General features: G+C 71.4%; 53 protein-coding genes (2 of these 53 cut by a window edge). 40 read left to right on the forward strand and 13 right to left on the reverse strand.

Going from position 1 to position 57,011, the window contains the following annotated elements:
• Positions 1-955: the 5' portion of an FAD-dependent oxidoreductase gene (locus ACWEF2_RS19870; protein WP_453817145.1), read on the reverse strand. The gene continues 344 nt to the left of window position 1, outside the view; the window shows 955 of its 1,299 coding nt (coding positions 1-955); the start codon lies at positions 953-955; its stop codon lies beyond the left edge, outside the window.
• Positions 956-1,274: 319 nt separating this feature from the next.
• On the opposite strand from ACWEF2_RS19870, the gene ACWEF2_RS19875 reads away from it, so the two are divergent.
• Together ACWEF2_RS19875 and ACWEF2_RS19880 are read left to right on the forward strand one after the other, a co-directional pair.
• Positions 1,275-1,907, forward strand: coding sequence for a hypothetical protein (locus tag ACWEF2_RS19875; RefSeq protein ID WP_453817146.1), 633 nt, complete (start codon positions 1,275-1,277; stop codon positions 1,905-1,907).
• Positions 1,908-2,028: 121 nt separating this feature from the next.
• Positions 2,029-3,771 carry a proline--tRNA ligase gene (locus tag ACWEF2_RS19880; RefSeq protein WP_453817148.1) on the forward strand — a complete coding sequence of 581 codons (1,743 nt, stop codon included), beginning with the start codon at positions 2,029-2,031 and terminating at the stop codon, positions 3,769-3,771.
• A gap of 45 nt (positions 3,772-3,816) precedes the next feature.
• Here the strand turns inward: ACWEF2_RS19880 and ACWEF2_RS19885 are convergent, their stop codons facing one another.
• Positions 3,817-4,362: a ferritin-like domain-containing protein gene (locus ACWEF2_RS19885; protein WP_453817150.1), complete on the reverse strand. Its 546-nt coding sequence runs from the start codon at positions 4,360-4,362 to the stop codon at positions 3,817-3,819.
• Positions 4,359-4,853, reverse strand: coding sequence for a hypothetical protein (locus ACWEF2_RS19890; protein WP_453817152.1), 495 nt, complete (start codon positions 4,851-4,853; stop codon positions 4,359-4,361). Before ACWEF2_RS19890 ends, ACWEF2_RS19885 begins: the two co-directional genes overlap by 4 nt.
• Positions 4,854-5,044: 191 nt before the next feature.
• Between ACWEF2_RS19890 and rimP the strand changes: the two genes are divergently transcribed.
• From rimP to ACWEF2_RS19935, 9 genes are all read left to right on the forward strand, one after another.
• Positions 5,045-5,545 carry a ribosome maturation factor RimP gene (gene rimP, locus ACWEF2_RS19895; protein ID WP_453817154.1) on the forward strand — a complete coding sequence of 167 codons (501 nt, stop codon included), beginning with the start codon at positions 5,045-5,047 and terminating at the stop codon, positions 5,543-5,545.
• A 24-nt stretch (positions 5,546-5,569) separates the two neighbouring features.
• Complete coding sequence (gene nusA / locus ACWEF2_RS19900; RefSeq protein ID WP_355597621.1) at positions 5,570-6,565, forward strand: transcription termination factor NusA; 996 nt, start codon at positions 5,570-5,572, stop codon at positions 6,563-6,565.
• The gene (locus ACWEF2_RS19905; RefSeq protein ID WP_453817156.1) at positions 6,549-6,851 is read left to right on the forward strand and encodes a YlxR family protein; all 303 of its coding nucleotides are present in this window, start codon (positions 6,549-6,551) and stop codon (positions 6,849-6,851) included. The genes nusA and ACWEF2_RS19905 overlap by 17 nt, the downstream gene beginning before the upstream one ends.
• Before the next feature lie 142 nt (positions 6,852-6,993).
• Positions 6,994-10,158 (forward strand): translation initiation factor IF-2, encoded by a 3,165-nt coding sequence (gene infB, locus ACWEF2_RS19910; protein ID WP_453817158.1) that lies wholly within the window; start codon positions 6,994-6,996, stop codon positions 10,156-10,158.
• 126 nt (positions 10,159-10,284) lie between these two features.
• Positions 10,285-10,584, forward strand: coding sequence for a DUF503 domain-containing protein (locus ACWEF2_RS19915; protein ID WP_453817160.1), 300 nt, complete (start codon positions 10,285-10,287; stop codon positions 10,582-10,584).
• Positions 10,585-10,654: 70 nt separating this feature from the next.
• Positions 10,655-11,149, forward strand: a complete 495-nt coding sequence (gene rbfA / locus ACWEF2_RS19920) for a 30S ribosome-binding factor RbfA (RefSeq protein ID WP_453817162.1) — start codon at positions 10,655-10,657, stop codon at positions 11,147-11,149.
• On the forward strand, positions 11,146-12,144 hold the full coding sequence (locus ACWEF2_RS19925; RefSeq protein ID WP_453817164.1) for a DHH family phosphoesterase: 999 nt from the start codon (positions 11,146-11,148) through the stop codon (positions 12,142-12,144). The genes rbfA and ACWEF2_RS19925 overlap by 4 nt, the downstream gene beginning before the upstream one ends.
• A 63-nt stretch (positions 12,145-12,207) precedes the next feature.
• Positions 12,208-13,107, forward strand: coding sequence for a tRNA pseudouridine(55) synthase TruB (gene truB, locus ACWEF2_RS19930; protein WP_453817166.1), 900 nt, complete (start codon positions 12,208-12,210; stop codon positions 13,105-13,107).
• Between the two features lie 74 nt (positions 13,108-13,181).
• On the forward strand, positions 13,182-14,618 hold the full coding sequence (locus ACWEF2_RS19935; protein ID WP_453817168.1) for a leucyl aminopeptidase: 1,437 nt from the start codon (positions 13,182-13,184) through the stop codon (positions 14,616-14,618).
• 12 nt (positions 14,619-14,630) lie between these two features.
• Here the strand turns inward: ACWEF2_RS19935 and ACWEF2_RS19940 are convergent, their stop codons facing one another.
• The gene (locus ACWEF2_RS19940) at positions 14,631-15,449 is read right to left on the reverse strand and encodes a FadR/GntR family transcriptional regulator (RefSeq protein ID WP_453817170.1); all 819 of its coding nucleotides are present in this window, start codon (positions 15,447-15,449) and stop codon (positions 14,631-14,633) included.
• A 124-nt stretch (positions 15,450-15,573) separates the two neighbouring features.
• On the opposite strand from ACWEF2_RS19940, the gene ACWEF2_RS19945 reads away from it, so the two are divergent.
• The 14 genes from ACWEF2_RS19945 (at position 15,574) to ACWEF2_RS20010 (ending at position 31,539) form a co-directional block, all read left to right on the forward strand.
• A complete protein-coding gene (locus tag ACWEF2_RS19945) occupies positions 15,574-16,476 on the forward strand; it encodes a proline iminopeptidase-family hydrolase (RefSeq protein WP_453817172.1) in 903 nt (300 codons plus the stop codon).
• A gap of 7 nt (positions 16,477-16,483) precedes the next feature.
• Positions 16,484-18,172 (forward strand): ABC transporter substrate-binding protein, encoded by a 1,689-nt coding sequence (locus ACWEF2_RS19950; RefSeq protein ID WP_453817174.1) that lies wholly within the window; start codon positions 16,484-16,486, stop codon positions 18,170-18,172.
• Positions 18,173-19,213 (forward strand): ABC transporter permease, encoded by a 1,041-nt coding sequence (locus ACWEF2_RS19955; RefSeq protein ID WP_453817176.1) that lies wholly within the window; start codon positions 18,173-18,175, stop codon positions 19,211-19,213. It begins immediately after the preceding gene.
• Complete coding sequence (locus ACWEF2_RS19960; RefSeq protein ID WP_453817178.1) at positions 19,213-20,181, forward strand: ABC transporter permease; 969 nt, start codon at positions 19,213-19,215, stop codon at positions 20,179-20,181. Before ACWEF2_RS19955 ends, ACWEF2_RS19960 begins: the two co-directional genes overlap by 1 nt.
• The gene (locus ACWEF2_RS19965) at positions 20,174-21,268 is read left to right on the forward strand and encodes an ABC transporter ATP-binding protein (RefSeq protein WP_453817180.1); all 1,095 of its coding nucleotides are present in this window, start codon (positions 20,174-20,176) and stop codon (positions 21,266-21,268) included. The genes ACWEF2_RS19960 and ACWEF2_RS19965 overlap by 8 nt, the downstream gene beginning before the upstream one ends.
• Positions 21,269-21,275: 7 nt before the next feature.
• A complete protein-coding gene (locus tag ACWEF2_RS19970; RefSeq protein WP_453817182.1) occupies positions 21,276-22,337 on the forward strand; it encodes an ABC transporter ATP-binding protein in 1,062 nt (353 codons plus the stop codon).
• Positions 22,338-22,369: 32 nt separating this feature from the next.
• Entirely contained in the window at positions 22,370-23,323 is a 954-nt protein-coding gene (locus ACWEF2_RS19975; RefSeq protein WP_453817184.1) for a bifunctional riboflavin kinase/FAD synthetase, read from the forward strand.
• Positions 23,324-23,550: 227 nt separating this feature from the next.
• Complete coding sequence (rpsO, locus tag ACWEF2_RS19980) at positions 23,551-23,820, forward strand: 30S ribosomal protein S15 (protein ID WP_089207893.1); 270 nt, start codon at positions 23,551-23,553, stop codon at positions 23,818-23,820.
• A 320-nt stretch (positions 23,821-24,140) separates the two neighbouring features.
• Positions 24,141-26,462 carry a polyribonucleotide nucleotidyltransferase gene (locus ACWEF2_RS19985; RefSeq protein ID WP_453817187.1) on the forward strand — a complete coding sequence of 774 codons (2,322 nt, stop codon included), beginning with the start codon at positions 24,141-24,143 and terminating at the stop codon, positions 26,460-26,462.
• Positions 26,462-27,772 carry a M16 family metallopeptidase gene (locus ACWEF2_RS19990; protein WP_453817189.1) on the forward strand — a complete coding sequence of 437 codons (1,311 nt, stop codon included), beginning with the start codon at positions 26,462-26,464 and terminating at the stop codon, positions 27,770-27,772. Before ACWEF2_RS19985 ends, ACWEF2_RS19990 begins: the two co-directional genes overlap by 1 nt.
• 175 nt (positions 27,773-27,947) lie before the next feature.
• Positions 27,948-28,685 carry a 4-hydroxy-tetrahydrodipicolinate reductase gene (gene dapB / locus ACWEF2_RS19995; protein ID WP_453817190.1) on the forward strand — a complete coding sequence of 246 codons (738 nt, stop codon included), beginning with the start codon at positions 27,948-27,950 and terminating at the stop codon, positions 28,683-28,685.
• A gap of 185 nt (positions 28,686-28,870) precedes the next feature.
• Positions 28,871-29,380: a GNAT family N-acetyltransferase gene (locus ACWEF2_RS20000; RefSeq protein WP_453817191.1), complete on the forward strand. Its 510-nt coding sequence runs from the start codon at positions 28,871-28,873 to the stop codon at positions 29,378-29,380.
• 774 nt (positions 29,381-30,154) lie between these two features.
• A complete protein-coding gene (locus tag ACWEF2_RS20005; protein WP_453817193.1) occupies positions 30,155-30,784 on the forward strand; it encodes a carbonic anhydrase in 630 nt (209 codons plus the stop codon).
• Positions 30,785-31,212: 428 nt separating this feature from the next.
• A complete protein-coding gene (locus tag ACWEF2_RS20010) occupies positions 31,213-31,539 on the forward strand; it encodes a hypothetical protein (protein ID WP_453817195.1) in 327 nt (108 codons plus the stop codon).
• Between the two features lie 369 nt (positions 31,540-31,908).
• Here the strand turns inward: ACWEF2_RS20010 and ACWEF2_RS20015 are convergent, their stop codons facing one another.
• From ACWEF2_RS20015 to ACWEF2_RS20025, 3 genes are all read right to left on the reverse strand, one after another.
• Positions 31,909-32,787, reverse strand: coding sequence for a 1,4-dihydroxy-2-naphthoate polyprenyltransferase (locus tag ACWEF2_RS20015; RefSeq protein WP_453817197.1), 879 nt, complete (start codon positions 32,785-32,787; stop codon positions 31,909-31,911).
• Positions 32,788-32,812: 25 nt separating this feature from the next.
• Positions 32,813-33,424, reverse strand: a complete 612-nt coding sequence (locus ACWEF2_RS20020) for an N-acetyltransferase family protein (RefSeq protein WP_453817199.1) — start codon at positions 33,422-33,424, stop codon at positions 32,813-32,815.
• A gap of 132 nt (positions 33,425-33,556) precedes the next feature.
• The gene (locus tag ACWEF2_RS20025; protein WP_453817201.1) at positions 33,557-34,159 is read right to left on the reverse strand and encodes a CGNR zinc finger domain-containing protein; all 603 of its coding nucleotides are present in this window, start codon (positions 34,157-34,159) and stop codon (positions 33,557-33,559) included.
• Between the two features lie 442 nt (positions 34,160-34,601).
• Here ACWEF2_RS20025 and ACWEF2_RS20030 point away from each other — a divergent pair, with 442 nt between their 5' ends.
• Both ACWEF2_RS20030 and ACWEF2_RS20035 read left to right on the forward strand, forming a co-directional pair.
• Positions 34,602-35,078 (forward strand): peroxiredoxin, encoded by a 477-nt coding sequence (locus tag ACWEF2_RS20030; protein ID WP_453817203.1) that lies wholly within the window; start codon positions 34,602-34,604, stop codon positions 35,076-35,078.
• A gap of 133 nt (positions 35,079-35,211) precedes the next feature.
• A complete protein-coding gene (locus ACWEF2_RS20035) occupies positions 35,212-35,514 on the forward strand; it encodes a putative quinol monooxygenase (protein WP_453817205.1) in 303 nt (100 codons plus the stop codon).
• Positions 35,515-35,558: 44 nt separating this feature from the next.
• On the opposite strand, the gene ACWEF2_RS20040 is transcribed toward ACWEF2_RS20035, so the two are convergent.
• Complete coding sequence (locus ACWEF2_RS20040) at positions 35,559-36,290, reverse strand: GntR family transcriptional regulator (RefSeq protein WP_453817207.1); 732 nt, start codon at positions 36,288-36,290, stop codon at positions 35,559-35,561.
• Between the two features lie 511 nt (positions 36,291-36,801).
• Here ACWEF2_RS20040 and dapA point away from each other — a divergent pair.
• Both dapA and ACWEF2_RS20050 read left to right on the forward strand, forming a co-directional pair.
• Positions 36,802-37,728, forward strand: a complete 927-nt coding sequence (gene dapA / locus ACWEF2_RS20045) for a 4-hydroxy-tetrahydrodipicolinate synthase (RefSeq protein ID WP_453817209.1) — start codon at positions 36,802-36,804, stop codon at positions 37,726-37,728.
• A 155-nt stretch (positions 37,729-37,883) separates the two neighbouring features.
• Positions 37,884-39,569 (forward strand): ribonuclease J, encoded by a 1,686-nt coding sequence (locus tag ACWEF2_RS20050; protein WP_453817211.1) that lies wholly within the window; start codon positions 37,884-37,886, stop codon positions 39,567-39,569.
• 97 nt (positions 39,570-39,666) lie between these two features.
• On the opposite strand, the gene ACWEF2_RS20055 is transcribed toward ACWEF2_RS20050, so the two are convergent.
• The 5 genes from ACWEF2_RS20055 to ACWEF2_RS20075 form a co-directional block, all read right to left on the reverse strand.
• Positions 39,667-39,933 carry a helix-turn-helix domain-containing protein gene (locus ACWEF2_RS20055; protein ID WP_453817213.1) on the reverse strand — a complete coding sequence of 89 codons (267 nt, stop codon included), beginning with the start codon at positions 39,931-39,933 and terminating at the stop codon, positions 39,667-39,669.
• 144 nt (positions 39,934-40,077) lie between these two features.
• A complete protein-coding gene (locus ACWEF2_RS20060) occupies positions 40,078-40,725 on the reverse strand; it encodes a response regulator transcription factor (RefSeq protein WP_453817216.1) in 648 nt (215 codons plus the stop codon).
• Positions 40,692-42,161: a sensor histidine kinase gene (locus ACWEF2_RS20065; protein WP_453817218.1), complete on the reverse strand. Its 1,470-nt coding sequence runs from the start codon at positions 42,159-42,161 to the stop codon at positions 40,692-40,694. The genes ACWEF2_RS20060 and ACWEF2_RS20065 overlap by 34 nt, the downstream gene beginning before the upstream one ends.
• 187 nt (positions 42,162-42,348) lie before the next feature.
• Positions 42,349-42,996 (reverse strand): response regulator transcription factor, encoded by a 648-nt coding sequence (locus ACWEF2_RS20070; RefSeq protein ID WP_453817220.1) that lies wholly within the window; start codon positions 42,994-42,996, stop codon positions 42,349-42,351.
• A 7-nt stretch (positions 42,997-43,003) separates the two neighbouring features.
• Positions 43,004-44,047, reverse strand: a complete 1,044-nt coding sequence (locus tag ACWEF2_RS20075; RefSeq protein ID WP_453817222.1) for an inositol monophosphatase family protein — start codon at positions 44,045-44,047, stop codon at positions 43,004-43,006.
• A gap of 126 nt (positions 44,048-44,173) precedes the next feature.
• Here ACWEF2_RS20075 and ACWEF2_RS20080 point away from each other — a divergent pair, with 126 nt between their 5' ends.
• From ACWEF2_RS20080 to ACWEF2_RS20130, 11 genes are all read left to right on the forward strand, one after another.
• A complete protein-coding gene (locus ACWEF2_RS20080) occupies positions 44,174-45,505 on the forward strand; it encodes an aspartate aminotransferase family protein (protein ID WP_453817224.1) in 1,332 nt (443 codons plus the stop codon).
• The gene (locus tag ACWEF2_RS20085) at positions 45,502-46,497 is read left to right on the forward strand and encodes a Gfo/Idh/MocA family protein (protein ID WP_453817226.1); all 996 of its coding nucleotides are present in this window, start codon (positions 45,502-45,504) and stop codon (positions 46,495-46,497) included. Before ACWEF2_RS20080 ends, ACWEF2_RS20085 begins: the two co-directional genes overlap by 4 nt.
• 3 nt (positions 46,498-46,500) lie before the next feature.
• Positions 46,501-47,529: a polysaccharide deacetylase family protein gene (locus tag ACWEF2_RS20090; protein WP_453817228.1), complete on the forward strand. Its 1,029-nt coding sequence runs from the start codon at positions 46,501-46,503 to the stop codon at positions 47,527-47,529.
• A 12-nt stretch (positions 47,530-47,541) separates the two neighbouring features.
• A complete protein-coding gene (locus tag ACWEF2_RS20095; protein ID WP_453817230.1) occupies positions 47,542-48,708 on the forward strand; it encodes a hypothetical protein in 1,167 nt (388 codons plus the stop codon).
• Entirely contained in the window at positions 48,701-49,384 is a 684-nt protein-coding gene (locus tag ACWEF2_RS20100; RefSeq protein ID WP_453817232.1) for a hypothetical protein, read from the forward strand. The genes ACWEF2_RS20095 and ACWEF2_RS20100 overlap by 8 nt, the downstream gene beginning before the upstream one ends.
• An 86-nt stretch (positions 49,385-49,470) precedes the next feature.
• Entirely contained in the window at positions 49,471-51,210 is a 1,740-nt protein-coding gene (locus ACWEF2_RS20105) for a fatty acyl-AMP ligase (protein ID WP_453817234.1), read from the forward strand.
• A gap of 1 nt (position 51,211) precedes the next feature.
• A complete protein-coding gene (locus ACWEF2_RS20110; protein WP_453817236.1) occupies positions 51,212-52,852 on the forward strand; it encodes an acyl-CoA dehydrogenase family protein in 1,641 nt (546 codons plus the stop codon).
• Positions 52,849-54,510: an acyl-CoA dehydrogenase gene (locus tag ACWEF2_RS20115; protein ID WP_453817238.1), complete on the forward strand. Its 1,662-nt coding sequence runs from the start codon at positions 52,849-52,851 to the stop codon at positions 54,508-54,510. Before ACWEF2_RS20110 ends, ACWEF2_RS20115 begins: the two co-directional genes overlap by 4 nt.
• Before the next feature lie 19 nt (positions 54,511-54,529).
• Positions 54,530-54,778, forward strand: coding sequence for an acyl carrier protein (locus tag ACWEF2_RS20120; protein WP_453817240.1), 249 nt, complete (start codon positions 54,530-54,532; stop codon positions 54,776-54,778).
• A complete protein-coding gene (locus tag ACWEF2_RS20125) occupies positions 54,775-55,707 on the forward strand; it encodes a 3-oxoacyl-[acyl-carrier-protein] synthase III C-terminal domain-containing protein (protein WP_453817242.1) in 933 nt (310 codons plus the stop codon). The genes ACWEF2_RS20120 and ACWEF2_RS20125 overlap by 4 nt, the downstream gene beginning before the upstream one ends.
• 11 nt (positions 55,708-55,718) lie before the next feature.
• Positions 55,719-57,011, forward strand: partial view of a preATP grasp domain-containing protein gene (locus tag ACWEF2_RS20130; protein WP_453817244.1) — the 5' portion only. Its footprint extends 81 nt past the window's final position; 1,293 of the gene's 1,374 nt are visible here — the first part of the coding sequence; it begins with the start codon at positions 55,719-55,721; the stop codon falls past the right edge of the window.

A 57,011-nucleotide genomic window follows, 5' to 3' on the forward strand; every position in this document is an offset into this window, starting at 1 on the left:
GGACGCCCGGCAGCGGCACGCTCCGGTAGCCGACCGAGCGCAGCACCATGCCGACCGGGAGCGTCTCGAACTCGCCGGTGCCCACGACCCGGCCCCCGGCCAGACGGGTCCGTTCGAGCCTGAGCGCCTCCACCCGGTCCTCGCCGAGGATCTCCACCGGCCGCATCCAGAACCGCACGTCCAGCCGCCGGGGGCGGCCCACCGGCCTGCGGGCGGCCCAGCTCTGCAGGACCTCGACGTTCCCCCGGATCTGCCGTGACGCCTCCGTGAGGTCGGCGGCCGACTCCTCGGGTCGCACGCACACGTCCGCGTTGGCCAGCCCGCCCAGCTCCCGCAGCTCCTTCAGGGTGAACTTGGCGTGCTCGGGACCCCTGCGGCCGATCATGTGGATGGCCTTCACCTGACTGCCGGCCAGCCGGGTCAGCACCTCCTCGGGCACGTCCGTGGCGCGCAGTTCCTCGGCGGTCTTGGCGAGGACGCGCACCACGTCCACCGCCACGTTCCCCACGCCGATCACCGCCACCTCCGGGCTGTCGAGGACGAAGCGGTCGGCGGGCACGTCGGGGTGGCCGCAGTACCAGTTCACGAAGTCGGTGGCCGCCACGCTCCCCGGCAGGTCCTCGCCGGGGATGCCCATCCGCCGGTCCACCATCGCGCCGGTGCAGTAGACGACGGCGTCGTAGCAGCCGAGGAGGTCCGCCACCCCGACGTGCCCGCCGAGCTCGACGCCGCCCAGGAAGCGGACGCCCGGCAGCTCAAGGACCCGGCGCAGGTAGTCCGCGATCGACTTGATCGAGGTGTGGTCGGGGGCCACGCCGTAGCGCACGAGGCCGTAGGGCGTGGGCAGCCGCTCCAGCACGTCGACCTCGACGGCGCCGGGGGCCTGCTTCATCAGCGCCTCGGCCGTGTAGATACCGGCGGGTCCCGAACCGACAATCGCGACTTTCAGTGACACTTCGCCTCCCAGTCGCAGACTGTCCTGAACATGATTCTGTATCACCGGGGATGCGTCCTGCCAGGATGGCGCGGCGAACGGGGCCGAACGTAACCGAGATGACTCACACTCCGGCCTTCTCTCCGGACTCTCCGGACCTCGCGCGCGGGCGGGCCGCGGGGAGGGGGCGCCGGTGCGCGGGCGATGAAGCCAAGCGATCGCTTGTTGGGTCAATTTTGTCATGTTTTGTGGGTTATTGCAGGTCAGATATGCTTCTCGTGGCCACAAGCCCGCACGGTTCACGGCCACAAGCCGGCACGATCGGGGGATCATCGGTTTGGTGGAACACCACTACGCGCTCGACTACGCCGAGGGGGATCGGCACAATCGGGCGATCATGCTGCACATGGTGCTCTCGCTCGTCGTGGGCATGGTGCTCGGCGCCGTCGGCGCGCTGCTCGCCCACGGGCCCGGCCTGGTCTACTCGATCTACGAGCCCTACGCCTATGTCCTGCTCGTGGTCGTGGTGGGACGCACCGCCTCCGGCCTCGGCTGGGCGGTGCTGGCGAGCGCCCTGGCGACCCTCGGGCCGTTTGTCTCGCTGCTGGTCGCCTCCCTGTTCGGGCCGGACGCCGGCTTCTTCAGCCTCGGCACCAACGGCCCCATAATGAACCTCGCGCTTCTCACGCTCACCTCCCTCGGAGTTCTCGCCTACTTCACCGGCCGCGACGACATGTGGGCCGACGTCGCGGCCGGCACGCTGGCCGGGACCGTCGCGATCGACGGCCTCGACAAGACCGCGCCCGGCGGCCTGGAGTACGTCTCGGGGTTCTGGCCGTGGAACACCATGGTCGTGGGCGCCCTCGCGCTGGGGCTGCTGCTCGTGCTGCGCGGGCGGGGCGGACTGGCCCGCTCCGCGTTCGTCGCGCTGATCGTCGCCTGCACCGTGTTCGTGTTCGCGGCGGGCCTCTGACCGCCGCCCGGATCCACGCCCGTGCCCGGCGCGGCCCCCCGCCCTGCCCCCGACGGCAGTCAACCCGGTTGCGCGAGTCGATAGCCTGTAGGTTGTCGATCCCTGCTAGCTAGGAGTAGCCGTGCTGCTGCGCATGTCGTCGTTGTTTCTTCGAACGCTGAGGGACGACCCGGCAGACGCGGAAGTCCCGAGCCACAAGCTGCTCGTCCGCGCCGGTTATGTCCGTCGTGTCGCACCCGGCGTCTACTCCTGGCTGCCGCTCGGCAAGATGGTTCTGGAGAACGTCGCGCGCGTCGTGCGTGAGGAGATGAACCGCATGGGCGGCCAGGAGGTGCTCTTCCCCGCCCTGCTGCCCCGCGAGTACTACGAGGCCACCGGCCGCTGGACGGAGTACGGCGACACGCTCTTCCGTCTCAAGGACCGCAAGGGCGCCGACTATCTGCTCGGTCCCACCCACGAGGAGATGTTCACCGACATGGTCAAGGGGGAGTACTCCTCCTACAAGGACTACCCGGTGACCCTCTACCAGATCCAGACGAAGTACCGCGACGAGGCCCGCCCCCGCGCCGGCATCCTGCGCGGCCGTGAGTTCGTCATGAAGGACTCCTACTCCTTCGACCTGGACGACGACGGTCTCAAGCGCTCCTACGAGCGGCACCGCGAGACCTACATCAGGATCTTCGACCGCCTCGGCATCGCCTACAAGATCTGTTTCGCCACGTCGGGCGCGATGGGCGGCTCGGCCTCCGAGGAGTTCCTCGCCCCGGCCGCCACCGGCGAGGACACCTTCGTGGCCTGCCACCGCTGCGGCTACGCGGCCAACGCCGAGGCCGTCACCACCCCGGCGCCCGCCGCGGTCACCGGGGAGCGGCCCGCCCTGCGAGTGCTCGACACCCCCGGCACCGCGACGATCGAGTCGCTGGTCGGCCACGTCAACGAGCACCACGGCCTGGGCGTCACCGCGGCCGATACGCTCAAGAACATCGTGGTCAAGGTCGTCACCCCCGGTGCCGCCAAGACCGAGACGCTGGTCGTCGGCGTGCCCGGCGACCGCGAGGTGGACTTCAAGCGGCTGGAGGCTGCCCTGGCCCCCGGCGAGCCCGTCATCTTCGAGGCCGAGGACTTCGCCAGGCATCCCGGTCTGGTCCGCGGCTACATCGGCCCGCAGGTGCTCAAGGACCTTGGCATCCGCTACCTCGTCGACCCCCGCGTGGTCGACGGCACCGCCTGGGTGACCGGCGCCAACGAGCCCGGCAGGCACGCCGTGGGCGTGGTCGTCGGCCGCGACTTCGTCGCCGACGGCACGATCGAGGCCGCCGAGGTCCGGGCCGGTGACGCCTGCCCGGTCTGCGGCTCGGGCCTGTCCATCGACCGGGGCATCGAGATCGGCCACATCTTCCAGCTCGGCCGCAAGTACGCCGACGCCGCGAAGCTCGACGCCCTCGGCCCCGAGGGCAAGCCGATCCGCGTCACCATGGGCTCCTACGGCGTCGGCGTCTCCCGGGCGGTGGCCGTGCTCGCCGAGCAGAGGCACGACGAGCTGGGCCTGGTCTGGCCCCGCGAGGTCGCCCCCGCGGACGTCCACATCGTGGGCACCGGCAAGGACGACCAGATCGGGGTCGCCGTCCGGATCGCCGAGGACCTCCAGGCCCGCGGCCTGCGCGTGCTGGTGGACGACCGCGCCGGGGTCTCCCCCGGCGTGAAGTTCAAGGACGCCGAGCTGCTCGGCATGCCGACGATCCTGATCATCGGCCGGGGTCTCGCCCAGGGGGTCGCCGAACTGCGCGACCGCGTCACCGGGGTCAAGGAGGAGATCCCCGTCGCCGAGGCCGCCGACCGGGTCCTGGCGGCCTGCCGAGGCTGACCCGCCCGGCCCCCCGATCCGCCCCGCCCGCCGGCGGGGCTCCGGTCACGACCCCGGGGGCGGGGAGGGGGCCGTGGGCGTCGCGGGGGTGGGGGCCGAGGGCATGCCGGGGAAGGGCTCGATCTCCGGGCGCAGGCCGTACGAGCGGGTGACGCACTCCTGCATGGCCAGCGCGGCCATCCGCCGGACGGCCGCGTCCGACGAGGCGGCCAGCTCAAGGTAGGCGGCCGTCACCCCTCGCTCGACCAGCACGGCCAGCTCCACGGCCTCGTCGGGGGTGGACGGGATGACCGGGAGACCGTAGGTCGGGCTCGGCTCGGCGGGGGTGCCGCCGCGCGCGGTGATGAGCGTGCGGAGCTGGTCCCGGCGGGCCCGGTGGGCGTTGAAGGCGGCCGTCGCGGTGACGCGGAGGCCGCCCGTGGTCCTGGCGCCGATGACCCCGTAGGCGTAGACGGCCGCGTGCTCGGCGGCCAGGGCCGTACCGAGACCCTGATCGGTCGTCGGCGCACCGGGCCCCCGGGCGGCCGTCCGGGCCGGGCCGAGACCGAGGGCGCTCGCCTGCGGGGCGCCGGGCCTCTGGGCGGCCGTCACAGCGGCCTCGACAGGGCGAGGGCGTGCGCGGCCTCGCAGGCGCCGATGGAGGCGATCAGCTGGGCCAGCGAGGGGGAGACCCCGTCGAGCTGTCGCGCACGCAGTGCGGCCGCCCTGCGTTCCAGCTCGCGCAGGGTCCGCAGCGACACCTTCCGGCCCGGGTCCTGGGCGTCCGGCGCCGGGGACGGCGACGACTGTGACGGCGAGGACCGTTCGGCCGGTGCGGCGTCGGGGGGCAGCCGGCGGCGGAGCTCGGCGAGATGGGCCTCGTGCCGTTCCCTGAAGGGCGCCAGCTTGACGGAGGCCGCCGAGGAGTAGAGCGCGACGGTCCGCTCCTTGGCCGCGATCAACTGCTTGATCAGCACCGTCTCCGGGTCGGGGGGCTCGGCCGCGAGACGCTCCGGCCTCCTGGTGGCGCACGCGGTCACGGTCACGGCGGCCACCCCGAGAGCGCCGCCCCGCAGCAGGGCACGCCGGGAGACGGAACGCACGGACGACCTCCGGTTATGGGTGGAGCTGTTGACGCATCTAGCATCGTACGGGCTTGGAATGGCGATCACCTCGCTTCTCGGGCGGCACCGCCGTGCCGAGTGGCGCTCTTTCCACGTCCCGGTGTGGATAGGCTGGTGAACCGCAAGGGCGAGGTCCGCCCGGCATGAGATCGTGACAATGGGAGGTCGGCATGGGCAGCGCCACATCCCGCGACCGCCTGATGAAGCTTCTGGAACCTGTTGTGGGGGCCGAAGGGCTCGACTTGGAGGACGTCACGGTCACACCGGCGGGCAAGCGGCGGTTGCTGCGTGTCGTCGTCGACCGTGACGGCGGGGTGAGCCTGGACGACGTGGCCGAGGTCAGTCTCGCGGTCTCCGCCGCGCTGGACGCCGGTGACACGATGGGGGCCACCCCGTACGTGCTGGAGGTCTCCTCTCCGGGGGTCGACCGCCCGCTCACCGAGCCGCGTCACTGGCGCCGGGCGGTCCGGAGGCTGGTCAAGGCCGACCTACGGGACGGCACCTCCGTGGAGGGCCGGATCGTCGCCGCGGATGAGGGCGGCGTGGAGCTGGACATCGCCGGCGCGCCGCGCCGCATCGAGTATCAAGACCTGGCCCGAGGCCGGGTGCAGGTGGAATTCCGCCGGTTGGACGACGCCGAAGACGACGGCGAAGACGGCGACGAAGGCTAAGGGGGGAGCTTCGTGGACATCGACATGAGCGTCCTGCGCAGCCTGGAGCGGGAGAAGGACATCTCCTTCGACCTGGTCGTCAAGGCGATCGAGGACGCGCTGCTGATCGCTTACTTCCGGAGCGAGGGGGCGGCGGCCAAGGCGCGCGCCGAACTCGACCGGCAATCCGGGCATGTGACGATCTTTGCTGCCGAGCTCGACGACGAGAGCGGGGAGGTGCTCAGGGAGTTCGACGACACCCCGGGCAACTTCAGCCGCATCGCGGCGACCACCGCCAAGCAGGTCATCCTGCAGCAGCTCAGGGACGCCGAGGACGAGATCAACTTTGGTGAGTTCGCCAGTCGTGAGGGCGAGCTCGTGGCCGGGGTCATCCAGCAGGGCAAGGACCCCCGGGTCGTCCTGGTGGACCTCGGCAAGATCGAGGCGGTCCTGCCGCACAACGAGCAGGTGCCCGGCGAGGAGTACATCCACGGCGAGCGCATCCGCTGCTACGTGGTCCAGGTCAAGAAGGGCCACAAGGGGCCGTCGGTGACGCTGTCGCGGACCCACCCCGGCCTGGTGAAGAAGCTCTTCGCCCTGGAGGTGCCGGAGATCGCCGACGGTACGGTCGAGATCGCCGCCATCGCCCGGGAGGCCGGGCACCGGACCAAGATCGCGGTGCGTTCGCGGCGGCAGGGAGTGAACGCCAAGGGCGCCTGTATCGGCCCGATGGGTTCGCGGGTGCGGAACGTCATGGCCGAGCTGCACGGCGAGAAGATCGACATCATCGACTGGTCGGAGGACCCGGCGGAGTTCGTGGGGAATGCCCTCTCGCCCGCCCGTGTTTCCCATGTCGAGGTGATCGACGCCGACGGCCGCGCGGCCCGTGTGACCGTGCCCGACTACCAGCTTTCGCTGGCGATCGGTAAGGAAGGGCAGAACGCCCGGCTGGCGAATCGCCTTACCGGCTGGCGTATCGACATCCGTCCCGATACACCGGCGGGGGATGCGGCCGGTTCCGCGGATGCGTCCACAAGGTAAGCTGGAATACGGTGGCCAGGCCGCCCCACTGAGAACATGTGTGGGCTGCCGGGTTCGCACGGTTTCCTCCGAGCTGCTCCGCCTGGTTCAGGTCGAGGGCGTTATAGTCCCCGACCTGCGACGACGGCTCCAGGGACGTGGTGCTTCACTGCATCCCTCCCTGAGCTGTCTCGAACTCGCAGAGCGTCGTCGAGCGTTTCCGCGTGCGTTTCGCGTCGCGGTTCCGCTTGATCTGTCGCGAGTGCGAGCACACCTGGAAGAGCTTCATGTCGAAAGGATCGGGTGAAATGGTTACCGACTGTCATGTAGGACGCCGAGTTGATGGGCTGGTCAGATAGCTATGAGCGCCTGATGAGCATGCGGCGATGAGTACGTCTACGTAACGACGGTCCGGCGGCACAGCCTCCCGGGCCGAGTAAGGGAGTGCAGTGGCGAAGGTCCGGGTATACGAGCTCGCCAAGGAGTTCGGTGTGGAGAGCAAGGTCGTTATGGCCAAGCTCCAGGAGATGGGCGAGTTCGTGCGTTCGGCGTCCTCGACTATCGAAGCACCGGTAGTCCGCAGGCTCACGGAAGCTCTGGGCGGCCCCTCCAGGGGCTCGTCCGACAGGGGCGGCAACAGGACGCCCAAGCCGCCGCAGGCGGCCCCCCGGCCGGCCGGTGGCCAGGCCGGAAACGGTGCCCCCGCGGCACCGGCATCGGTTCCCAAGCCGGGACCGGCCCCCAGGCCGGGGCCCAGGCCCGGTCCGGCGGCGCGTCCCGCGGCCCCCGCGCCGCAGGTCCCGCCGGCGGTTCCCCAACCCCAGCAGGCGCAGCCTCAGCAGCAGGCACAGCCCCCGCAGGCGCAGCAGCAGCCCTCACCGGTCCAGCCGCCGCGTTTCGAGGCTCCGCGTCCCGCGGCGTCCGGCCCCAAGCCGGGCCCGCGACCGGCCCCGCGTCCGGGACCGGCGTCCCGTCCCGAGGCCGCGCGTCCGGAGGGCCGTCCCTCGGGTGGCGGTTCCGGCGGCGGAGCCCCCACGGGCGGTTCCCGCCCCGGTGCGGGCGCGTCCGGCGCCGGGCCCAAGCCCGGTCCGCGTCCCGGTCCCCGGGGCCCGCGTCCCGGCAACAACCCGTTCTCGTCGAACGCCAGCGGCATGGGCCAGGCCCGTCCGCCGCGTCCCGGCGGTCGTGACGGGGCCCCCGGTGACCGGGGTCCGCGTCCCGGTGGTCCCCGTGAGGACCGCGGTCCCCGCGAGCAGGGGCAGCGCGACGGTGCCGGTCCCCGGCCGCCCGCGGCCCGTTCGGGTCCGCCCGGATCCGCGGGCCCGCGTCCGGGCCCCGGTGCGGGTGGTCCGCGTCCGGGCGGTGGCGCCGGTGCGGGTGGTCCGCGTCCCGGCGGTCCCCGTCCCAGCCCGATGATGATGCCCCAGGGCCGGCCCGCCGGTCCCGGTGGCGGCGGTGGCGCGGGTCGTCCCGGCGGCGGTGGCGGCGCGGGCCGTCCCGGCGGCGGTGGCGGTGCGGGCCGTCCCGGTGGCGGCGGTGGCCGTCCCGGTGGTGGCGGCGGTTTCGCCGGTCGTCCCGGTGGCGGTGGCGGCGCGGGCCGTCCGGGCACCGGAACCGGTGGCCCCGGTGGTGGCGGTGGCGGTTTCGCCGGCCGTCCCGGCGGCGGTGGCCGTGGCCGCGGTGGCGGTACGGCCGGCGCCTTCGGCCGTCCGGGCGGACGCCCGACACGTGGCCGCAAGTCCAAGCGTCAGCGGCGTCAAGAGTTCGACAACATGCAGGCCCCGGCGATCGGTGGCGTGCAGGCTCCCCGCGGCGGCGGTCAGACGATCCGCCTGTCGCGCGGCGCCTCGCTGGCGGACTTCGCCGACAAGATCGGCGCGAACCCGGCGTCCCTGGTGCAGATCATGCTGCACCTCGGCGAGATGGTGACCGCCACGCAGTCGGTCAACGAGGAGACGCTGCAGCTGCTCGCCGCCGAGCTGGACTACAACCTGCTTGTGGTCAGCCCGGAGGAGGAGGACCGCGAGCTTCTTGAGTCCTTCGACATCGAGTTCGGTGAGGACGAGGGCGACGAGGGTGACCTGGTCGCGCGTCCGCCGGTGGTGACCGTCATGGGTCACGTCGACCACGGTAAGACCAAGCTGCTCGACGCCATCCGGCACACCAACGAGGTGGCCCGCGAGGCCGGTGGCATCACCCAGCACATCGGTGCCTACCAGATCTCCACCGTGCACGAGGGTGAGGACCGGAGAATCACCTTCATCGACACCCCGGGTCACGAGGCGTTCACCGCCATGCGTGCCCGTGGTGCCAAGGTCACCGACATCGCCGTCCTGGTGGTCGCGGCCGACGACGGTGTGAAGCCGCAGACCATCGAGGCGCTCAACCACGCCCAGGCGGCCGACGTGCCGATCGTGGTCGCGGTCAACAAGGTCGACAAGGAGGGCGCCGACCCGGGCAAGGTCCGTGCCCAGCTCACCGAGTACGGCCTGGTCGCCGAGGAGTACGGCGGCACCACGATGTTCGTCGACATCTCCGCCAAGAACGGGATCGGCATCGAGAACCTGCTTGAGGCCATCCTGCTCACCGCGGACGCCGAGCTCGACCTGCGGGCCAACGCCACGATGGACGCCCAGGGCGTCGCCATCGAGGCGCACCTCGACAAGGGCCGGGGTCCGGTCGCGACCGTGCTGGTCCAGCGCGGCACGCTCCGGGTCGGCGACTCGATCGTCTGCGGCGAGGCGTTCGGCCGCGTCCGGGCGATGCTGGACGACACCAGCAAGTCGATCGACGAGGCCGACCCGTCCCGTCCGGTGCAGGTGCTCGGTCTGACCGCGGTTCCGGGGGCCGGTGACAACTTCATCGTCGTCACCGACGACCGGATGGCGCGCCAGATCGCCCAGCAGCGCGCGGCGCGCAAGCGCATCGCGGACATGGCCAGGTCCGGCCGTCGCCGCACCCTCGAAGAGCTCTTCAGCGAGATGGAGAAGGGCCAGGTCGACGAGCTCAAGCTCATCATCAAGGGTGACGTCTCCGGTTCGGTCGAGGCCCTTGAGGACGCGCTGCTCAAGATCGACGTTGGCGAGGAGGTGCGCCTGCGGGTGCTCCACCGCGCCGTCGGTGCGATCACCGAGTACGACGTCAACCTGGCTGTCGCGGACGACAACGCCGTCATCATCGGCTTCAACGTGCGCCCCGAGGTCCGGGCGCGCGACCTGGCCGAGCGCGAGGGCGTCGACATCCGCTACTACTCGGTCATCTACCAGGCGATCGAGGAGATCGAGGCGGCCCTCAAGGGCATGCTCAAGCCGGAGTTCGAAGAGGTCCAGATGGGCACCGCCGAAGTCCGCGAGGTCTTCAAGGTGCCGAAGATCGGCAACATCGCCGGTGCGCTGGTCCGCTCGGGCACGATCGTCCGAAACAGCAAGGCGCGGATCATCCGTGGCGGGGTCGTCATCTCCGACAACCTCACCGTGTCGTCGCTCCGCCGCTTCAAGGAGGACGCCACCGAGGTCCGTGAGGGCTACGAGTGCGGTATCGGTGTCGGCTACAGCGACATCAAGATCGACGACGTCATCGAGACGTTCGAGATGCGGGAGAAGCCGCGCGCCTGATGCTCCGGTCCGGCCGGGGATCGCCTGCCGGTCGTCGGTCCCGCCCACCTCGTGGGCGGGGCCCTCGGCCGGCGGGCGGCCCCCGCGCCGCCGGCGCACGGCGACGTCCGTGGCGAATGACTCAACATGTATGTAGGTGCTCTGACACTGGACATCCTGCTCGGCGACGTTCGCTCGCTGAAGCAGAAACGCTCTGTGGTGCGTCCCCTCATCGCCGAGGTGCAACGACGGTTTCCGGGTGTGGCCGTCGCCGAGACCGGCCATCTGGATCTGCATCGCCGTACCGAGATCGGGATCGCCGTCGTCTCCGCCTCAGCCGCGAACTGCGGCGCGGTGCTGGACGACTGCGAGCGTCTGATCGCCTTCCACCCGGAGATCGAGCTGCTGTCCGCCAGGCACCGGCTCCACAACGAGGACGAGGACTAGCTACAGTACGACCGGCCGCGAAACAACCCTGCTCGCGTCCGGTCGTTACTGTGAGAAGGGGGGAGCGAATATGGACGCCGCACGCGCACGTAAGATCGCCGACCGGATCCGCCAGATCGTGGCGGAGATGCTGGAGCGGCGGATCAAGGACCCGAGGCTGGGCTTCGTGACGGTGACCGACACACGGATCACCAACGACCTCAGCGACGCCACGGTGTTCTACACCGTGTTCGGCTCGGAGGCCGAGCGGGCCGACTCCGCCGCGGCGCTGGAGAGCGCCAAGGGGCTCATCCGCTCGGAGGTGGGCCGTCAGACGGGTCTGCGCCACACGCCGACGCTGACGTTCACCCACGACCCGCTCCCTGACACCGCCCGCCATCTGGACGGCCTGCTCGCCGAGGCCAAGGCGAGGGACGCCGAGATCGCCAGGCGGGCCGAGAACGCCAAGCACGCCGGCGACGCGGACCCCTACCGCAAGCCGGACGAGGGCGGGGCCGAGGACGGCGACGATGAGCTGCCGGAGCCGTCGGAGTCGTCGGAGCGGGCGGGACACCCCGCGAAGTGACGTCCGACCTGCGTGACGGCGGTCCGGTACCCGGCGGTGACTGGGACCGGGCCGTCGGGCTGGTCTCGTCCGCCGGGGAGATCGCGCTGGCCTGTCACATCTCGCCGGACGCGGACGCGCTCGGCTCGATGCTGGCCGTCGGAATGGCGTTGCGCGCGGCGGGCAGGCGGGTCACGGCCTCCTTCGGGGAGCGGCGGTTCCGGGTGCCCAGGCTGCTGCGGTTCCTGCCGGGGCAGGATCTGCTGGCCGAGCCGGGCGACTACCCGCCGACGCCCGAGTTGATGATCACTTTCGATGTTCCCCTCACCGACCGGCTCGGCACGCTGGCCGCCAACGCGGGCAAGGCGCGCGAGCTGATCGTGCTGGACCACCACGCGTCCAACACCGGGTTCGGCACGCTCAACCTGGTCGACCCGGGGGCCGCGGCCACCGCAGTCCTGGCCGAGGAGCTGATCCGGCGGCTCGGCCTGCCGATCGACAGGGATGTGGCGACCTGCCTGTACGCCGGGCTGGTCACCGACACCGGTTCGTTCCGGCACTCCTCGACCACCCCGCAGGCGCACCTGATGGCCGCCCGCATGCTGGCCACTGGGCTCAACCCCGAACAGATCGCCCGGGAGCTGTGGGATCGCTCTCCCTTCGCCTACCTCCGGGTGCTCGGCGCCGTCCTGGACAGGGTGACACTGGAGCCCGAGACCGGCCCCGGGCTGGTCTGGACGTTCGTCACCCGGGACGACCGGGCCGGGTACGGCCTGCCGTACGACGAGGTGGAGGGGATGATCGACGTCATCCGCCGCACCGACGAGGCGGACGTGGCAGTGATCCTCAAGGAGGACGACGACGGGGCCTGGCAGGTCTCCACCCGCTCCAAGGGGGCGGTGAACGTCGCGCGTGTCTGCGCCGAGCTGGGCGGGGGCGGCCACGCCAAGGCCGCCGGCTTCACCTCCCACCTGCCCGTCGAGGAGACGATGGCGCGTCTGCGGGTCCTCCTGTAGCCCTCCCGGCTCTGCCGGGAGCCCACTTGCCCCAGCCCTTCGCGACAAGGACCTCTCCGACCAATGAGTACGGCTCGCGCCCAGCGCACCCCGCCACCGAGCGGGTTGATCATCGTGGACAAGCCCGCCGGGTGGACCTCGCACGACGTCGTCGGCAAGCTGCGGGGCGTCGCGGGCACCCGCAGGGTCGGCCACGCCGGCACGCTCGACCCGATGGCCACCGGTGTGCTGGTGGTCGGTGTGGAGAAGGCGACCAGGCTGCTGGGCCATCTCGCGCTCACCGAGAAGGGCTACGACGGCACGATCCGGCTCGGCCAGTCGACCAACACCGACGACGCCGAGGGCGAGATCATCGGGTCGGCCTCGGCGGCCGGGGTCGGCGAGGAGGAGGTCAGGCGGGGTGTCGCCGCCCTGACCGGCCGGATCATGCAGATCCCGCCGCAGGTCAGCGCCATCAAGGTCAACGGTGAGCGTGCCTACAAGCGGGCCAGGGCCGGGGAGGAGGTCGAGCTCCAGGCGCGCCCGGTGACCGTGTCGCGCTTCGAGGTCACCGGCGTCCGCCGCGCCGGCGAGGTGATCGACGTGGACGTCTCGGTGACCTGCTCCAGCGGCACCTACATCCGGGCGCTCGCCCGTGACCTGGGCGCGGCCCTGGGCGTCGGCGGTCACCTGACCGCGCTGCGGCGCACCCGGGTGGGCCCCTACGACCTGTCGATGGCCCGCACCGTCGAGCGGCTCTCCGCCGACTGCGTCATCCTGCCGATGGCGGAGGCGGTCGCCGCGGCCTTCCCGCGCCGTGATGTGACCGCGGAGGAGGCGGGCGTCGTCGCGCACGGCGGCCGGTTGCCGTCGCTGGGCCTGGGGCGGGGGCCGATCGGGGTGTTCGGCCCGGACGGCACGCTGCTCGCGCTGGTCGAGGAGGACGGCAAGATCGCCAAGTCGCTGGCGGTGTTCGTTTCCTGACCCGGTGCGGGGTGTGGCGGGACAATGCTTTATGGTTCGTGCACCGAACCATAAAACCTGTTAGGAGTCTCCTCATGGAGGTGTCCCTCTCGTCCCTGCCCGCCGCCGAGATCACCGCGGACCTGCTGGTTCTGCCGGTGCGCGAGGGGCGCGACCCCGGATTCGGCCTCGGCGGACCGCTCGGCCGGGTCGGGTTCACCGGCAAGTCCGGCGAGGACCTCCTGCTGCCGCGCCGGGACGGGGACGCCTTCGTGGCGGGCGCGGTCCTGCTGGTCGGGCTCGGCGACGGAGAGGGCCGCGACGGGGAGGGCGGCGACGAGCACGCGGTACGGCGGGCGGTCGGCCGCGTCGCGCCCCGGCTGGCCGACTTTCCCACCGTGGCGATCGCCTTCCCCCACGTCCAGGCGGTCGTCGAGGGTGTGCGGCTGGGCGGCTACCGGTTCGACGGCTACAAGACCTCGGCGCGGCGGCCCGCCGTACGGCGGCTGATCGTCCTCGTCGGCGCGGGAGAACAGGCCGGCGCGGCCCGGGCGGACGTCGCCCGGGCCGGGATCGTCGCCGACGCGGTGACCTTCGCCCGCGACCTGGTCAACACACCGGCTGGCGACCTGGTCCCGATGGACCTGGCCGGGCGGGCGCGGGCGATGGGGGAGGCGGACGGGCTGAGTGTGCGGGTGCTGGACGCCGGCGCGCTCCGCGAGGGTGGCTTCGGCGGCATCCTGGGCGTCGGCGCGGCCAGTGCGAACCCGCCGTGCCTGATCGAGGTGAGCCACCCCGGTGACGGCGTCAGCGGAACGGTCGGCCTGGCGGGCAAGGGCATCACGTTCGACTCCGGAGGTCTCGCCATCAAGAGCCTCCGGGCGATGTCCACCATGAAGTGCGACATGGCGGGAGGCGCGACCATGCTCGCGGTCGTCCGGGCCGCCGCCCGGCTGGGGCTGCCGGTGGGGGTCACCGCCGTGGTGCCCGCCGCCGAGAACATGGTCGGCGGCTCGGCGATCCGGCCGGGGGACGTGCTCAGGCACCGCAACGGACGGACGACCGAGGTGACCGACACCGACAGCGAGGGACGCCTGGTGCTGGCCGACGCGCTCGCCTACCTGGCCGAGAGCTCACCGGACGTGCTGATCGACGCGGCCACGCTGACCTACTCGGTGATGCACGCGCTCGGTGAGGACATCACCGGGGTGATCGGCGCCGACCGGGGCCTGGTCGGCGAGCTGATCGCCGCCGGGGCGCGGGCCGGGGAGCCGATGTGGGAGCTGCCGCTCTGGGAGCCGTACGCCGACCGGCTCAGCTCCGAGGTGGCCGACTCCAGGAACGACGGCGGCAGCCTGGCCGACGCGACGATCGCCGCGCTGTTCCTGCGGCCGTTCACCGCCGGGCTGCCCTGGGCTCACCTGGACTTCGCCACCACCGCCTACCTCGACAAGGCCACGGATCTCGGCCCGGCGGGGGCGACCGGGGCGATGGTCCGAACCCTGATCGGCTACCTGGAGGCCCGCGCCTGAACGCCGGGAGGGTCAGGAGGGGCGGCCCCGGGCGCGTTCGAGCATGTCGCGCATCATGTCGGAGGTGAGCGTGAAGTGCCTCTCGGCCAGTGAGCCCGCCCGCTCGGCGTCGCCGGCCGCGATCGCCTCGTAGATCTTCCGGTGCTCGATCAGCGCCCGCCGGTAGTCCTCGGGGTCGTCCTCCCCGTACGGCTCGACCGGGAATCCCAGGCTCACCCGCGTCAGCAGGTCCCGGCTGAGCGCGCTGATCTTCGGATTGCCCGTCGCGGCCAGCACGGCACCGTGGAAGGCCGCGTCGGCGGCCTGCTCCTGGCCCAGTGTGCGGGCCGCCGCGTAGCCGTCCAGCGCCGCCCGCATCGCCGCCAGGTCCTCCTCGGTACGGCGGAGCGCGGCGGTCCGCGCCACCAGCCCCTCCACCAGGCAGCGTATGTCGAACAGCTGCTCCATCTCGGGCCAGCGGGGCAGGAGCGTCCGGCGCACGGCGGAGGCGGTGGCCTCGGTCCAGCTCACCCGGACGTAGGCCCCGCCCGTCCGGCCCCGCTTGATCTCCACGATGCCCACCGCCTGCAGCCGGCCGATGGCCTCGCGGATCGTGGCGCGGCTCACGTCGAGGATCAGGGCAAGCTCGCGCTCCCCGGGCAGCCGCTCGCCGGGCAGGTAGTCGCCTATCGCGACGGCGGTCATCAGCCGGTCGGCGACCTCGGTGGCCACCGAGCGCACCCTGACGGGCCCGAGCGCGGCGGACCGGCCGGTGTCGTCCAGCACCCGGCCCAGCATGCGGGAGAGGTCGTCGGTGGTCGGGGGCGTCGCGTCGGGGTGCACATCCGGCACGTTACACAACCTCGTGATCCTAAAAAAGGTATTGTGCCCAGGCCATTAGTGCATAAGATGTCCGCAAACAGACATTCGTTGCACTTGGCGACATATGCCCCCACATGCTGTATGGAGGACCGCGGTGGCAATCCCCGAGCCGACCACCCAAGGTCTGGCCCCCTTCCGCGACTGGCGGACCTGGTACCGCGTCACGGGCGACCTGAACGCGGACAGGGCCCCGCTCGTCGTGCTGCACGGCGGCCCCGGCGCGGCCCACGACTACACGCTGCGCATGGCACGGCTGGCCGAGCGGGGCCGCGCGGTCGTCCACTACGACCAGCTCGGCGTGGGACTCTCCACCCACCTGCCCGACCGGGGCGCCGACTTCTGGACCGTCCGGCTCTTCCTCGACGAGCTGGACAGCCTGCTCGGCCACCTGGGCATCACCGGCGGCTACCACCTGCTGGGGCAGTCCTGGGGCGGCATGCTCGCCGCCGAGCACGCCGTACGCCGGCCCGGGGGACTCAAGGGCCTGGTCATCGCCGACTCGCCCGCCTCGATGGAGCTCTGGCGCGAGGAGTGCGACCGGCTGCGGGCCGGGCTCCCGGCCGAGGTGGAGCGGACGCTCCGCGAGCACGAGGCGGCCGGGACCACCGGCAGCCCCGAGTACCGCGCGGCGGAGAAGGTGTTCAACGCCCGGCACGTCTGCACGATCGTGCCCAACCCGCCGGAGGTCCTGGCCAGCGACGCCAAGACCGCCGAGGACCCGACCGTGTACCACACGATGAACGGGCCGACCGAGTTCCACGTCGTCGGCACCCTGCGGAACTGGTCGGTCGTCGACCGGCTGCACCGGGTGACCGCGCCGACCCTGCTCGTCTCCGGACGGCACGACGAGGCCACCCCTCGCACCGTGCAGCCCTTCGCGGACCACATCCCCGACGTCCGATGGCAGATCTTCGAGCACTCCAGCCACATGCCGCACATCGAGGAAGAGGAGCTCTTCCTGCAGGTGGTCGGCTCCTTCCTCGACTCCACGGACTAGGACCCCCATGAAGCGCACCATCACCGTCACGGCGAGCGCGGCCCTGCTCGCCCTCTCCGCGGCCTGCTCGGGAGGCTCCTCCCAGGCCGGACCCGCCGCACCTGCCGACCCCTCCCAGGCGGGCTCCGCGGCCTTCCAGGAGCAGCACAGGGGCGGCACGCTCCGCCTGCAGGCCAAGGCGGGGGACGGCACGCTCGACCCGCACATCAACTACAGCAACGGCAACTGGCAGGTCTTCCAGGCCATGTACGACGGCCTGCTGGCCTTCAAGAAGGTCGGCGGCGAGGCCTCCTACGACGTGGTGCCCGACCTGGCCGAGGCGATGCCCGAGGTCAGCCAGGACGGCAGGTCCTACACCTTCACCCTCCGCAAGGGCGTGAAGTTCGCCGGGGGCGGCGAGGTCACCGTCGACGACGTGGTGGCCTCCTTCGAGCGGATCTACAAGGTCTCCGGACCCACCTCGGGCACCTTCTACGCCGGGATCGTCGGCGCCGCCGACTGCGTCAAGAGGCCCAGGGAGTGCACGCTCACCAAGGGCGTGGTCGCCGACAGGGTCAAGAACACCGTCACGGTCAACCTGGTCAAGCCCGACTCGGAGTTCCCGCTCAAGCTCGCGCTCCCGCACGCGGCGGTGCTGCCGAAGGAGACCCCGGCCAAGGACCAGGGCAGCACGCCGATCGGCGGCACCGGCCCCTACACGGCGGTCTCCTACGACCCCAACAAGGAGCTCAGGCTCGTCCGCAACCCCAACTTCACCGAGTGGTCGCGCGAGGCGCAGCCGCAGGGCTACCCGGACGAGATCGTCTACTCCTACGGCCTCACCGCCGAGGCCGCGGTCACCGCGATCCAGAACGGCCAGGCCGACTGGGTCTTCGACCCGCTGCCCGCCGACCGGCTCGGTGAGATCGGCGCCAAGTACGCCTCCCAGGCGCACGTGAACCAGCTCTCGGCCTTCTGGTATCTCCCGCTCAACGTCAACCTCGCCCCCTTCGACAAGCCCGAGGCCCGTCAGGCGCTCAACTGGGCGATCGACCGCGACGCCGTGGTGAAGATGTACGGCGGGGCCAACGTGGCCCAGCCCGCCTGCACGCTGCTGCCGCCCGGCATCCCCGGCCACGCCGACTTCTGCGACTTCCCCAAGCCGGACCTGGCCAAGGCGAGGCAACTCGTCCAGAGCTCCGGCACCGCGGGCCAGGAGGTCTCGGTGGTCGTCGCCGACGACGACGTCAGCAAGCAGATCGGCGAGTACGTCCGCAGCACCCTGACGCAGATCGGCTACCGGGCCAAGCTCAAGGTCATCTCGACGAACATCCACTTCACCTACATCCAGAACGACAAGAACAAGGTCCAGGTCAGCGTCTCCCAGTGGTACGCCGACTACCCCGCGGCCTCGGACTTTTTGAACGTGCTGCTCTCCTGCGCGTCCTTCCGCCCCGGCAGCGACTCCAGCATCAACATCTCCGGCTTCTGCGACAAGGACGTCGACGCCCGGATCGCCGAGGCCATGACGCTGGACCGGACCGACAAGAACGCCGCGAACGTCAAGTGGGGCGAGCTCGACCGCGACCTGACCAAGGCGAGCCCGATCATCCCGCTGTTCACCCCCAAGCAGGTGGACTTCGTCTCCGCCCGGGTCGGCAACTACCAGTTCCACAAGCAGTTCTTCATGCTGATCTCCCAGCTCTGGGTCAAGTAGATGAGCACGGTGAACGGGGCCGAGACCATCCCTGTCGCCGCCGCCCCGGTCCGGCCAGGCGCCGGGCCGTGGCGGCGGGCCGCCCCCCGGATCCTGCGCAACCGCTCGGCGATGGCCGCGGGGGCCGGGCTGTTCCTCATCGCACTCGCCTGCCTGCTGGCCCCGGTATACGCGGGCCTGGTCGCGCACACCGACCCGTTCGTCTCCAACATCTCCGGCACCACGATCGTGGGCGGCCAGGAGGTCCAGGTCCTCCAGCAGAGCACCGAGGGCCTCGGTCTCGGCGTCACCCCGATCGGCCCGACCTGGGACCCGGCCCACTACCTCCTCGGCGCCGACAACCAGGGCCGTGACGTCATGGCCAGGCTCCTGTACGGCGGGCGCAACAGCCTGCTGATCGGCGTCTCCTCGGCCCTGCTCTGCTGCGCGCTGGCCACCGGGCTCGGCGTGATCGCCGGATACTTCGGCGGCTGGATCGACGCGGTGCTCTCCCGGTTCTTCGACGTGATCTGGGCCTTCCCCGTCTACCTGCTGGCCATCTGCCTGTCGGTGGTGCTGCTCACCAGCGGCCTGCACCTGGGGCCGGTCCACATCGACGCGGGCAGCCTCGCGCTGCCGGTCGTCATCATCGCGCTCATCTACGTCCCGTACGTCGCCCGGCCGCTGCGCGGGCAGGTGATGACGCTGCGCGGCAAGGAGTTCCTGCACGCGGCCGTGGGCCTGGGCGCGAGCGACTCGCGGATCATGCGCCGTGAGGTGCTGCCGAACATCCTGCCCACGGTCGTGGTGTTCCTGCCGCTGATGACCGCGCTCAACATGCTCACCGAGTCGGCGCTGTCCTTCCTGTCGGTCGGGGTCCAGTCGCCCGACGCGAGCTGGGGCACGATCATCAACGACGGCCTGGCCCTGCTCTACACCCGGCCGATGATCACGATCGCCGCCGGTCTGTTCGTCGCGCTGACCGCGGTCGCGCTCAACGTGTTCGGCGACGGCGTGCGCGACGCGCTCGACCCGAACGCCCGGCTGCGGGGAGGCGTCTGATGACCGGCTACATCCTGCGGCGCCTCGGCGCCGCGGTGCTCGTCCTCTTCGCGATCAGCGTGCTGGTCTTCCTGATCTTCTTCGCCACCCCGGGGGTGGATCCGGCGGCCCGTATCGCGGGCAAGAACGCCGACCCGGCCACGCTGGAGCAGGTGCGCGCGTCGTTCGGCTTCGACCGGCCGATGCCCGTGCAGTACCTGATGATGATGAAGCACCTCTTCGTCACCCACGACCTCACCTCGTTCGTCAACCGGGGCACGCTGGTGATCCCGCAGATCATGGCCGCGGTCCCGGTCACGCTCTCGCTCGTCGTGGGCGCCGCGGTGATCTGGATGGTGCTCGGCGTGGCGATGGGCACCCTGGCCGGCGCCATGCGCGGCACGGTGGTCGACCCGCTGGTCATGCTGCTCGGCGTCTTCGGCGTCTCGCTGCCGGTCTACTGGCTGGGCGAGGTGGTCAACCTGATCACCCAGAAGGAGCTGCACGACTCGGTCTTCTCCTGGGTGCCGCCGCTCGGCTACGTCCCGCTCTCGGAGAGCCCCGGACAGTGGGCGCTCCACCTGCTGCTGCCCTGGCTCACCCTGGCCCTGCTGTACGCGGGGATCTACGCCAGGCTGCTCCGCGGCGAGCTGATCCAGGCGCTCGGCGAGGACTACGTGCGCACCGCCCGCGCCAAGGGCCTGTCCGAACGGCGCATCCTGATCAGGCATGCCCTGCGCTGCTCGCTGATCCCGATCGTGTCGCTGTTCGGCCTGGACTTCGGCGCCCTCGTCGGCGGCGCCGCGCTGCTCACCGAGGTGGTCTTCGGCCTGCCGGGCGTCGGCAAGCTCACCTACCAGGCGCTGCAGAACCTCGACCTGCCCGTGATCATGGGTTCGGTCCTGTACGCGGCCTTCTTCGTCGTGCTGGCCAACGCCGTGGTGGACGTCCTGTACGCCCGGCTCGACCCGAGGGTGCGCCGTGCCTGACCAACCGCTTCTCGACGTCACCGATCTCCGGGTCCGCTTCCGCACCGGCGGGGGCCGGTTCACCGCCGTCGACGGCCTGTCCTTCTCGGTACGGCCCGGCGAGGTGCTGGGCGTGGTGGGGGAGTCCGGTTCGGGGAAGAGCGTGTCGATGCTCGGTGTGCTCCGCCTGATCCGCACCCCAAACGCTGAAATTTCCGGAAATGTCATCTTTCGCGGACGGGATCTGCTGGCGTTGGGGGACCGCGAGATGCGGGCGATCAGGGGCCGGGAGATCGCCATGATCTTTCAGGACCCGATGACCGCCCTCACCCCGGTCTACCCGGTCGGCCGGCAGATCGCCGAGCAGATCCGCGCCCACGAGAAGGTCTCCAGGAGGGCGGCCCGCGACCGCGCGGTCAGGCTGCTCGACGAGGTCGGCATCCCCGCCCCCGGCAAGCGGGTGGACTCCTACCCGCACGAGTTCTCCGGCGGCATGCGCCAGCGCGTGGTCATCGCCATGGCGCTGTCGTGCAACCCCGGACTGCTGATCGCCGACGAGCCCACCACCGCGCTCGACGTCACCACCCAGGCGCAGATCCTCGACCTGATGCGCCGCCTGCGCGCCGACCACGGCTCGGCGATCGTCATGATCACCCACGACATGGGGGTGGTCTCCGAGATCGCGGACGAGGTCCTGGTCATGTACGGCGGGCGCGCGGTGGAGCGCGGTCCCCGCAGGGACGTCTTCCACGCCCCCCGTCACCCCTACACCTGGGGCCTGCTCGACTCGGTGCCCCGGGTGGGCGGCCCGCGCGTCCGGCGGCTGCCCACCATCCCCGGCATTCCCGGCGTCTCGGCCGCAGGCTGCCCGTTCGCCGACCGCTGCGCCCACCGCCACGCCGCCTGCGACGAGGCTCCCCCGCTCACCGGCGCGGCCGGTCACCTCGACGCCTGCCGGCTCCCCGAGGAGGGCCGGGGCCTGATCCGGCGCGGCGACCGGGACGGAGGCCGGGACGGTGACCCGAGGGGGGACCGGCGCGGCGACCGGCGCGGCCAGGACTCGGCCCCGGCACGGAGTACCGCCCTCGTGGCGGATGAGGAACGGTGAGCGATCTGTGAACACAACGGACAAGACGGACAAGGCGTGCGTGGCAGACGCGACAGGCGGGGTGGACGCGACGCCCGGCCCCCTGCTCAGGGCGACCGGCGTGGTCAAGCACTTCAGGGGGCGGGGCCGACGCGGCGTGCAGGCCGTCAACGGGGTGTCGCTGGAGGTCCGTACCGGGGAGACCCTCGGCGTGGTCGGCGAGTCCGGGTGCGGCAAGTCCACGCTCGGCCGCTGCCTGGTCCGGCTGACCGACCTCACCGCGGGCACGGTGGAGTTCGACGGGCAGGACATCACCACCCTGTCCCGGCGGAGCCTCCGCCCGGTCCGCAGGGGCCTGCAGCTGGTCTTCCAGGACCCCTACGCCTCACTCAACCCGCGCCGCACCGCCGGTGACGCGGTCGCCGAGCCGCTCAGGATCCACGGTCACGGCGGTGCCGCCTCGGTCGAAAAGCGGGTCGCCGACCTGTTCGACCTGGTCGGCCTGGCCAGAACCCACCTGGACCGCTACCCCCACGAGTTCTCCGGCGGCCAGCGCCAGCGGATCGGCATCGCCAGGGCCATCGCCCTGTCACCCAGGCTGGTGGTGGCCGACGAGCCGGTCTCCGCGCTGGACGTGTCGGTGCAGGCGCAGGTGCTCAACCTCTTCGCCGACCTGCAGGAGGAGCTGGGGCTCACCTACGTCTTCATCGCGCACGACCTGGGCGTGGTACGGCACGTGTCGGACCGGATCGCGGTGATGTACCTCGGGGAGATCGTCGAGGTGGCCGAGGCCGAGGCGCTGTACGCCGCCCCCACGCATCCCTACACCCACGCCCTGCTCTCGGCGGTCCCGGAGATCGACGACGGGTCCGGGGCGCCGCGCCGCGAGCGCGTCGTGCTGACCGGCGACGTGCCCAGCCCGATCGACCGGCCCACCGGCTGCTCCTTCCACCCCCGCTGCCCGGCCGCCCGGGCGCGCTGCCGTACCGAGCGTCCGCCGCTGAATCACGTCGGCGGACGTCAGGTGGCCTGTCACTTCCCGCTGACCTCCCCGATTGGAGTCGGGGCCGGTCAGCATGGCAGGCTTTAGGGGTCGATCCGCTACAAGGGGAAGAGGCTACGGTGCGAGGCTGGCACGGATTGGACGACGTGCCCGAAGACTGGGGCAGGTCCGTCATCACGATCGGCGTCTTCGACGGGGTTCACCGGGGTCACCAGCAGATGGTCGCCCGCGCCGTCGCGATGGCCGCCGAGCTCGGGCTTCCCTCGGTGGTGGTGACCTTCGACCCGCATCCCGAGGAGGTCGTGCGGCCGGGCACGCATCCGCTCCGGCTGACCACGGCCCGGCACCGCACCGAGCTGCTCGCCGGGCTCGGCGTGGACGCGGTCTGCGTGCTGCCGTTCACGCTGGAGTTCTCCCGGATGACCCCGGACGAGTTCGTGCAGACCGTGCTGGTGGACCGGTTGCACGCGGCGGGGGTCGTCGTGGGGGAGAACTTCCGCTTCGGTCACAAGGCGGCGGGCGACGTCGAGACGCTGCAGACCCTCGGGGAGAAGTACGACTTCGTGGCCGAGGCGGTCCCGCTGGTCAGCAACGGGGAGGCCATCTCCTCCACCCTCATCCGCGACCGCCTCGCCGCGGGGGACATGGACGCCGTGGCGCTGGCCCTCGGCCGCCCGCACCGGGTCGAGGGCGTGGTCGTCCGCGGCTACCAGCGCGGCCGGCGGCTCGGCTTCCCGACGGCCAACGTGGAGCCGCCGGACTTCACCGCGATCCCGGCCGACGGCGTCTACGCCGGTTGGCTGCAGGGTGTCGCGACCGGCAACCTGCCCGCCGTCTACGGCGGCGAGCGCTGGCCCGCCGCGATCTCGGTGGGCACCAACCCCACCTTCGAGGGAGTGCCCCGCACCGTCGAGGCGTACGCGCTCGACCGTGACGACCTGGACCTCTACGGCGCCCACATGGCCGTCGACTTCGGGACCCGGCTCCGCGCCAACCTCAGGTTCGACTCGGTCGAGGAGCTCATCGAGCAGATGCGCGCCGATGTGGACGAGGCCCGCCGCCTCACCTCCTGACCTCGGCTCCGGCGCACCTCGGCCGGATGGCCGGTGCGCGTGGCCGTACAGCCGGGTCGTGACCCGCGAATGTGCGAGAGTCCGAGACCTGGTGGTAACCTGGCATGTCAGCTCTGTGACCGGTGGTGTCGAAACCCCGGCGCTGATCTCGCCACGGCGACTGTAGGCACGCACGGTCGCTCGGGCATCTGAAAATCGCGCGTGCCCGTAGAGGTTCAAGGAGAAACGTGTCGCTCGACACCGCCGCCAAGAAGCAGATCATCGGTGAGTACGCCAAGGGTGAGACCGACACCGGTTCCCCCGAGGTGCAGATCGCGCTGCTGAGCAAGCGCATCAGCGAGCTCACCGAGCACCTGAAGCTGCACAAGCACGACCACCACAGCCGTCGTGGTCTGCTGCTGCTGGTCGGCCGCCGCCGCCGGCTGCTCAAGTACCTGCAGAGCAAGGACATCGCGCGCTACCGTTCGCTGATCGAGCGGCTCGGTCTGCGCCGATAACGTTGTGAGGGAGCGGCGTTCACGCCGCTCCCTCATCTCATATGGGCAGGTGTCGGCGCGTCGCGCCGTTAAGACGCCGCCCCGGTGAGCAAAACTGAATAGCCGAGATAGTGCCCCGCGTCCGCACAGCAAGCGCGCCCCACGGCGTCGGAGGGCCGGTCCTCGGTAGTGGCCCCCGGTCATCATGGTGTGAGCCATACGGAACCGGGCGCTTCGATCGAAGACCGGCGCTGCACCTACGGGGAGCCGGCAAGAAGACGACTCAGGCGCATCACGCGCGCCTGAGTGGACGCGGGCGACCGACCCAGAGGAGGTCCCCCGTGGAGGGTGTCCACAGCAGTGAAGCCGTTATCGACAACGGCCCCTTCGGCACACGCACCGTCCGGTTCGAGACCGGCCGGCTCGCGCGCCAGGCGGCGGGTTCCGCCGTCGTCCACCTCGACGACGAGACGATGGTCCTCTCCGCGACCACCGCCTCCAAGAACCCGAAGGAAAACCTCGACTTCTTCCCGCTGACGGTCGACGTCGAGGAGCGGATGTACGCCGCGGGCCGCATCCCCGGCTCCTTCTTCCGGCGTGAGGGCCGTCCCTCCGAGGACGCCATCCTCACCTGCCGCCTGATCGACCGGCCGCTCCGCCCGTCGTTCGTCAAGGGGCTGCGCAACGAGATCCAGGTCGTGGCGACCATCATGGCGCTCAACCCCGACCACCTCTACGACGTGGTCGCGATCAACGCCGCCTCCCTCTCCACCCAGCTCGCCGGGCTGCCCTTCTCCGGCCCGATCGGCGGCGTCCGCGTCGCCCTGATCGAGGGCCGGTGGGTGGCCTTCCCGACCCACACGGAGCTGGCGAACGCCACCTTCGACATGGTGGTGGCGGGCCGCGTCCTGGAGGACGGCGACGTCGCGATCATGATGGTCGAGGCCGAGTCCACCCGTGACACGCTCAAGCTCGTCGCCGAGGGGGCCGTCGCGCCGACCGAGGAGACCGTGGCGCAGGGCCTGGAGGCCGCCAAGCCGTTCATCAAGGTGCTCTGCGAGGCGCAGGCCAAGATCGCCAAGGTCGCCGCCAAGGAGACCGCCGAGTACCCCCTGTTCCTCGACTACCAGGACGACGTCCTGGAGGCCGTGACCGGCGCGGTGAGCAGTGAGCTGGCCGCCGCGCTGACCATCGCGGGCAAGAAGGAGCGCGAGGCCGAGCTCGACCGGCTCAAGGCCCTGGCGGCGGAGAAGGTCGGCCCCGACTTCGAGGGCCGTGAGAAGGAGATCGGCGCCGCGTTCCGGTCGCTGACCAAGAGGCTCATGCGCGAGCGGGTCATCTCCGAGGGCGTCCGCATCGACGGCCGGGGCGTCAAGGACATCCGCCAGCTCAACGCCGAGGTCCACGTCGTGCCCCGGGTGCACGGCTCGGCCCTCTTCGAGCGCGGCGAGACCCAGATCCTGGGCATCACCACGCTCAACATGCTCCGGATGGAGCAGATGATCGACACGCTCAACCCCGAGCGCACCAAGCGCTACATGCACAACTACAACTTCCCGCCCTACTCCACCGGTGAGACCGGCCGGGTGGGCTCGCCCAAGCGCCGGGAGATCGGCCACGGCGCGCTCGCCGAGCGGGCCCTCGTCCCGGTCCTGCCGGCCCGCGAGGAGTTCCCCTACGCGATCCGTCAGGTCTCCGAGGCGCTCGGCTCCAACGGCTCGACCTCGATGGGCTCGGTCTGCGCCTCGACCATGGCGCTGCTCGACGCCGGTGTCCCGCTCAAGGGCATCGTCGCGGGCATCGCGATGGGTCTCATCAACGAGGGCGACGAGTACGTCACGCTGACCGACATCCTCGGTGCCGAGGACGCCATGGGCGACATGGACTTCAAGGTCGCCGGCACCAAGGACCTCATCACCGCGCTCCAGCTCGACACCAAGCTCGACGGCATCCCCGCCTCGGTCCTGGCCGCCGCGCTGAAGCAGGCCAAGGGCGCCCGTCTGGCCATCATCGACGTGATGCAGGAGGCCATCGACTCCCCGGCGGAGATGAACGCGACGGCCCCGCGCATCATCACGATCAAGGTCCCGGTGGACAAGATCGGCGAGGTCATCGGCCCGAAGGGCAAGATGATCAACCAGATCCAGGACGACACCGGCGCCGAGATCACGATCGAGGACGACGGAACCATCTACATCGGCGCCACCGACGGCCCGTCCGCGGAGGCGGCCAGGTCGGCGATCAACGCCATCGCCAACCCGCACATGCCGGAGGTCGGCGAGCGCTACCTGGGCACGGTCGTCAAGATCGCCGCCTTCGGTGCCTTCATCTCCCTCATGCCGGGCAAGGACGGCCTCCTGCACGTCTCCCAGATCCGCAAGCTGCACGGCGGCAAGCGCATCGAGAACGTCGAGGACGTCATGAACGTCGGCGAGAAGGTCCAGGTGGAGATCGCCGAGATCGACTCGCGCGGCAAGCTCTCCCTGGTGCCCGTCGAGGTCATCGAGAAGGAGGCCGCGGCCAAGGCCGAGGGCGGCTCCTCCGACGAGCCGGTCGCCTCCTCCGACGACCAGCCCCGGGAGGAGCGGCCCCGCCGTACCCGTACCCGGAGCAGCGGCGGCGGCGGCAACGGCAGCCGCGGAGGAGAAGACCGCAACTCGTGATGACCACCACTGCGTACCCCGGCCCCGACGGTGCCGGGGTCGTACGGCGCACCGTCCTCCCCGGTGGGCTCCGGGTGGTGACCGAGTCCATGCCGACCGTGCGTTCCGTCGCGGTCGGCATGTGGGTCGGCATCGGCTCGCGTGACGAGACCCCCGAGCACATGGGGGCCTCCCACTTCCTTGAACACCTGTTGTTCAAGGGCACCCCCACACGGGACGCCCTGGAGATCTCCGCAGCCATCGAGGGCATCGGCGGTGAGATCAACGCCTTCACCGCCAAGGAGTACACCTGTTACTACGCGCGGGTCCTGGACGAGGACCTGCGGGTGGCGATCGACGTGCTCGCCGACGTGGTGACCTCCTCGCTCATCACCCCCGAGGACGTCGAGGCCGAGCGTGGCGTGATCCTGGAGGAGATCGCCATGCACGACGACGATCCCTCGGACGTGGTGCACGAGCAGTTCTCCGCCGAGCTGTACGGCGACACGCCCATCGGCCGGCCGATCCTCGGCACGGTCGACTCGATCAACGCGGTCAGCCGTGACCGGATCGCGGAGTACTACCGGCGCTACTACCTGCCCACCCGCACCGTGGTGTCGGTGGCGGGCAACGTCGACCACGAGCAGGTCGTCGCCCTGGTCGCCGCCGCCTACGAGCGGGCCGGAGCCCTCGGCGGGGACGCCTCGCCGCTCGCCCCGCGCGTCTCCGGCCCCGGGGTCGAGACCCGCTCCGGCGTCCGGGTGCTGCACCGGCCGACCGAGCAGGCCAACCTGGTCCTCGGCACGACCGGCCTCACCCGCACCGACGAGCGCCGCTTCGCGCTCGGCGTGCTCAACGCGGCGCTCGGCGGCGGCATGTCCTCGCGGCTGTTCCAGGAGATCAGGGAGAAGCGGGGCCTGGCCTACTCGGCCTACTCCTACACCTCCGCCTACGCCGACACCGGCCAGTTCGGCATCTACGTCGGCTGCCTGCCCTCGAAGATCGACGACGTGCTGAAGATCTGCAACGAGGAGATCCTCCGGGTGATCGCCGACGGCATCACCGAGGAGGAGGTCGTCCGCGGCAAGGGACAGCTCCGCGGCGGCCTCGTGCTGGGCCTGGAGGACACCGGCTCCCGGATGTCCAGGATCGGCAAGGGCGAGCTGGTCTTCGACGAGCAGCTCACCGTGGACGACGTGCTGGCCAGGATCGAGGCGGTGACCCCGGACGAGATCACCGAGGTCACCCGTGACGTGCTCAGCCGCCCGACCACCCTCGCGGTCATCGGCCCCTACGAGGACAAGGACTTCAGCTGGGCTCTGAACGCCTAGCGATCCTCACAGCGAACGGCCCCGGTGCTCCCGCTCCGGGGCCGTCTCGCCCTCCCCGTCCCGGTGCGGGGACCCTTCCCGAGATCTCTTCCCGAGGTGTCCCCCGGTGGGGCCCGGAACGTGCCGGGCGAGGTCGGCGCGGCCCTGGGAGGGGGGAAGGTATAGCCTTGGGGCCGTGATCAGGGTTGGAGTTCTCGGCGCCCGAGGGCGTGTCGGTATCGAAGTGTGCAAGGCCGTGGCCGCGGCGGACGACCTGGAACTGGTCGCGGCCGTCGACAAGGGCGACCCGATCGAGGAGCTGGAGGGCTCCGAGGTGGTGGTCGACTTCACCCACCCCAACGTGGTCATGAGCAACATCGAGTGGTGCGTCTCCCACGGCATCCACACGGTGGTCGGCACCACCGGCTTCGACGCCGAGCGCCTGGCCACCGTGCGCGGCCGGCTTGAGACAACCCCCGGCGTCAACGTGCTGATCGCCCCCAACTTCGGTATCGCGGCCGTGCTGATGATGCACTTCGCCCAGCAGGCCGCCCGTTACTTCGACTCGGCCGAGATCGTCGAGCTGCACCACCCGAACAAGGCGGACGCGCCCTCGGGCACCGCGCGCCGTACGGCGGAGCTGATCGCCGAGGCGAGGCGCAGGGCCGAGGCCGCTCCCATGCCCGACGCCACCAGCGCCGAGATGGAGGGCGCGCGGGGCGCGGACGTGGACGGGGTCCGGGTGCACTCGGTACGGCTGGCCGGGCTGATCGCCCACCAGGAGGTGCTCCTGGGCGGTGACGGGGAGATTCTCACCATCCGGCACGACACCATGAACCGCTCGTCGTTCACGCCGGGCGTGCTGCTGGGGGTGCGCCGGATCGGCGAGATGCCGGGACTGACCGTCGGCCTGGAGCATCTGCTCGGCCTGTAGGCCGGGAACGCCGGCGCCGTGCCGTTCGTCGTCCGGGCATGACACGATCCCGGCTCACCTGCCCACTCTGCGCGGGCGCCGAGTTTCGTCGGAAGCACGGCAGGATCGACAGCCGATGAGGGGGATCACCTCCCACCGGATACCCCTCATGGTCTGCACGCGGTGCCGCTATATCCTCCAGTTCCATGACAAGCACTCGATCTTCGACTTCGCCGGAGATCCGCTGGGCCGAGCCGGGCGAGCTGCCGGGGCTCGCCGCGGTCGAGGTCGCGGCCGACGGGCTGTTCGCCCAGGTGGGGATCGCCTTTCCGGCGGGGACCACGATGATCGAGGAGACCGGCGACCCGTCGCGGGTCCTGGTCGCCGGTGATCCGCCGATCGGGTTCGCCATGATCGGCTGGGTGGACGGCACGGTCCACCTCGACCAACTCGCCGTCCACCCCGGCCACGGGCGCCGGGGCGTCGGCGGGCGCCTGCTGGAGGCGGTCTGCGACCACGCGGCCTCGGCCGGTTCGGCGGCCGTGACGCTGACCACCTTCCGGGACGTGCCGTGGAACGCGCCCTGGTACGCCCGGCACGGCTTCGCCGTACTCGACCCCGCCGAATGGGGGCCGGAACTGACCGCACTGGTGGCTCACGAACGGGACCTGGGCATCGACCTCGCCCCCCGTGTCGTCATGCGCCGATCCCGGTGAGAGGCGGCGCGGGGGCGGCCTGCGGTATAGGCGGGGATACGCCGGTGGGGCCACGTAACCCGAGGCTATTGCCGGGATAACAAAAGATCTTGCGATCGCCTCCGGCCCCGATCCCGTAGATCTTTCCAATACGCCCCAGTGGAGAGGGTGGACCGGCCGGAGGGGGTGCGCGTCGTGAATGTTCTCGAACCCCACCGCGGTGTGCCGAGCAGGCTACGGAGCGTTTTCCGGAGAGTCGCCGGTGGTGGAGAATCACTCCGAATGGGCGGGCGGCGTTGAACGGCCGATCTCGCGTGGGGCGGTCCGTGAAACCGTCGATTTCGATCCTGCGGCCATTCCGTCCGGATTGATTTCCCTCAACAAATCCCCGTTCGCCTTCTCGGGGCGCGCCGGCCATGGCGGCGCCGGACTTATTCGCCCGAGGCGGGTTTTGGCTTCCGCGGCTCCGGTCACTAAAAAGATTTTTATGCGCTCATTTGGTGATTCGTCGCCTGGTCCCCGCCGGACGGCGCCCCGGAGTGGCGTGACACGCCTCCTCGGGGCGGCCGAGACCGCAGCCCCGAGCGTCCACCGGCTCCGATGGATCGATCCAGGTGGGCGGGGCTGCCCCCGGTTCGCCCCGAGGCCGTTCGCAGCCGACGGTCCTAACGTTCGCTCGCCGAACGCTAACCATGTTCAAGCTCTCCTCTGGCCCGCTCCTCGTCGGCCACTCAATACGGTGCGGAGAAACCCAGACCAAAGGGTGCGGACAAAACCCGGACCAAGGAGGCGTTCTTGAACAGCTTACTGATGAACGCGCGTATGTTCTGGCGCCGGACCGTCGATTACGGCCAGGAGTATCGCCACCTGGCCAATGGTCAGTGGCCGCAGGCGCTGTTCATCTCCTGCTCGGATTCGCGGGTGATTCCGGCGCTGATCACCTCGGCGCGACCGGGTGACCTGTTCGAGTTGCGGAACGCGGGCAACATCGTGCCGCCGCACGACGCGCCGTCGGCCTCGGGGGAGGTGGCGACGATCGAGTACGCGGTCGGGGTGCTGGAGGTCCGCAACATCGTGGTCTGCGGGCACTCGCACTGCGGGGCGGTGGGGGCGGTGGTGCGGGGTGAGGACCTGTCGGCGCTTCCGGGGGTGAACGGCTGGCTGGACCTGGCGCGGCCGGGCCTGGAGGGAGTGTCGGGGCGGCCGCCGCGGGACCGGGCGCTGCTGGAGTTCGTGCAGCGGCACGTGGTCGCGCAGCTGCGGACCCTCAGCGCCTACCCGATGGTCAAGCGCGAGGTGGAGGCCGGGCGGCTGAAGCTGCACGGCTGGGTCTACCAGGTCGACACCGGCGAGCTGAAGGAGCTCGACGAACACGGCGAGTTCCGCTCACAGAACGCGTGGTGGTCGGCCCCGGCCGAACAGTGACAAGCACCTGACGGCAGCCGGCCGTTAGGTGACCCACCTCCGAGTTGTACGGCCCGCGTCACGCGGAACGGGCACGCGCCGACCGGGCACCTTCTTGAGCTCCATGTTCGACCCTGACGTTTTTTGTTCCGTTTGGTCTCCCGGTCACCCGGTGACTCGCCATCCGGCATCAATCCGGACGACGTCCTGGAGTGTCCTGACGCGTTTCCTCGGTGACCCACCGGTCGCCGGTCCCGCACCAGAAGACCCGTGGCAGCTCCCAAGCGCGCGGTGATCCCGTCTACGCCCCCGTACCCGCGGGGTCACCGGGTCTGCCACTCCGAGTGGCCCCGGGAGACGTCACCGGTATCCAGCCCTCCCCCAGGGGCCGAACCGGACGACGATCCCGGGGCCACACCCCCTCACTACCAGCAGCAAAGGAGCTGACCGTGATCCCCTTTCCGGGTACGCCGGTGGCTGAGCGGCTGAGCGCGAATATCTCCCGGCTGGACACGATCATCGCCATTGATCACCTCCAGCAGGCCCTGCACGGCCACGGTGTCTACACCTCCCTCGCCTACGAGGAGGGACAGCCGTGCCTGCACGTCAGAAACGATCTGACCATCTGGGCCGATCCGCACGGGCAGACGTTCTTCTGGTCCACCTGCCACGGTGAACGCGCCGAGCGCGGTCCCGTCGAGGAACTGGAGCGGGTCGCCCGCCGGATCGCCGAACGCTTCGCCGTCCCCCCCTCCGTGGCGGGGTCGGCGAGATGAGACCGGCGCGGCGGCCGGGCAGGGAACCGGTTCAGTGGGGGGCCCGTTTCCTGCGCCGCCGCGTCCTCCCGCGCGCCCCGGGGACGCAGACAGGTGGACGCGCGGACCAGGTGCAGGCCGGTCTGGGGTGGCACTCGACCGGCCTGCACCACCCTCCCGGAAGACCCCGGGAAACCCCTCCATGAGCCGCGTGGTGGCCGGAAGAGCCGACCTTCCGGCCGCCACGCTCCATCCCCGCGACAGGCACTCCGCGCGGAACACCGGCGGAGCGTCCGACCTGTCCTCCCGGCGCGTCTCGGGCCGCCGGCGAGGGACGGGCGATCAGTGGGCCGGTGACAGGCGTCCGTTCCGCGGGGCGTCCAGCGCGTTCTACAGGGCGCTCAGCGCCAGGCCGGCCGTGAACAGCAGGCCGTAGACGAGCTGGAACCGGCCGGTCTGCTGGAGTGTGGCGATCAACGCGGGGCCGGTGACGCCCCGCCTGACGGCCTTCACCGGGGTGATCGCGAGCGGGGCGGCGAGTACGGCCAGCGCCGCGAACGGCTCCCGCAGCGCCATGGCCGGTGCGATGACCAGCGGCAGCACCAGGCAGAGGGTGTAGAGGACGCGGGTCCGGTTGTCGCCGAGCACCACGGCCATGGTGCGCTTGCCCGCAGGGCCGTCGCCCACGATGTCGCGCAGGTTGTTGACCACCAGCATCGCGCAGGCCAGCAGGCCCACCGGGACCGAGGCCACGAGGGCGGTCCAGGGCAGCCGTTCGAGCTGCACGAACGTGGTGCCCGCCACCGCGACCAGGCCGAAGAACACGAAGACCGAGACCTCGCCGAGGGCGCGGTAGCCGTACGGCCTGGAGCCGCCGGTGTAGAACCAGGCCGCCGCGATCGACGCCGCGCCGACCAGGAGCAGCCACCACGCCCGGGTGGCCACGACCAGTGCCAGCCCGGCCACCGCGGCGGCCAGGAAGCAGCCGAAGGCCGCGGTGAGCACCTCGCGTGGTGACGCGGCCCCCGAGCCGACCAGGCGCATCGGGCCGACCCGTTCGTCGTCGGTGCCCCGCACGCCGTCGCTGTAGTCGTTGGCGTAGTTCACCCCCACCTGCAGGGCGAGCGCGACGAACAGGGCGAGAAGCGCCCGCCACCACACGGCCCCGTCGTGGCCGAGCGCCACCCCGGTGCCGACGGCGACCGGGACGACGGCGGCGGGAAGGGTGCGCGGACGTGCTCCGGCGATCCACTGGCTCGGGGTGGCCATGGTGCTGCGAGCTTCCTCTCCGGGGTTAGCTGATGTCGGTGGCCAGGCGGACCATCCGCACGGAACGGCCGATGTTCAGGACCCGCTCGGCTCCGTCCTCACCCCAGCCGGCCGACTCCAAAAAGCCCAGCACCGGGTGGTTGTCGGCGAAGACCCAGGTCACGATGGTGTGGTAGCCGTCCTCCCTGAGGTGGTCGACCGTGGCGTTCAGGAGGCGGCTGCCGTGGCCGCGCCGTACGTAGTCGGGGTCCACCAGGAAGGTGAGCATCTCACCCGTCGTGGTGGGGGTGAGATCGGGGTCCTCGGCCGGGGCGTGCGAGGCCAGGCCCGCCACCCGCTCCGCGCCCCGGGAGGCGGCGGCGGCCTCGATGCCGCCCGGCCCCAGCGCGGGGAAGGCGTCGGTGTCCAGCACGACCTGCTCCACCGCGACCAGCACCCGGTGGCGCGGGCTGGGCGGGGAGACGATCGCCTCGTCCCACTGCCGCCGCCAGAGCGCCTCCGCCGCCGCGCCGGTCATCTGCTCCAGCGGCCCCTCGGGAAGGAAACTCCGGTAGCCGTACTTCCAGGCGCGAATCTGGGTGCTCGTCACCGCGGCGACATCATCGTGCCGAGCCGCCCGCACGCCTACGTCTGCCATTTCGGCCCGCTCCTTCTCTGCCGTCTGCCGTCGCCTCAGGACACGCCGCCTCGCAGGTCTCGTGCCACGCGAGCGGGCATCAGGCGGGTGGATCCGCGAGACAGGCTCCTACACCGTATCGGGGAATCCGACTCAGGGATGACGCGAGTCTGTCTCGGTCTGACGCCGGGCCCGGTATGCCCTGGTCTTCGTGCGGTTGCCGCAGACCCTCATGGAACACCAGGAGCGCGAGCGGTTCTTGGAGGAGTCGATGAAGGCCCACTGGCAGGTGCTCTCGGCGCAGACCTTCAGCCTCGGCCACCTGCCGTCCGCGTGCGCGCCCATCACGGCCGCCGCGATCCCGGCCAGCGCGCCGGGCACCCCGGTGGAGACGGGTTCGAGGGCCGGTCCGGACGCGGTCAGCGCGACCCGTAACGGGAGCGCGGCGAACGGCCGGGACGGTCCAGGCCGCCGCTCCTCGCCGCCGTGGTCGCGGTCGCCGCCGGGGCCGTCGCCGTTGTCGGCGCGGTCGTGGGTGCCGTCGCGGTCGTGGTTGTGGCGGAGCGCCGCGCGCAGAGCCTCCCGCAGATCGGCGGCCAGGCTCACGTCGGCGTCGCCCGCGCTGTCTCCCGGCCCGATCAGGCCGCGTCCGCCGAGCCAGGCGGTCAGGGCCGCGGGTGACGGGATCGAGTCGGTGCCGCTCTCGACGTCGTAGGTGTTCACGAAGTCGCACACCAGGTCCGCGGGGTTGTCCATGTGGTCGCTCACCTCTCTGCGACCACTGTATGCCAGTAGGGGGTGGTGCTCATCGCGACACTTTCATAGTGCTTTAAGTGGTGTTGAACGGCGCGATACGGCTCCGCGCGCCGGCCTCCCGGCTCCGCGCGCCGGCCTCCCGGCTCCGCGCGCCGGCCCCCTGCCGGTAGGCCGATTCCCCGGGCCCCGGGGGGTGATCCGCCCGGCGGGGCCGCCCGGGAGGGGGCCCGCCGGAGCCCCGGTTCCGCACCGAGGTCGTTCTTCCGCTGACAACGGGCCTCCTTCCGCCGACAATGGGAGGGCATTACCGATCTTCGGCCCTGCCGGTCGGAAACCACCCACGGCGGGCGGTTCGGGCACCTGCGGTGACGAAGGCTCGATGACGAAGGCTCAGTGGCACAGGTTCAGTGACGCAGGTTCAGTGACACAGGGAGGACATGTCGTGAGTGGAAGCCTCGCGGTCGGAGATGTGGTCGAGGATTTCGAGCTCTTCGACGAGACCGGTACGGCCCGGCGCCTCACCGATCTTCTCACCAAGGGGCCGGTGGTCCTGTTCTTCTACCCGGCGGCCATGACCTCGGGATGCACGGCGGAGAGCTGTCATTTCCGGGATCTGGCGAGCGAGTTCGCCGAGGTCGGCGCGGGTCCGGTGGGCATCAGCCGCGACACCGTCGCCCGGCAGAGACGTTTCGCCGAGACCAACGCCCTGGGCTTCCCCCTGCTGTCGGATCCGGACGGCGCCGTGGCCCGCAGTCTCGGTGCCCGCCGTAACTTCGCGGTGGGCCCCTTCCTCACCCGCCGGATGACCTTCGTCATCGACACCGACCGCAGTCTCCTCGCGGTGATCCACAGTGAGGCCAGCATGCAGACCCACGCAGACCGGGCGCTGGAGGTCCTGCGGGCGCGCTCCGGAGCGTGACCGGCTGGAACGGCCCCGTCTTTTAGCCGCATCCTTTAAAGGTCCGGGGCGAGCACGCGGTGTAGCCGTGGTCATGACACGGAGACGCTGAGGGGAGACAGCGAAACCTTCGCTGGAGCCGGCGGGAGGATACATGGTCACCCTGGGACTGTTCGTTCTACTCGAAGCCAAGCCCGGCAAGGAGGCCGAGGTGGAGGACTTCTTGAGGGAGGCCCTCCCGCTTGTCGAGGCGGAGCCCGGGACCACCGCCTGGTTCGCGATCCGCCTGGGGACGACCACCTACGCCGTCTTCGACGCCTTCCCCGACGAGGCCGACCGTGACGCCCATCTGGAGGGCCAGGTCGCCGAGGCCCTGAGGCGGCAGGGCGGGCATCTCTTCGCCAAGGCTCCGGCCGTCAACAAGCTGGACGTCCTCGCCGCGAAACTGCCGAAGTAGGGATCCGTGGACCCCGGCTCTGATCTCACGTTGTCGCCGGAGTGTTAGGGCTGCGGAGGGAGAGGGTGGGTGTAAACCAGGCGGAATCGGTCGCCGGGGATGACGATGTCGCTGGTCTCGACCGGCCGGTCGCCGGCCCAGTGGGTGCGTTCCACGTGCAGGACGTGAACGCCCGCCGGGAGGGCGAGGGTGTCGCTCTCCGCGGGCTGGGGGACGCGGGTGTAGACCTGCTCCACTATCTCGGTGACCTTGACCCCGGCGGCGGACAGGCGGGCGATCAGGCTGCGGGGGGTCTCCTCGGCGGCGGGTTCGCCGAACCCGGCGGGCTCGTAGGAGGTGGCGAGCTGCAGCGGCCTGCCGTCACCGCGCAGGACGTAGCGGGTGCGGGTCACCGGGACCGAGCCGTCCAGCCGCAGGCGCTGGGCGATGTCGGGGGTGGCCTCGGCGCGCTCGATCCGCCACTCCCGGGTGGTGCGGGTGCCCTGTGTCTGGACGTCGGCGCCGACGGGGGCATGGTGGTCGTGGAAGCGCCAGCGGTGCAGTGGGAGCAGCGTGGGCCTGGCCCTGACGTAGTGACCGGAGCCGACGCGGCCGACGATCAGGCCCTCGGTGGCGAGCACGCGGAGTGCGTGGCGGGCGGCGGTCTCGCCCACGCCGTACTTGCGGGTGAGCTGGGCGCGGGAGGGGATCGGCGCGCCGGGGGAGAGGGAGCCGTCGACGATCTGGCGGCGGATATCGGCGACGACGCGCAGGTAGACCGGATCGGAGCTTGCCACGTGTCCATCCCTGGGTTTGACGGGCGTCGCCCCATCCTGACGTATTCGGCGCACAACTCAGGGTAATGGCGGCAATTTGGAACTCCAACTTTGCGTGGCGCCGAGAAAGGGGCTGAAAATATCTCAGAGTCCATGTAACGCCCGCGTAAGTGCCCGCGATTCAACGGTAGAGGTCGTCGGTGTGTGTACCCCCGAGCACATACCGGCGGCCTCTTCGGCGCCCGCGGAGCCGGGAGGGCCGGATCGGGCCGCCTCGGGCGGAGAGGGTGTCCGAAACGCCGCCCGACGTGATCGCGGAGACCGGAACGTCGTGTCCCGCGGGGGTCCCGGCGGCCGGCGGCACCCCCGGGCACCTCGGCCGCCCCAGGCCCCGGCCACCGCTCGCATATTCGCGTGTACGGTATGCAGTAGGTGTGGTGGGGAGATATTCCCCCTTGGCCCCATCGGTGTACAGAGGCTAGGCGGGGTGGCGGGGTCTACCGTTTCTACGGATCCGGGTAGCGTTCGGTTTATGGCAGCGCCAACTGGAACCTCCGACGCCCCTTTCGGCCGCATGCTGACCGCCATGGTCACCCCGTTCACCGACGACGGCGAGGTCGACTACGAGGGAGTGCGAAGCCTGGCCACCTATCTGGTGGACGAGCAGCGCAACGACGGCCTCGTGGTGAGCGGTACCACGGGGGAGTCCCCGACCACCTCCGACGAGGAGAAGGAGCGCGTCCTGCGTGCCGTTGTCGAGGCGGTCGGTGACCGTGCCACGATCGTGGCCGGCGCGGGCACCAACGACACCCGGCACAGCGCCGAACTGGCCCGTGCCGCCGAGCGCGCCGGGGCCCACGGCCTGCTGGTGGTGACGCCCTACTACAGCAAACCGCCACAGGAGGGGCTCTACCGGCACTTCACCGCCGTGGCCGACGCCACCGGCCTGCCGGTCATGCTCTACGACATTCCGGGGCGCAGCGGTGTGCCGATCCAGTCCGACACCCTCGTCCGGCTGGCCGGGCACGAGCGGATCGTCGCGGTGAAGGACGCCAAGGCCGACCTGTTCGCCGGGTCGCAGGTGATGGCCGCCACCGACCTGGTCTTCTACTCGGGTGACGACACGCTCAACCTGCCGTGGCTCTCGGTCGGGGCCGCCGGGTGCGTCAGTGTCGTCGGGCACGTCGTGGGCGCGGAGATCGCCGCGATGATGGAGCTGTACCGCTCGGGTGACGTCGCGGGCGCGCTGGCCGTCCACCGCAGGCTGCTCCCGGTGGTCTCCGGGATCATGACGCAGGCAGGTGGCGCGATCATGGCGAAGGCGGCGCTCACCCTGATGGGGCGGTCCGCCGGCCCGGCGCGATCGCCGCTGACGGAGGCCACCGAGCAGCAGATCGCGCGGCTGCGAGAAGACTTGATCGCGGGCGGCGTGAAGCCGTCCGACGGGGTTGTGTCATGAGCAGGAACGTCGCGGCCGGTATCGGCCGCAGTGGGGAGGAACGGGAGTTTGAGCGACAGAGAACAGAGCGGTTCGCCGGGAACGGGAGTGCTCGGCGAGGGAGCAGTCCTGCCATCCGAGGGAGCCGCCACCGCCTATGAGAAAGGTGTGGCCGCATGAGTCACCCCCATCCCGAGCTCGGGCCACCGCCGCGGCTTCCCGACGGCGCACTCCGCATCGTCGCGCTGGGCGGCCTTGGTGAGATCGGCCGCAACATGGCGGTGTTCGAGTACGACGGCCGTCTGCTGATCGTCGACTGCGGGGTGCTGTTCCCCGAGCCGGACCAGCCGGGCGTCGACCTGATACTGCCCGACTTCGAATACATCAGGAACCGCCTGGACGACGTCGAGGCGGTGGTGCTGACCCACGCGCACGAGGACCACATCGGCGCCGTGCCGTACCTTCTGCGGGAGCGCCGTGACATCCCGATCGTGGGGTCCAGGCTGACGCTGGCGCTGATCGAGGCGAAGCTCACCGAACATCGCATCCAGCCGGTCAAGGTCGGGGTCGTCGAGGGGGAGCGGCGCCGGTTCGGGCCGTTCGAGACGGAGTTCCTCGCCGTCAACCACTCGATCCCGGACGCGCTGGCCGTCGCGATCCGGACACCCGCCGGCATCGTGCTGCACACCGGCGACTTCCGGATGGACCAGCTGCCCAGCGATGGGCGGCTGACCGACCTGGGGGGCTTCGCCAGGCTCGGCGCCGAGGGCGTCGACCTGCTGATGTCGGACTCGACCAACGCCGAGGTGCCGGGCTTCGTCACCAGTGAGCGGGAGATCGCGCCGGTCATCGACGAGGTGGTCCGCACCGCTGAGAAGCGCGTGATCGTGGCGAGCTTCGCCTCCCACATCCACCGCGTCCAGCAGGTCATCGACTCGGCGGAAAAACACGGCCGCAAGGTCGCCCTGGTCGGCCGTTCGATGATCCGCAACATGGGCGTCGCCCGCGACCTCGGCTATCTGAGGGTGTCGCCGGACGTCATCGTCGACTCCAAGGAGATCGAGGGCTGGCCGCCGGAGGACGTGGTGCTGATCTGCACCGGGTCCCAGGGCGAGCCGATGGCGGCGCTGTCGCGGATGGCCAACCGCGACCACCCGATCCGGGTGGCCGAGGGCGACACCGTGCTGCTGGCCTCCTCCCTGGTGCCCGGCAACGAGACCGCCGTCAACAAGGTGATCAACGGGCTGAGCCGCTGGGGCGCCCGCGTGGTGCACAAGGGCAACGCGAAGGTGCACGTCTCCGGGCACGCCGCCGCGGGCGAGCTGCTCTACGTGCTCAACCTGACCCGGCCGTCCAACTTCATGCCGGTGCACGGCGAGTGGCGGCACCTGCGGGCGCACGCCAAGCTCGCCGCGCTCACCGGGGTGCCGGACGACCACATCGTGATCGCCGAGGACGGCGTCGTGGTGGACCTGATCGACGGCCGGGCGAAGATCGTGGGGGCGGTCCCCGCGGGTTACGTCTACGTGGACGGCACCTCGGTGGGCGACGTCACCGACTTCGCGCTGAAGGACCGGCGGATCCTGGGCGAGGAGGGCTTCATCTCCGTCGTCGTGGTGGTCGACACCGGCACCGGCAAGCTGACCGCGGGCCCGGAGATCCACGCCCGTGGATCGGGCATCGACCCCGACCGGCTGGTCGAGATCCTCCCGCAGCTTGAGAGGGCTCTGGAGGAGCACGCGGCCGACGGTGTGGTCGACATCCAGCAGATCCGCCGGGTGGTCCGCAGGACCGTCGGGCGCTGGGTCAGCGACACCTACCGGCGCCGCCCGATGATCATCCCCGTGGTGATCGAGGTCTGATCTCCATCCCGTACGGCGGCCCCACCGACCGCCGTACGGGATGCGCCTGCTCACGATCGTCCCGGCCGTCCCCGAGGACCGGTGATCGAGGTCGCGGCTAGTGGGTCGGGATCCTGCTGGCCAGCAGGATCCCGAGTTCCAACCGGCTCCGGGCGCCTACCAGGGTCATCACCCTGGAGACGTGGCGCTGTACCGTGCGTGATGAGATGTCCAGCTTCTTACCGACGGTGTCGTCGGTCAGGCCGCTCGCCAGCAGTCGAAGTACCTCCGCCTGAAGTTCGTTGACGAGCCCCCGTTCCTGACAGATGTCCAGCCATGTCGTGGCCTGGTGATTTCGGCTGCTCACAGGTGCTTGTGCCAGCATTCAGTCTCCCCGTTGCCGCTGTCTCCCCGTTGAAGGTCTTGCTTGGTGCTGACCTATCACACTAGGAGGAGTGTCTTTCTGGCAATAGCGGGATATCCCTGTTGACAGAGGGGAATTTCCCTATAATCGAATGGATACTCAGCGTTACCGTGATTCGAAGAAGGCGAGAATGGCCATCACTCGCCGGTGGATTCCTTCTTCGACCGGAATGTCCAGTCTTTCCAGGATTCGGGTGACATGTGCTTCCACGGTCTTGCGGCTGAGATGGAGCTTCTCGCCGATGGCCTGGTTGGTGAGCCCCTCGGCCATCAGGCCGAGCACCTCGTGCTCGCGCGCGGTCAGCCGTCCCACGGTGTGCGCGGCGCGCTGGCGCGTCATGAGCGCCTGGACGATCGCCGGGTCGATGACCGCGTCCCCGGCCGTGATGCGGTGCAGCGCGTGGACGAGGTCGGCGATGTCGAGCAACCGCTCCTTCAGTAGATAGCCGAACCGTCCCTCCCCCGAGTTCACCATCTCCAGGGCGTAGTTGAGATCAAGGTGCAGGGAGAGCAGGAGCACCCCCTTGCCGGGAAACTCCGCCCGGATCCGCTGCGCCGCGACGACCCCCTCGTTCGTGAAGGTGGGCGGCATCCGGATGTCGAGGATGACCACGTCGGGCTCGTGCTGCCGGACCAGGCCGAGAATGGCGGTGGCGTCGGCGGCGGTGGCGGCGACCTCGATGCCGGCCTGCCGCAGCAGCGCGGCCGTGCCGGCCCGGATCAGTGCGGTGTCGTCGGCGATGATGACACGCACGGGATCACCACCCTGACCGTGGTGCCGCCGCCGGGCGGGCTGCTCAGCTCGAATGTGCCGCCCGCCACTACGGCCCGCTGAACCATCCCGGATATGCCATGCCCCTCTCCCGGGACGGCGCCGCCGATCCCGTCGTCGCTTATCTCCAGCACCAGGTCCTGTCCGGTGCCCCGGCACGTCACCAGAACGGACTGGGCCTGGGCGTGCCTGGCCACGTTGGTCAGGGCCTCGGCGACCACATAGTAGATGGCCTGACCGACATCGGGCGGCAGGTCCGCCATCGGCTCGGCGTAGAGGGTGACCGGCACCGGTGAGCCGGTGGCCAGACGTTCCAGGGCGGCGGGCAGTCCGCGCAGTCGCAGCACCTCCGAGGCGTCACCCGCGGCGAGCCTGCGCAGGTCCTCCAGGGCCTCGCGGAGCTCCTCCATCGCGGTGTCGAGCGATCGGACGACGTCGGGCTCGGCCGCATTGGTGCGTGCCAGGCGGACGGCTATCGCGGCCTTGAGCATCCGCAGCTGCGCCCCGTCGTGCAGGTCCCGCTGGATCGCCTGGAGCGCCGCCGCGGTGCGGGCGTGCGCGTCGCGGCGCAGATGGTCGCGCTCCTGCCTCGCGTGGTCCAGCCAGGTGTAGAGGGCCCCCGCGACCACGGCGGGCGGCAGCATGACCAGGACGGTGACACCCACCGCGTTGAACGGCAGCCGCGTGGCCTCGACCACGCTGGGGGGCAGCGCCACCGGGGCGACGGTCTCCACCGCCATCTGCAGGGCGATGATCGAGGCCAGGATCCTCGTCGACCAGAGGGAGCGCCCCGGGCCCCTGTGCCGGCGCCGGACGACCACCCACAGCAGCGCGCACGCCAGCAGGGCCACGTGCAGGTGGGCGACGATCCGGATCGGCGAGGAGAACAGGGTGGGCTCCAGCGACAGGCAGGTCATGCACGGTTCGCTGGGATCCCGGTCACCGAGCAGATAGTCGGGGGCCAGGGTGAACGGCAGCAGCCAGGCGAGGACGAGGGTGCCGCGTTCCAGCCGGTCGCGTCGCTCTCCCTCGGACGGCAGCACGACCGCGTGCACGAGAAACGTCGCCGGGAGCGCGTGCACCACGGTTGCCAGGGTCTGCGCGATCCCCGGGGGCAGGAACAGCAGGCCTCGCAGGGTCCAGGCCACCCCGGTCAGCAGGAAGAGCATGCCGGTCCGGCGTCCGGGCGGCTGCTGGATCAGCACGATGCCGCATCCGGCGAAGGACCAGCCCAGCACCAGCACCGTGGCGGGGAACGTCGTGCTGTTCGGCTCGGCACCCATGACGACCATGAGGGTTCCGGAGGCGATCCCCACCAGCGCACCCGAAATGATCAGCGGGACGCTCCAGTGAGGAGCCGACGCCAAGAACGTGGAGATGTCCCATTGCGAGGCTCTCTTCTGCCGAGCATCCAGCATCAACCGCCTCCTCAGCAAAGTCGCGGGCCGGCGGCAGAATATTTTTCTGACTCGGCAACCAACGGTGAGGTACAGGAGTGATCTTGTCGTTCGAATGCCGTAAGGTCAATTCCTTAACTCTGGTGGATTATAAATGGTTTTCGAACGCTTTGGGCGGTTGAGTATTTAGCGTAATGACCTCAGTAATTCACCGGCATTCGATCATGCCGATCTTGATGGCGGTCACCACCGCCGTCGTCCGGTTGGGCGCGTCCAGCTTCAGCAGCACACTTGCGACCAGCCGTTTCGCCCCGTGTTCGGAGATCGACAGCCTTCTGGCGATCTGCCGGTTGCTCAGCCCCTCGGAGAGCAGGTCCAGTGTCGTGCTCTCCCGGGGGGTCAGGTTGACCTGGCGGCGGCCGGTGGGCGCCGCGGCCTGGGAGAGCAGCTCCCGGGCGAGCCGGGCGGGGATCGGCGTCTCCCCGGCCGCCACGCGACGCAGGGTGTCCCCGAGCGAGTCGGCCGTCAGCTCCTGCTGGACCAGAAACCCGTCACTGCGCAGCGACGCGGCGAAGGCCGGGTCTCTCACCTGCGTCTCGTCGAGCAGCATCAGGACCTTCAACCGGGTTCCCTGTCCCACGGGCTGGGTCCACGAACTCGTCAAAATCACGATGTCCAGGCAGTCGTCCGAGGCCAGCCGCTCGACCTGGGCCGCGCTCGCGCACTGATGGACCTGGCCGACGGAGGGCAGGTGGCGCAGGACCGTTTCAAGCCCGCGCTGGAGCAGCTCGTTGCCTACAAAGATCGCGACGTTGAGCTGCGTGGTCTCCGTGCGTTCAACCGGTTTGAAAAACATAACCGAATCAAATCGTCGGCGTACCCCGGCACGCTAGACGGTTGGCGAGTTCCGGACACAGGTGGGCAAAGGTTGCCAGTCCGGCGGCGACACGTCCCCCCAGCTCGGTGAAGCCCGGCCGCCAGGCGACGAATCCGGTCCGCCGCTCGGTGCCCGGCTCGCCCGGTACGCCGACGAACCCGCCACCGGCCGCGGTCACCAGCGCCCGCCCGGCCGCGACGTCCCAGACGAACACGTCGGCGTTGGCGGTGAGGTCGGCCCGGCCGCAGGCCACCCAGGCCAGGGCCAGCGCCGACGAGCCGATCCTGCGCAGGTCCGTCGTCTCCAGCAGATCGGCGAAGAGCTCGAACTCGGCCGCGTCCCGCAGCCCGGCGGTCGGGATGTCGGTGAGCACCATCGGCGGCGAGTCCGGCGCGGCGGGTGCGGCGGGACCCTGCGGGGAGCCGGGTACGGCGGGTGCGGGTGCGGGTGCGGGTGCGGATGCGGATGCGGATGCGGATGCGGATGCGGATGCGGATGCGGATGCGGATGCGGATGCGGATGCGGATGCGGATGCGGATGCGGATGCGGATGCTGGAGTGGACGGAGGAGAGGGTGGATCCGTTCCCAGGAGGTGGCCGTTCAGCCGGAGCTCACCGCCCACGGCGGTGAAGAGCTCGTCGCGGACCGGGTCGTAGACCACCCCGCCGACCAACCGGCCCCCCACCTCGACCCCGATGGAGACCGCGAACAGCGGGACCCCGCGGGCGAAGTTGTACGTGCCGTCGATCGGGTCCACGTACCACCGGACGTCTCCGGACCCGCTGACGCCGGACTCCTCGCCGACGACGGTGCCCACGGTGAGCATCGCCCGGATCACGGCCTCGGCCTCGGCGTCGATCTCGGTGACCATGTCGTGCGCGGCGCCCTTGGTCCTGAGGGTGACCCCGGCGCGGCGGCGCTCGATCACGTGGCGCCCGGCCCGCACGCCGGCCTCGGCCGCGAGGGCGACCAGGGCCTCGGGGGTGATCGAGGACTCCGGGGTGGCCGGGGGCTCCGGGGTGAAGGTCATCATCCCACGCTAGCGACGACCGGGCGGCAGGCCGATGTGCCTTTTCGGGTATGGCCGGGCGTGCAGCCACAAGGGCGGCCGTTCGAGGCTTACGGAGCATGATCGGCGCCGGGCACCCTTGAGCCCATGACGGGCGGTAATCGAGAAACATGGGGCCTGAACGCCCCTCGCGACAAGTCACTTGAGCACTGGGAGGCCGAGCAGGAGGTCATCGGGCCGGGCCTGCAGGCCGTGATGCTCTGGTCGGCCCTGTGCGTGGAGACGGCCGAGGGCGCCGTCCTGACCGACCTCGACGGCAACCGGATTCTCGACTTCCAGGGCGCGGGCGGAGTGAACTCCATCGGCCACGCCAACCCCCACTTCGTCAGCGCGCTCAGCGCGCAGCTGGCGATCTCACCCGCCGGGGCCTTCGGCTCCCACGCGCGCCGGGAGATGACGCGGGCCGTACGGGACCTTCTGCCCGAACCGCTGGACCGCATCCAGCTCTACAGCGGCGGGACCGAGGCGGTCGAGGCCGCGCTCCGGCTGGCCAAGTCGGTCACCGGCAAGTACGAGTTCCTGTCCTTCTGGGGCGGGTTCCACGGCAAGTCGCTCGGCAGCCTGGCGCTCACCGCGGGGGCCAGGTCGGGCCTCGGCCCGCTGCCGGCCGGCAACTTCAGCGCGCCGTACGCCAACTGCTACCGCTGCCCGCTGAAACTCAAGCCGGACTCCTGCGGGCTGGCCTGTGTGGACCAGGCCCGTGAGGTGATCAAGCAGAACTCCACGGGCGCGCTCGCCGCGCTGGTGGTCGAACCGGTCCAGGGGCGCTCCGGGAACGTCGTCCCGCCGCCCGGCTACCTCCAGGCGCTCGGCGAGGTGGCGAAGGAGTTCGACGCGCTGCTCATCGTGGACGAGATGATGACCGGTTTCGGGCGGACCGGCGCCGCGTTCGCCTTCCAGCACGACGGGGTGGTCCCCGACATCGTCACCGTCGGCAAGGGCATGGGCGGCGGCTACCCGGTCACCGGGGTCATCTCCACCGCCGAGCACATGTCGGCGCGGCCGTTCGCCGACCCGAGTGCCAGCTCCTCCAGCTTCGGCGCGTTCCCCATGGCCTGCCGGGCCGTGGCCACCGTCGTCGACGTGCTGGTCGAGGAGGATCTCGCCGACCACACCGCGAGGCTGGGCGCCGAACTGCTTGAGGCGCTCCGCCCGCTCACCGAGGAGGCCCCTCTCGTCGGTGATGTCCGGGGCGTCGGCCTGGCGATCGGCATCGAGCTGGTCGCCGACAAGACCACCCGGGAGCCGGTCTCCGGCCAGGTGCTGCGCCGGACGTTCCTGGAACTCCTGGAGGCCGGGGTGCTCGTCATGACCGGTGGCAACACGCTGCGGCTCTACCCCCCGCTGAACATCGGCCGGGACCAGGCCCTGGAGGCCGTCGAGATCATTCGCCGTACCCTGATCGGAGGCGCCGCATGAGAGTGGCCATCGCTGGATTCGGTACGGCCGGCACCGCCAGGCTCGGCGCCTACCGCCAGGTCGCCGGGGCCGAGGTGGTCGCGGTCGTCGACCCCTCGCCCACCAGGCTCGCCGAGGCCAGGGACCTCCAGCCGGGGTTGCGCACCCACCTGAGCCTGCCCGAGCTGTTCGCGGCGGACCGGGTCGACGTGGTCGACGTCTGCACCCCGCCCTCCTCGCACGCCGAGCTCACCACCCGGGCGCTCGCCGCCGGGGCCCACGTGATCTGCGAGAAGCCCGTGGCCTTCCGCGCGGCCGACGCCCGCGCGCTGGCCGAGGCCGCCACCCGGGCGGGCCGGCTGCTCTACCCCGCGCACAACTACCTCTTCTCCCCGATGATGCGGATGCTCACCGAGGCGAGGGAGGAGGCCGGCACCCCGGTCACCGCGACCATCCGGATCCGCCGGGCCACCCACGCGAGGGGCGTCGGCTCCTGGCGGCCCGACTGGCGGCGCGACCCGGCGGTGGCCGGGGGTGGCATCCTGCTGGATCACGGCTCGCACTGCGTCTACATGGTCACCCGGCTGTTCGGGGGGCGGCCGACCAAGGTCAGGGCGACGGCGCGGTGGCAGGCCGACGGCCTGGACGAGGCGATCAACGTCCGGCTCCACTTCCCGGACGGGAACGCGGAGATCGACCTGAGCTGGGTGGACGACGCCCGCGCCAACCATTACGGGCTGTCCGGCCCGACGGGGAGCCTCGACATCACCGACGGAGTGGCCGTGTTCACCGGGTCCCGGGGTGGCGAGCGGCGGACGCTCGACTCGCCGACCCGCAGTTCCACCCACGAGGAGTGGTTCGCCGACATGTTCGACGACTTCACCCGGATCGCGGGGTGCCCCGGCCGGTGGGGCGGCCCGCTGGACGAGATCCTCTCGACAGCGCAGATCATCGAGGCCGCCTACAGGTCGGCCCGGTCGGACGGCCGTCTCGTCGCGCTCGGGGAGGGGTGAGCCGTGTGGTTCGCCGGGGTCGCCTGGAGCCCGGAGGGCTACGACGTCACCGTGGTCGACGAGGCGGGGACGCCCGTCGCGGTGAGCCGGTTCGCCGCCACCGGGATCGACGAGCCGGTTGGCTTCCTGCGGTCGCTGGCCGAGCGGTCGGAGGTGGTCACCGTCATCGACAGCACCAACGGGGTGCTGGACGGGTCGCTGATGGCGGCCGGGCTCGACGTCTACCGGGCCGACCCGTGGGACACGCCGGTCAGGCCGGCGTCCGGGCCGGTCCCCTCCGACACCCTGGCCAGGCTCGGCCTCGACGCCCTCGCCAGGCTGACCAGGCTTGACATCGGCTCGGGAACGCTCGGCGGCCGGGACGACGAGGCCGACGCCGACATCAGGCGCAGCGAGCCGCTGGCACGGCGGCTCACCGCCCAGGGCGGCCTGCTGTTCCACGGCAGCCGGGCCCTGCCCAGGGTCGCCCTCACCTTCGACGATGGCCCGCACCCGGTGCACACCCCCCGCGTCCTGGACGTGCTGCGCCGCTACCGCGTCCCGGCCACCTTCTTCTGCGTCGGCCTGCACGTCCAGGCGTTCCCCGACCTCGTCCGCCGGATCGTGGACGAGGGACACCTGCTGGGCAACCACACCTGGTCCCACCCCTACCTGCCCGACCTGTCCAGACAGGAGGTCTCGCGCCAGATCGGCCGGACCGGCGAGGCGATCGACCGGGCGGGCGGCGGGACGCCCGTCCTGGTCCGCCCGCCGTACGGGGGGCGCTCGCCGGAGGTGCTCACCTGGCTGGCCGAGGAGGGCCTGACCACGGTGCTGTGGGATGTCGAACCGTGCGACTGGGCGATGGGCGGCGCGGCGGCGATCGCCGGGCAGGTCCTCGACCAGGCCGACTTCGGGTCGGTCATCCTCCTGCACGACGGAGGGGGCGACCGCTCCCAGACCGTGGAGGCGCTGCCCGGGATCCTTGAGTCGATGATGGCGCGCGGCTGCCGGTTCGTGACGGTGGACCGGCTCGCTCCGCTGCGGGTGTGAACGGAAGAGGACATGGACCTTCGAATCAGCGTCGTGATCATGCACCACCCGTCCCGGAGCCACCGGCTGCCCCGTCTGATGGGCGCGTGCGCGCCGCTGAGGCCGAGGGTGGTCGCCGATCCCGATCCGACGGGACCGCCCAGCCCCCTGCGTACCGCGAAGCGCGCCTGGGCCGCGGTTCCCGACGACGCCACCCACCACCTGGTCCTGCAGGACGACGTGGCGCCGACGGCCGGGTTCGCCGGGTATCTGGCGGACGCGATCGCCCGCAGGCCCCGGCACGCGGTGGCGCTGTACTCCAACTGGAACAGCCCGCAGAACTCCTATCTGGTACGCCGCGCCGCGGCGGCGGGGTCCCCGTGGGCGCCGCTGTCCCCCGCCGAGTGGACGCCCACCCAGGGCCTGGTGCTGCCCGCGGCCCACGCCCGCGAGCTGGCGGCCTTTCTCGCCCCGATCCCCGACGAGATCCGCGACGACGACGAGATGATCGCACTGTTCTGCCAGGAGCGCGGGATTCCCGTGGCGGCGACCGTGCCGCACCTGGTGGACCACGCCGACGAGCTCACCATCGCCGGGCACCCCGGCTCCTTCCACGCGACGGTCTGGGCGGGCGGCCGTCACCTGCCCTCCGAGCACTGGTCGCCCGTCGAGGAGGTCGAGGCCGGACTGGCCCTGCGGGCGGCGGCCCGCGAGCCACGCGACTTCGTGGTGGAGCTCATCGGCTCGCGCTGCGTGCTGAGATTTCTCCGTCCCGGCACCGGTGAGCCGGTCGAGCATCCGTTCGGCTGGTACTGGCGCGACTGGTCGGCCCTGGCCGGCGTCGACCCCGGTGAGATCGAGCGGGCCTTCGCCGAGTCCGGCGCGTGCCCCTCCTCCCGCGCCTCCCCCTCCGCGGCCTCTCCCACGGTCTCCGCCGAGGTGTGCGCCGAGGTCTGGGCCGCGGGCCACATCCTCGGCGCGGACGTCTCCCGCCTGGGCCCCGCGGCGCTCCGGCGGACCCGGCCGCCCTTCTCCGCCGAGCTGCTGCGTGACGCGGTCGGCTCGTGGATCGACTGCGGGCTGAGCCTCGCCGACCGGCTCCCGCTCGACGAGGCCTCCCGGTCGGCGCTGGTCGACCTGGGCGTCGCCGCGGTCGAACACGGGCGCGCGGCGACCCTCCCGGAGCGCACATATGCCTAGCGAGGAGTACGGCGACGGCCCCGGGAGACCGGCCGGGCGGGCGGGGGAGCCGCCGGACGCGCGCGGCGCGGGACGGGCGGCCCCGAGCGGGGAGCCTCCGGGGACGCGCGGTACGGAGCCGGTGGAGCGGGTCGTGGAGCGGATGGCCGGGCGCGAGGCGGCCGGGCACCTGCTGGTGCCGCCGTCGCTGCCGCTGCCCCCCGGCGACGCCACGCCGCCCGTCGGGGTGCGCCGCGTGCGGTGCCCGTGGTGCGGGGCCGAGGGCGACGACGCCCCGGCCTCCGATGCCCCGGCCCCCGACGGTCTGCCCTGGGTCACCCTGCTGGCGTGCGAGTCGCTGACGAACCGGTCGCTGCTCCCGGTCGTGGTGGCGCGGCGCCCGCCGGACGGGGGATACCTCACCCGGGCCGCCTACTGGGCGGCTCACGCGCCCGCCGAGCCGGACGACGCCGCGCTGATCCGGCTGATCGTCGCCGTGGACGCGGCGGAGAGCTGGGCGGACACCATGGACCCCGCGGGGTCGCCCGCGGTGGTCCCGGCCGCGACGAGGAGGGTGGGGGCGCCCGGCGGGCACTTCCTCACCCCGCACCCCGGCGGGGTGCGGCTCCTGGAGCGGCTCGACCTGGGCTACCGCCGCGCCCGGCTCCTGGCGGTGGAGGCGGCCTTTCGGGTATAGCCCTCAGTCCGCTCGTTCGCGGCTTATGGCGTGGCCCCCGGTTCGGAAGCATGCGTAGCAGGTTCTCACCGGAAGAGGTCGAACGCATGCCTGAGCACGACAGCTTCACCGCGCTGATGCGGGAACGGGCGTCCAGCCACGGTGACAGGGTGGCGCTGGTCTTCTGCCACGACCCGGCCGACGGGGCGGGTGACGAGCCGCTGACCTACGCCGAACTGGATCTCGCGGCACGGCGGGTGGCGGTGCTGCTGCGCGTCCACGCCGAGCCCGGGGACCGGGTGCTGCTGCTGCACGAGCCCGGCACCGGTTTCGCCAAGGGGTTCCTCGGCGCCCTCTACGCCGGGATGATCGCGGTTCCCTCGCCGCCGCCCGACGGCTACCGGCGGCAGCGGGAGCGGCTGGCCGCGATCGCCAGGGACGCCGGGGTGACCGTCGTCCTCACCGACGTCCGCGCCCTCGGCTCGATCAAGGAATGGGCGGCGGAGGCCGGGCTCGACGGCCTGACCTGCCTGGCCGTCGACGAGGAGCCGCCGTCCGCCGACGGCTGGCGTCCCCCGGCGGACGACGCCCGCGCCCCGGCCTTCCTGCAGTACACCTCCGGATCCACCGGCGACCCCAAGGGCGTCGTGGTGGACCACGGCAACCTGCTCGCCAACGTCGAGGTCTTCAACCGCGTCACGGGCTCGGGCCCGGACACCCGGTTCGGCGGCTGGCTGCCGATGTACCACGACTTCGGGCTCATCGGCCAGCTGCTGATCCCGCTGGCCAACGGCACCACGACCGTGCTCATGTCCCCGATCGCCTTCCTGAAGCGCCCGCACGCCTGGCTGCGCATGATCGACCGGCACGGGATCAACCTCTCGCCGGCCCCCAACTTCGCCTACGAACTGTGCGTCCAGCGGATCACCGACGCGCAGGCCGCCGGGCTCGACCTGTCCGGGTGGACCCAGGCGCTCAACGGCTCCGAGCCGATCAGGGCGGCCACCCTGCGGGCCTTCGCCGAGAGGTTCGCGCCGTACGGCCTGCGGCCCGACGCGCTGCTCCCCGGGTACGGCCTGGCCGAGGCGACCCTGGCGGTCTCCTGCACCACCAGGGGAAGCGCGGCCGTGGTCACCCCGGTGGACGCCGAACGGCTCGCCAGGGGCGAGTTCACGCCGTCGGCGGGGGGCGAGGTGCGGAACGCGCCGGGCAGCGGCAGGGCGGAGCCCGGCGTCGCCGTCGTCGATCCGCGGAGCCGTGCCGTGCTGCCCGAGGGCCGGATCGGCGAGATCTGGGTGCGCGGTCCGCACGTGGCACGGGGCTACTGGCGGCGGCCCGAGGTCAACGCGGAGGTCTTCGACGTGGAGACCGCCGGCGGCGAGGGCGGCTACCTGCGCACCGGGGACCTGGGTGTGATCCACGAGGGCGAGCTGTACGTCACCGGCCGGATCAAGGAACTGCTCATCGTCCGGGGCCGCAACCTCTACCCGCAGGACCTGGAGGAGGAGGTGCGGGTCACCCATCCGGCGCTGACCCGCGGGGTCGGCGCGGTGTTCACCGTACCCGCGCCGGACGAGGAGGTCGTCGTCGTGCACGAGTGCCGGGTCCGCGATCTGGGCGAGGTCTCCCCGTCCGGGCTGGCCGAGCGGATCAGGGTGACGCTGGGCCGCGAGTTCGGGGTCTCGGTCGGCGGCGTCGTGCTGGTCCGCCCCTCGGAGGTGCGGCGGACCACCAGCGGCAAGATCCAGCGTGGCCTGACCCGCGACCTGTTCACCGCCGGGGAGCTGGCCGTCGTGCACGAGGAGCTCACCCCCGCCGTACGGCGCCGCTACCGGATCGGGGCCTGAGATGGATCTCGACATCCTGCTCGGCGACCCCGCCGACCCCGCGACCCTGTTCTCCTACGCCCGCTGCGCCGAGCTGGACCGCCGTGAGGAGTTCCCCGAGGAGATCTGCCGCGAGCTTGACCGGCTCGGACTGCCCGCCGGCTACGTGCCCGCCGAGTACGGCGGAACCCTCGTCGACTATCCCCGGCTCCTCGACCTGATCAGAACCGTCGCCCGGCGGGACCTGACCGTCGCCGTCGGCCACGCCAAGAGCTATCTCGGCTCGGTGAGCGTCTGGATCGCCGGCGCCGACGCCCAGGCCAAGGCGGTGGCCGCGGACGTCATCGCCGGTGTCCCGGCCTCCTGGGGGCTGACGGAGCGCGGCCACGGCAGCGACCTGCTGGCCGGTGAGGTCCGCGCCACCCGGGTCCCCGGCGGCTACCGCGTCACCGGCGAGAAGTGGCTGATCAACAACGCCACCCGGGGCAGCCTGCTCAGCCTCCTGGTCCGTACCGACCCCGACGGCGGCCCCCGGGGGTTCAGCCTCCTGCTGATCGACAAGCGCCGGCTGGCCGGGGCCGACTACACCTGCCTGCCCAAGGTCCCCACCCACGGGATCCGGGGCGCGGACATCAGCGGCATCGCCCTCCACGGCGCCCTGGTGCCGGAGAGCGCGCTGATCGGAGCCGAGGGCGCCGGCCTTGAGGTGGTCCTCAAGGCGCTCCAGCTCACCAGGACGATCTGCGCCGGGCTCTCGCTGGGCGCCGCCGACCAGGCGATCCGCCAGGCCGAGGGGTTCACCGCCGAGCGCAGGCTCTACGGCCGCCTCCTCGGCGAGATGCCGCACGTGCGCAGGACGCTGGGGGAGGCGCACGCCGCCCGGTTCGTCGTGGAGGCGGTCACCACGGCCGCCGCGCGCGGCATCCACGCGCTGCCCGCGGAGATGAGTGTGATCTCGGCGGTGACCAAGGCGTTCGTGCCGGCCAGGGTGGACGAGCTGATCTTCGCCTGTGGCGAGCTGCTCGGCACCCGTGCCTTCCTCACCGAGGTCCACGACCACGGCGTGTTTCAGAAGCTGGCCCGCGACCACCGGGTGGTGGCCATCTTCGACGGCAACTCGTCCGTCAACGAGAACGCCCTGATCAACCAGTTTCCCGCCCTGGCCCGGGGATATCTGTCCGGACCGCCCGACAGGCAGGGCCTGGCCAGGCTGCTCGACCTCGGCTCGCCCCCCGGCCGTCCCGGACACCGGGGCCTCGTCCTGGCCTCCAGGGGCGGATGCGGCCTCGTCCAGGGGCTGCCGGACGCGGTGGCCGGGCTGAGCGCGCCCGGCGCGGGGCGGACCCGGCCACCGGGCCACGACCTCGGAGCCGTCGAGGCGCCGGCCCGCGAACTGCTCGACCACTGCGACGACCTGCACGCCGCGCTCGCCACGTGCGCGCCCAGCCCGCGCGATGTGCCGGCGGAGGCGTTCGACCTGGCCCAGCGGTACCAGTGGTGCTTCGCCGGGGCCGCGGTCCTGCAGCTCTGGCTGGCCAACCCCGGCTGGCGGGACCGGATCTGGCTGGAGGCGGCCCTGACCTACGTGCTCGCCCGGCTGGGCTCCGACCCGGACCGGGCGGTCTTCGACCGGCTGTTCGACGAGACGCGGGAGCGCGCATGAGCGAGACGCTGGAGAAACTCCTCGGCGATCCGTGGGATCCGGCCAACCCGATGAACCACGCCGCCGTCGTCGCGGCCGACGAGCGGCAGGAGATGTTCGCCGAGGGGGAGCGGCTGCTGGACGAGTACGGGCTGAACGCCGAGTTCGTGCCCGCCGAGCTCGGCGGCCGGCTGACCGGGGTGGACCGGCTGGTCCGGGTGATGCGCTCGGTCTGGCGGCGCGACCCCGCGCTGGGCCTGGGCTACGGGGCCAGCTCCTTCATCGCCTCGGTGAACGTGTGGGCCGCGGGCGACGACGGGCAGCGCCGCGCGTTCGCCGACCTGATGCTGGCCAACCGGAAGATCGCGTCGGTCTACCACGAGCTCGCGCACGGCAACGACTTCGCCAGGGCCGAGTTCGCGGCCACCCCGGGCCCCGGCGGGCGGCTGCTCCTCAACGGGCGCAAGGAGGTGGTCACCAACCTCCGGCGGGCCGACTCCCTGGTCGTCTTCGCCAGGACCTCGGCCGAGGAGGGCAGCCGCAGCCACTCCCAGCTCTTCGTGCACAAGGCCGACCTGCCGCCGGACCGGATGACCTACCTGCCGCGTTTTCCCAGCGCGGGCATGCGCGGTGTCCAGCTCGGCGGCGTGGTCTTCGACGACTGCCCGATCCCGGACGGCTCCGTGCTCGGCACGCCGGGGCGGGGCATCGAGACGGCGCTGCGCTCCTTCCAGCTCACCCGTACGGCGCTGCCGTCGATGATGGCCGGGGTGGTGGACACCGGGCTCCGCGCCACGCTGCGCTTCGCCACGGCCCGCACCCTGTACGGCCGGAACGTCGCCGCCATCCCCCAGGTCCGGTCGACCCTCGCCGAGGTCTACGCCGACCTGCTGGCCTGCGACGCGTTCGGCACCGTGGCCGCGCGGGCGCTGCACCTGCTGCCCGGGGAGGCGAGCGTCTACGCCTCCCTGGTCAAGTACACGGTGTCCAAGCAGCTCATCGACGCGATGGACCGGCTCTCCCTGGTCCTCGGCGCGCACTTCTACATCCGCCAGGGCACCTACGCCGTCTTCCAGAAGCTCCTGCGCGACCTGGGGGTCATCGGGTTCGGGCACGCCGCCAGGGTGGCCTGTCTCGCCACCGTGCTGCCGCAGATCCCGCAGCTCGCCCGGCGCTCCTGGCTGATCGCGGGCGACCCGCCCGCCGACCTGTTCCGGATCGGGGCGGACCTGCCGCCGCTCGACTTCGCGGCGCTGAGGCCCAGCGCGGCGGGGCACGAGAGCCTGAGCTCCGCGGTGCTCGCCGACGCCGCGTCGCCCAAGGAGCCCGGGGAGGTCGCCGCGCTCGCCGGGCTGTTCGCCGACGAACTGGTCCTGCTCAAGCGGGACGCCGCCGCGCTGCGCCCGCGTGACCTCGGGGTGGACGCCCGCCCGGAGGCGCTGGGGGTGGCGGCCAGATACGCGGCGGTGCTCGCGGCGAGCTCCTGCCTGAACGTCTGGCGGACCGGCGGCGGCGACCCGGTCTGGGTCGTCGCGGCGCTCACCCGGCTCGCGGGCCGGCTGGGCCGGGGGAGCGGGCGGCTGCCCGAGGCGGTCGCCCGGCGGCTGTTCGACGAACTCCTCGACCGGCACGGGGAGAACCGGGGCTTCGACCTGGCCGGGCTTCCCCTCCCGGGTTAAGACAAGCAAGGAGACCGAAATGTCCGATTCGGCAGATGACCTGCGCGGCTGGCTCGTCCAGCGTGTCGCCTCCTATCTGGAGAGGGACCCCGCCGAGATCAGCACCTCTGTGTCGCTCACCCAGTACGGCCTGGACTCCGTCTACGCGTTCGTCATGTGCGGCGACATCGAGGATCACCTCAACCTGACCCTGGAACCGACGGTCGCCTGGGACTACCGGACCATCGACGCGCTCGCCGACCACCTGAACACCCTGGTGGGCCGGTGACCTCTCTCCGGGCGGTGGCCGGCTACCTCCCGTCGCGGAGCGTGCCGATCAGGTCCCTCCAGGACGACCTGGGGCTGACCGACGCGCAGATCAAGGTGTTCGAGCGTTTCTACGGCCTCTCCCACATCCTGCGGGACCCCGACGGCACCGCGGCCGACCTGATGCTGGCCGCCGCCGGGAAACTGGACGCCCTCCGCGGCCGGGAACACCTGATCAGATACGTGATCCAGGCCAGGACCATGCCGGTGATCGCGCCGTACCCGGTCAACCCGATCCACGACGTGCGCGAGGCCCTGGGCCTGCGGCACGCCGAGGCCTTCGCCGTCCACAACCACGCGTGCGCGTCGGGCCTGCTGGCCGTGGAGCTGTCCGGGCGGCTGCTGGCCTCCGACGGGGACCCGGACGCGCTCGCGCTGATCTTCACCGGGGAGAAGACCTTCACCCCGGCCGCCCGGACGGTGCCGGGCACCGCGATCAACGGCGAGGGCTCCGCGGCGATCCTGGTCGGCCTGGGCGGCGACCGCGACCGGGTGCTCGGCTACGCCACCCGCACCGACGGCCGGTTCAGCGCCGGGCTGTCACTGTCGAACGAGGCGGCGGCGGAGTTCCAGCAGATCTATCCCGAGGCCCTGGCCGGAGTGCTGACCGAGGCGGTCGAGACGGCCGGTCTCACCCTCGGCGACCTCACCCTGGTGCTGCCGCACAACGTCAACCGGGTCTCCTGGGTACGGCTGTGCAAGCTCGTCGGCCTCCCGCTGGAACGGGTCTTCCTCGACAACGTGCCCGTCACCGGGCACTGCTTCTGCGCCGACCCCTTCCTCAACTACCAGTCCGCCCTGGAGCTCGGCCGGCTCCAGCCGGGCGACCACTACCTGATGGCCGCCGTCGGACTGGGCGCCACCTTCTCCGCCATGGTCTTCCAGCACTGAGAGGACACCACGTGCAGGACTTTCTCAGCCGGGTGAAAACAGCCCTGACCGGCGGGGCCGACACGCCGCTCGTCCTCCTCGGCAACTTCGAGGTCGAGGACCAGTGGGCCGAGGGCGAGGCCGGGCTGCCCAGGACGGGTTTTCGATCGAGCGCGGCCGTGGTCAACCGGATGGACGAGTTCGCCGTGCTGCTCGCCGGCGCCGGCGACCACGTCGTGCTCAAGGCGGCGCCCGACGAGGCGTACCTCGCCCATCTGGACGAGCTCGGCGTGGCGCTGCCCCGGGTGCTGACCGTCGCCGACAACGACCCCGAGCAGACCGTCACCAGGGACGCCCTCGCCGACCCCGCCCTGCTCGCCACACTCGGCGAGCTGGCCGGACGGGGCGCGATGCTCTCCCCGCACGGCACCTCCGTCCTGGAGGAGGAACTCGCCCAACGGTCCGGGCTGCCGCTGGCCTCCCCGCCGGCGGCCCTGTGCAAGGCGGTCAACAGCAAGATCTACAGTCGCCGGGCCGCCGACGACGCGGGGCTGCGGCAGGTCGCGGGCTGGACCGCCGACACCCTCGCCGAGCTGGAGTCGGCCGTGGAGGAGGCGCGTTCGCTGCTGACCTTCGGCCGCCGCGTCGTGGTCAAGGACGCCTTCGGCGTCTCCGGCAAGGGCATCGCGGTGATCGAGAACGGGGAGCGGCTCGACCGGCTGCACGGGATGATCCGGCGCCGGGCCGCCAAGTCGGGCGACGACCGGGTCTCGCTGCTCATCGAGGAGTGGGTGGACAAGCGGGCCGACCTGAACTACCAGTTCACCGTCGCGCGTGACGGCTCGGTCCACTTCGACTTCGTCAAGGAGGCCATCACCGAGGGCGGCGTGCACAAGGGCCACCGCATCCCGGCCGGGCTCGACGAGCGGCAGACCGGCGAGGTGGAGAAGTCCGCGCGGGTCCTCGGCGAGCGGCTGGCCGCGGACGGGTTCCACGGGGTGGTCGGCGTGGACGCCATGGTCGACCCGGACGGACGGCTCTACCCGGTGATCGAGATCAACGCCCGCAACAACATGTCCACCTACCAGGTCCGCATGCAGGAGACCTTCATCGCCGACGGGCAGGTCGCCCTGGCCAGGCAGTACCCGCTCCGGCTCTCCCGGCGCCTGCCGTACGAGCGCCTGCGCCGGGTGCTGGACGGCCTGCTGCTGGCCGGTCCCGGTGGCAGCGGGCTGCTGGTGAACAACTTCGCGACCGTCAACGCGGGAGCGCGCGAGGAGCGGGGCGGGTCGTTCGACGGACGCCTGTACGGCCTGCTCCTCGCG

It is taken from the genome of Streptosporangium sp. NPDC004631 (genome assembly GCF_053601935.1).

Bases quoted from the DNA above. Each gene is read 5' to 3' on its own strand.
- ACWEF2_RS20055 (WP_453817213.1), bottom strand. From the start codon at position 39,933: ATGCTGGCACAAGCACCTGTGAGCAGCCGAAATCACCAGGCCACGACA.
- ACWEF2_RS20035 (WP_453817205.1), top strand. From the start codon at position 35,212: ATGGTCACCCTGGGACTGTTCGTTCTACTCGAAGCCAAGCCCGGCAAG.
- ACWEF2_RS20110 (WP_453817236.1), top strand. From the start codon at position 51,212: ATGGATCTCGACATCCTGCTCGGCGACCCCGCCGACCCCGCGACCCTG.
- ACWEF2_RS20050 (WP_453817211.1), top strand. From the start codon at position 37,884: ATGAGTCACCCCCATCCCGAGCTCGGGCCACCGCCGCGGCTTCCCGAC.
- ACWEF2_RS20105 (WP_453817234.1), top strand. From the start codon at position 49,471: ATGCCTGAGCACGACAGCTTCACCGCGCTGATGCGGGAACGGGCGTCC.
- rbfA (WP_453817162.1), top strand. From the start codon at position 10,655: ATGGACGCCGCACGCGCACGTAAGATCGCCGACCGGATCCGCCAGATC.
- rimP (WP_453817154.1), top strand. From the start codon at position 5,045: ATGGGCAGCGCCACATCCCGCGACCGCCTGATGAAGCTTCTGGAACCT.
- truB (WP_453817166.1), top strand. From the start codon at position 12,208: ATGAGTACGGCTCGCGCCCAGCGCACCCCGCCACCGAGCGGGTTGATC.
- ACWEF2_RS19955 (WP_453817176.1), top strand. From the start codon at position 18,173: ATGAGCACGGTGAACGGGGCCGAGACCATCCCTGTCGCCGCCGCCCCG.
- nusA (WP_355597621.1), top strand. From the start codon at position 5,570: ATGAGCGTCCTGCGCAGCCTGGAGCGGGAGAAGGACATCTCCTTCGAC.
- ACWEF2_RS20075 (WP_453817222.1), bottom strand. From the start codon at position 44,047: ATGACCTTCACCCCGGAGCCCCCGGCCACCCCGGAGTCCTCGATCACC.
- ACWEF2_RS20120 (WP_453817240.1), top strand. From the start codon at position 54,530: ATGTCCGATTCGGCAGATGACCTGCGCGGCTGGCTCGTCCAGCGTGTC.
- ACWEF2_RS20065 (WP_453817218.1), bottom strand. From the start codon at position 42,161: ATGCTGGATGCTCGGCAGAAGAGAGCCTCGCAATGGGACATCTCCACG.
- ACWEF2_RS19960 (WP_453817178.1), top strand. From the start codon at position 19,213: ATGACCGGCTACATCCTGCGGCGCCTCGGCGCCGCGGTGCTCGTCCTC.
- ACWEF2_RS20015 (WP_453817197.1), bottom strand. From the start codon at position 32,787: ATGGCCACCCCGAGCCAGTGGATCGCCGGAGCACGTCCGCGCACCCTT.
- ACWEF2_RS19905 (WP_453817156.1), top strand. From the start codon at position 6,549: ATGCGTCCACAAGGTAAGCTGGAATACGGTGGCCAGGCCGCCCCACTG.
- ACWEF2_RS20025 (WP_453817201.1), bottom strand. From the start codon at position 34,159: ATGGACAACCCCGCGGACCTGGTGTGCGACTTCGTGAACACCTACGAC.
- ACWEF2_RS19915 (WP_453817160.1), top strand. From the start codon at position 10,285: ATGTATGTAGGTGCTCTGACACTGGACATCCTGCTCGGCGACGTTCGC.
- ACWEF2_RS20095 (WP_453817230.1), top strand. From the start codon at position 47,542: ATGGACCTTCGAATCAGCGTCGTGATCATGCACCACCCGTCCCGGAGC.
- ACWEF2_RS20020 (WP_453817199.1), bottom strand. From the start codon at position 33,424: ATGGCAGACGTAGGCGTGCGGGCGGCTCGGCACGATGATGTCGCCGCG.
- ACWEF2_RS20100 (WP_453817232.1), top strand. From the start codon at position 48,701: ATGCCTAGCGAGGAGTACGGCGACGGCCCCGGGAGACCGGCCGGGCGG.
- ACWEF2_RS19950 (WP_453817174.1), top strand. From the start codon at position 16,484: ATGAAGCGCACCATCACCGTCACGGCGAGCGCGGCCCTGCTCGCCCTC.
- ACWEF2_RS20085 (WP_453817226.1), top strand. From the start codon at position 45,502: ATGAGAGTGGCCATCGCTGGATTCGGTACGGCCGGCACCGCCAGGCTC.
- dapA (WP_453817209.1), top strand. From the start codon at position 36,802: ATGGCAGCGCCAACTGGAACCTCCGACGCCCCTTTCGGCCGCATGCTG.
- ACWEF2_RS20070 (WP_453817220.1), bottom strand. From the start codon at position 42,996: ATGTTTTTCAAACCGGTTGAACGCACGGAGACCACGCAGCTCAACGTC.
- ACWEF2_RS20080 (WP_453817224.1), top strand. From the start codon at position 44,174: ATGACGGGCGGTAATCGAGAAACATGGGGCCTGAACGCCCCTCGCGAC.
- ACWEF2_RS19935 (WP_453817168.1), top strand. From the start codon at position 13,182: ATGGAGGTGTCCCTCTCGTCCCTGCCCGCCGCCGAGATCACCGCGGAC.
- ACWEF2_RS20000 (WP_453817191.1), top strand. From the start codon at position 28,871: ATGACAAGCACTCGATCTTCGACTTCGCCGGAGATCCGCTGGGCCGAG.
- ACWEF2_RS20115 (WP_453817238.1), top strand. From the start codon at position 52,849: ATGAGCGAGACGCTGGAGAAACTCCTCGGCGATCCGTGGGATCCGGCC.
- ACWEF2_RS19990 (WP_453817189.1), top strand. From the start codon at position 26,462: ATGACCACCACTGCGTACCCCGGCCCCGACGGTGCCGGGGTCGTACGG.